Origin of the sequence: Microbispora sp. H10670 (genome assembly GCF_014161385.1) — a bacterium.
Lineage (GTDB): Bacteria > Actinomycetota > Actinomycetes > Streptosporangiales > Streptosporangiaceae > Microbispora > Microbispora triticiradicis.
Genome location: NZ_JABBWW010000010.1, coordinates 114693 through 170585 on the forward strand (window position 1 = coordinate 114693; position 55893 = coordinate 170585).

Here is a 55893-nt window from a genome sequence, read left to right on the forward strand (position 1 = left end):
CTAAGACCGGCCCCGGTCACCGGCCGGTCATCCGAGCCCGTGAGGCCGGCCCGGCGCCGCGCCGGGGCCGGTACCGTCCGTTCCGCCGGCGAACGTCCGGAGGATCCCGGCCGTCGTGGTGTCCACCGGCAGGAACGCCTCCAGTTTCAGCTCGGAGAGCGTGACGTCGACGGCGGTGGCGAAGGTCGTCACGGTCGTCATGAGACGCAGTTCGCCGAGCGAGGTGCGCAGGTGGAGCGGCACCGCGAAGCCGAGCTGCCCGGCGGACGGCTCCGGCGCGGGCACGTACCGCGTCAGCTCGTCGCGCAGCTCCGGCAGGTGACCCAGGCGGGTCAGGATGTGCCGGGCCCATTCGGCGAGGTTCCCTATGCGCGGCGCCAGGCCGCGCGGATGCAGCGCGAGGCGGTACACGTTCGCCCCGGCGCCGAGCAGCTCGGGATCCGCGCCCTCGGTGATCAGGCCGAAGGCCTCGTTCGCGGCGATCAGGCCGCCGTCGCGGTCCACGACCAGCGCGGGGTACGGCAGGTGCCCGCGCAGGATGTGGCCGATCGCCGTGCGCACCGGGGCGAGCACCGGGTCGTCGAGCGGGCTTTCCGGATAGGCGGGGGCGTACCCGGCCGCCACGAGCAGTTCGTTGCGCTCGCGCAGCGGCAGTTCGAGCCCTTCGGCGAGCCGTACGACCATGTTCCGGCCGGGCACGGACCTGCCGGACTCGATGAAGCTGAGGTGCCGCTGGGTGGTGCCCGCCCGCAGCGCCAGCTCCAGCTGGCTGAGGCGACGGCGGGTCCGGCGGTCGCGGAGCGCGCGGGGGAAGTCCACGGTGACCCTTTTAGCGGCACCCGCGGCGTCCCGGCCATTCCCTGCGGGGAATTGCCGCCGGCCCGCGCGGATCGCGAGCATCGCCGGTATGGACATCGGTGTACTGCTTCCGACCGGAACCGCCCAGTGGGGCGCGGACGGCGACCCCAGAGAGCTGGTCGCCCTCGGCCGCCAGGCGGAACGCGCGGGGTTCTCCTCGCTCTTCGTCAACGACTCCCTGATCAGCCCGCGCGTCGAGGCGCTGACCATGCTGGCGGCGCTCGCCCCGGCGACCGGCCACGTGACCCTGGGGACGGCCGCGCTGCTGCCCTTCCTGCGGCGGCCGATCCAGGCCGCCCAGTCCCTCGCGTCGATCGACCTGCTCAGCGGGGGCCGGCTGACGGTCGCGGTCGGCGCGGGGTTCCCCGGCCGGTTCGGCCGGCCGTTCTACACCCTGTCGGAGGTGCCGTGGGAGCGCCGCTTCACGCGGCTCGACGAGACCGTGGCGCTCTGGCGCGCGCTGTGGAGGGGCGAGACCTCCTTCCGCGGCGAGATCCTCCGATTCGACGACATCCCGCCCGCCACCCGGCCGTTCCGCCCCGGCGGGCCGCCGATCTGGCTCGGTGGCGCCACACCGGCCGCGCTCGCCCGCGCGGGGCGGCACTACGACGGGTGGCTGCCCTATCCGCCCGACCCGGCCGACTACGCCGCCGGGCTCGCGGCCGTACGGGAAGCGGCGGGCACGGCGGGCCGGCGGCCTGAGGACGTCACCCCGGCCCTGTTCGTCTCCGTGTGGATCGACGACGACGGACCCGAGTCCGGTCGCCGGGCCCTCGACGCGTACGCACGGGCCGCGTACGGCATGCCGCTGGAGGAACTGGAGCGGATCCAGGCGGTCGTCACCGGCACGGCCGATCAGGTGCTCGCGGGCCTGCGCCGCTACGTGGCCGCCGGGGCGCGGCACCTGGTCGTCCGCCTGGGCGCGCTGAGCCTGCACGGCCAGCGCGACCAGCTCGACCGGGTCGCCGAGCTGATCGCACCCCTCCGACGGGCCCGGCCGGAGCCGGAGGCCGGGCTCGCCTACGACGGGGTGAGGCCGGTCATCGTCCCGAGCGCGCCTTGAACAGGGCCCGCTTGGCGGCCTTGCCCACCTGCTTGTCCGGGTGGGCCTCGTCGATGAGCTCCAGCAGCTCCTCCAGGTGCGGGTGCCGGACCTTCCAGATCACGTCGAGCAGCCCGATGAGCGTCGGCGCCGGGCCGATGTCGTGCAGGCTGGACACGAACTCCGGCCGGCCGAGCCCCGCGGAGATCGTCCACATGTCCAGGATCAGCCAGTGGGTGTCCGCCTGCGTGGGCTCGGGGGCGTCCTCGACGTCCATCTGGGTGAGGTGCGTCGCGGCGTACGGCCGCAGGGACGGCTCCTTCAGCGCCTCCTGCCAGGCCGGTATGGCGGCCTCGCCCAGCGAGCCCACCAGGCTGGCCGCCTGCACCCGGACGAGGGCGTCCGCCTCCTCCTCGGCGGCGGCGCCCAGCAGCTCGGCGGCGGCCCGCGCCGGGTCGCGCAGGGCGAGCCAGGCGGCGAACTCCTCGTCTGCCTCTTCCTCGGACATGTCCGCGCTGAACGACAGCAGGTCGAGGGCGGTCATCGCGTCGATCGCGGGCCGGGCGTCGACCTCGATGTCCTCGTCGTCCAGCAGGTGGACGAGGCCCTCGGCGCCGAGCGGCGTCAGGGTCACCGTGTCGTTCTCGACGGTCACCATGCCGTACCCGGTCAGCCAGGCGAGGACGGAGGCGAGCGGATCGCCCGCGGCGGCCCAGGCGTCGGCGCCCAGATCGTCGTACTCGGCCGCCGCCTCGGCCAGTTCCTCACGCAGCTCGGGCACCCGCCGGCCGCCCCCCGCCAGCAGCAGGCGGATGACCAACGCGCGGGTCAGGCCGGACAGGGCCAGCGTGAGGTCGTCGTCGTCCAGCTCGGGGTCGCCGTAGTCGACCGAGTGCAGGCCGAGCATCCAGACGTCGAGGACGTCGTCGTCGTCCTCGTAGGGCCAGCCCTCGGTGTCGGAGTCGACGCTGACCGTGTCGTCGCCGTCCGGGGCGAGGAACTCCAGGTCGATGGCGAGGTTCCACAGGTTCCAGATGTTGCGCGCGTCGGACAGGCCGAGCGTGCGCACGGCCTCGTCCACCTCGGCCTCGCCGAGCAGGGTCTCCTCGCCCACCTTGCGCCCGGTGCCGACCCACAGCGCCAGGTCGCGGGCCTGGGCGATGAGCGTGACCCCGCGCGCCGCCTCGGCCAGCTCGACGTCGGGGCGCAGCCGGATCGTGGGCAGCGCCGCGATCTCGTCGGCGAACGGCTCGAAGTCGCCGAGGCCCTCGTCGGACCCCTCCTCGTCGAGCTCGTCCTCCTCCTCGTCCCAGTCGCGTTCGGCGATGACGTCCTCCATCGCCTCCACGAAGTCGTCCTCGACCTCGTCCAGCTCGGCCAGCAGGGTCTCCAGGGAGGCCGAGCCGGGCGTGAGCCGTCCGGTGCCGGACAGGAAGGTCAGGTACGCCCGGACGGCCGGGATCATCCCGTCCGCCGCGGCGTCGGGGTCCTCCACGACCTGGGGCATGCGTTCGAGGAGGATCGTGCGCAGATCGCCGCGCTTCCAGAGCCCGACGTCGGTACGGGCGATCAGGCGATGCCACAGTGCCACCGGACCCACGAGATCGGGGTCGCTGCCCGGCGCGTTGCCCGGCGTCCAGAGGATGAATTCTTGGAGCAGGGGGCGCAGTTCAGCGGCGGCTGCCTCGATGCGATCTGTCACCCCGCCAGCCTAGGGCTATCGGGACGCCGCTCTCCAATCAGTTCGGCCCCTCAGTTGCACCCGGTTCGCGCGTTCAGTTCGCCCGGCGCATGGCCTCGGTGATCCGCTCGGCCGCGGTGACGACCGGCGCGGCGTGCATACGGCCGGGCGTACGGGTCAGCCGCTCGATGGGCCCGGACACGGAGACCGCGGCGATCACCTTGCCGCCCGCGCCGCGGATGGGCGCCGACACGCTCGCCACGCCCTGCTCGCGCTCGCCGACGCTGTGCGCCCAGCCCCTCCTGCGTACGCTCGCGAGCGTGGCGGCGGTGAACTTGGCGCCGCGCAGGCCGCGGTGCAGCCGGTCGGGCTCCTCCCAGGCGAGCAGGATCTGCGCGGCGGACCCGGCGGTCATGGGCAGCGCGGAGCCGACGGGCACGGTGTCGCGCAGGCCGCTCGCGCGCTCGGCGGCGGCCACGCAGACCCGCTCGTCGCCCTGGCGGCGGTAGAGTTGGGCGCTCTCGCCGGTGAGGTCGCGGAGCTGGATGAGCACCGGCCCGGCGACGGCCAGCAGGCGGTCCTCGCCCGCGGCGGTGGACAGCTCCGAGAGCCGGGGGCCGAGGATGAAGCGGCCCTGCGTGTCGCGGGAGACGATGCGGTGGTGCTCCAGGGCGACCGCCAGCCGGTGGGCCGTGGGCCTGGCCAGACCGGTCGCCTGGACGAGCTGTGCCAGGGAAGCGGGGCCCGCCTCCAGGGCGTTTAGCACGAGAACCGCCTTGTCGAGTACTCCGACCCCGCTAGAGTTGTCCATACCCCGATACTGCCGTCTCGCCATACGAGATGCAAACGCAATGGTGGGGATAACTAGATAGACTGTCCATATCCCGATATATCCGTCTCATCATGAGAGACATTGCCGGGGGCCTGAGCGCGAGGAGGCGTCAACCATGGGTCGAACACTGGCTGAGAAGGTCTGGGAGCAGCACGTCGTACGCCGGGCCGAGGGCGAGCCCGACCTGCTCTACATCGACCTGCACCTCATCCACGAGGTGACCAGCCCGCAGGCGTTCGACGGTCTGCGCATGGCCGGCCGCCCCGTGCGCCGTCCCGAGCTCACGATCGCCACCGAGGACCACAACGTGCCGACCGTGCTCGGGCCGATCGCCGACCCGGTGTCGCGTGCGCAGGTCGAGACGCTGCGCAAGAACGCCGCCGAGTTCGGTGTCCGCCTGCACCCGATGGGCGACGCCGGCCAGGGCGTGGTGCACATCATCGGCCCGCAGTTCGGGCTGACCCAGCCCGGCATGACCATCGTCTGCGGCGACTCGCACACCTCGACCCACGGCGCGTTCGGGGCCATCGCGTTCGGCATCGGCACCTCCGAGGTCGAGCACGTGCTGGCCACCCAGACGCTGCCCGCCTACCGGCCCAAGACGATGGCCATCGAGGTCAAGGGCGAGCTTCCGGTCGGCGTGACCGCCAAGGACCTGATCCTCGCGATCATCGCGAAGATCGGCACCGGCGGCGGGCAGGGTCACATCGTCGAGTACCGCGGCGAGGCCGTGCGCAGGCTCTCCATGGAGGGCCGCATGACCGTCTGCAACATGTCGATCGAGGCCGGCGCGCGGGCGGGCCTGATCGCCCCCGACGAGACCACGTTCGAGTACCTGCGCGGCCGTGCGCACGCGCCTTCCGGCGAGGCCTGGGACCGGGCGGTCGAGTACTGGAAGACGCTGCGCACCGACGACGACGCCGTGTTCGACAAGGTCGTGGAGATCGACGCCGCGACCCTCACGCCGTTCGTCACCTGGGGCACCAACCCGGGGCAGGGCGCGCCGCTCGGCGCCGCCGTGCCGTCGCCCGAGCAGTTCGCCGACCCGGTCGAGCGGGCCGCCGCCGAGCGGGCGCTGGAGTACATGGGCCTCACCGCCGGCACGCCGCTGCGCGACGTCCAGGTCGACACGGTCTTCGTGGGATCGTGCACCAACGGCCGCATCGAGGACCTGCGCGCCGCCGCCGAGATCCTGCGCGGCCGCTCGGTCGTCACCCGTACGCTGATCGTCCCGGGCTCCATGGGGGTCAAGAAGGCCGCGGAGGAGGAGGGCCTGCACGAGGTCTTCACGGCGGCCGGCGCCGAGTGGCGCGAGGCCGGCTGCTCGATGTGCCTCGGCATGAACCCCGACACGCTGAAGCCGGGCGAGCGCAGCGCCTCGACCTCCAACCGCAACTTCGAAGGCCGCCAGGGCAAGGGCGGGCGCACCCACCTCGTGTCGCCGCAGGTCGCGGCCGCGACCGCGGTGACCGGCCGGCTGACCGCCCCCGCCGACCTCTAGTCCGCCCACGTCCCAGGAGAAGATCATCATGGACGCCTTCACCACGCACACCGGCCGGGCCGTGCCGCTGCGCCGCAGCAACGTGGACACCGACCAGATCATCCCGGCCGTCTGGCTCAAGCAGGTCAGCCGTACGGGCTTCGAGAAGGGCCTGTTCGCCGCCTGGCGGGAGGACCCGTCGTTCGTGCTCAACGACCCGGCGTACGAGGGCGCGTCGATCCTCGTCTCCGGGCCTGACTTCGGCACCGGCTCCTCGCGTGAGCACGCCGTCTGGGCCCTGCAGCAGTACGGCTTCCGCGCCGTGATCGCCTCGCGGTTCGGCGACATCTTCCGCAACAACTCCACCAAGATGGGCCTGCTGCCGGTCGTCCTGCCCGAGGACGTCGTCAAGAGCCTGCAGGACGCGGTGGAGGCCGACCCGAAGACGGAGATCACCGTCGACCTCGTGGAACGCCAGGTGCGCGCGGGGGACCTGGTCGCGTCGTTCGAGATCGACGACTACACCCGCTGGCGGCTGCTGGAGGGTCTCGACGACATCGGCCTGACCCTGCGTCACGCGGACGCCATCGAGGAGTACGAGAATGGGCGGCAGCCATGGCTGCCGACGACCGTCTGAACGAGCCTCAGACCGAAGACGCGCTGCTGGCGCGGCGACTGCGTGATGCGCACCGCCGCGTCAGGGCGTTAGCCTTACCACAGGAGGAGCAGGCCCGCCTGGCGCGACGGCTGCTTGCTATCTGTGACGTGGCAAAGCGGGACATAGCCCATGCGGCCGCCCGGCTGGACGTCTTCATCGCCTATCTGGACGGCGCATCCGACACGCCGAGCAGGCGAAACATGCCCCCCGGTGATTGAGTCCCGCGACCTCGTCCCCTAATTTCAAGCGCGTAAGGGGGAGGAACCGAAATGAACAAGAAGGAACTCGTCGACGCGATCACGGATCGTGTCGGTGACAAGAAGACGGCCACCGAGGCCGTCAACGCCGTCCTCGACGCCATCCAGGGTGCCGTCGCCAGTGGCGACAAGGTCTCGATCACCGGCTTCGGCGCCTTCGAGATGGTGCACAAGCCCGCCCGTACGGCTCGCAACCCCTCCACAGGCGACCCGATCAAGGTGGAGGAGAGCTGGGCGCCAAGGTTCCGCCCTGGCGCGGACTTCAAGGAGCAGGTCAACGCGGGCGGCAAGGCCGCCAAGAAGAAGTAGCCGGCCCGCGGGGTCCGGCGACGGCCGGCCCTGTGGTCGTCGCCGGCGTTGTCGTCTCTGCGAGGGCGTTCCGGCAGGAACGTTCACGCGGGATCGTTCAAGCAAGGCTCACGCAGGTTCAGCACTGTGGACGGCGCTCGGGTTCCCGGGCGCCGTTCGTCTTGTGCCCGTCATGACGGGGTAAACAGCGCGAAACTCCACCCTGAACTGCGCAAACGTGTGCAACCATCGGGAAAGCGAATCGCCGGGGCGCCTCCCGGACCCCCGGTGGTCCGCGCGCGATGCGACCGGGGGATTGAGTCAGTGCACGTCGGCCACGAACGAGAGACCAGCCGCATTCCACTGGACCTGTTCGACCAGGCGCCGGTCGGGGTCCTGGTGACCCGGGGCGAGGACCATCGGCTCGTCTACACGAACGCCGCCGTCGCCGCCATGTTCGGCGAGCGGCCGGACGGTGAGTGGTCGGTCGACGGGTGGACGTGCGGCGACCGTGCGGTCGGCGGGTGGCCGGCCGGGACACCTGTCCGGGAGGCCCTCCCCGGCCTCGTCCGGCGGCTCTCGCCCGGCACGCTCGGCCACGTCCTGAAGACGGGGGAGGCGGCGTGCCTCGACGAGGTCGTCGTCACGGTGACCGGTCCCGGCGGCGCGTCCCGCGAGGGCTCCTTCCGCCTGAGCCTGTCCAGGGTGCCCCTCACGTGCGGGGAGAACGGTCTGCTTGCGGTGGTCCAGGAGATCACGGCCCACCTCGCCGCCGCCCGGCGCGTCCGGGTCATGGAGAAGGAGTGGCGCCGCATCCAGCGCCGCTACCAGAGCATGGTGTGGGCGGACGCGCACCTGGTGTGGGTGACCGGCCCGCACGGCGAGGCCAGGGAGATGAGCCAGGGCTGGCAGCGGCTGACGGGGCAGAGCGTGGAGGAGAGCCTCGGCGACGGGTGGTTCCGGGCCGTCCACCCCGAGGACCGCGCGGCCGCCGTGGAGTCCTGGGACAGGGCCACCGAAGAGGCCGTCTCGCTCTACGAGCAGATCTACCGCGTCCGCACCCCCGACGGCCGCTACCGTCACGTCCGCTACCGGGCCGTGCCCGTGCATGAGGACGGCGAGGTGGTGGAGTGGGTGGGCGCCTCCACCGACGTCGAGCAGGAGTGGCAGGAGGCCCGGCGTCGCCGGCTGCTGGACCGCGCCGCCGCCGCGGCGAGCGACATCTCCAACCTGGAGGAGATGTGCCAGGAGTTCGCCAACGTGATCGTGCCGGAGCTGGCCGACTCGTGCTACGTCTACCTGCTGCCCGAGGCGATCGGCGCGCCGCCCGCGTCGATCGTCACCGAGCGCGTCGCCTCCGCCGTACGGGAGGGGCTGCCGAGCCTGCCGGCGCGGCGCAAGGAGTACCACCCCGCCGACAGCGGGTTCGTACGCGCGGTGCGGCAGCGCCGGCCCCTGCAGGCGACCTTCCCGCCGGGACGGCCGCCGTTCCCCTGCGCGGACAACGTGACGGCCTGGATCGAGGAGGCCGGGGAGCACAGCCTGGCCATCATGCCGGTCGTCGTCGAGGGCGAGGTGGCGACGGTGGTCGTGACCGGCGTCTGCGGGGACCGCCCTCCGATCGCGCCGGACGACGTCCGGTTGATGCGGGAGATGCTCGACCACACGCACGACGCGGTCAGCAAGGCCCTGCGGTTCCGCCGCAGCCAGAGAGTGGCGCTGGCCCTGCAGCACAGCCTGCTGGCGGAGCCGCCCCGGGTGCCCGGCCTGGAGATCGCCGCGCGCTACCAGGCGAGCCCGACCGCCGCGGAGATCGGCGGAGACTGGTACGACGCGTTCGTGCCGTCCGGCGGCGCCCTCGACCTGGTGATCGGTGACGTGGCCGGGCACGACCTCGCCGCGGCCGTGTGCATGAGCCAGGTGCGGAACATGCTGCGCGCGCTCGCCGTCGACCGCGACGAGTCTCCCGGGCACGTCCTGCGGCGGCTCAACGCCGCCCTGGAGACCCTGAACGGCGAGAGCACCGCGACCTGCGTCCTGACCCGCGCCGAGAGGGAAGAGGAGGGCGGCTGGCGGCTGGCCTACTCGGTGGCCGGGCATCCGCCGCCGTTGCTGGTGACCGGCGACGGGCGGAGCCGCTTCCTGCGCGACGCGCGCAACCCCCTCCTCGGCCTGGATCACGACAGGCCGTGGGCCAGCGCCGTGGAGCCGCTGCCGCCGCACGCCACTCTGCTGCTCTACACCGACGGCCTCGTCGAACGGCGGGGCGAGGACATCGGCGACGGGCTCGAACGGCTGCGGCGGTGCGCCGAGCCGCTCGCCCGCGCACCCCTGGGCCGGTTCTGCGACGAACTGCTCACCGGGATGCCCCTGACGGGAGAGGACGACATCGCCATGATCGCCCTGCGCCTGCCGTCGGCGGCCGCCCTCTCCTGACGCCGTACGGCGGTCAGGGTCCCAGCAGATTCAGGGTCCCAGCAGATGCCGCAGGATCGCGAGCCCGATCTCCAGCCCCACGACGAGGCCGACTCCCGCGTCGCCGGTGCCCACCAGCGCGAGGGCCAGCGGCATCAGGACGGGGAACAGGGCGCGGGCCGCCCTGACCAGGGTCGGCGGCAGCGCGAACGGGACAGAAATCGTGATGGTCATGACGGACCTCCTGTCACGCGCCGGACATCCGGGCACGGATGGGCACCCGTCACACGCCGGGCGGCGGGGCCGGACGCGCCTGCGCGGTCTCGGCCCGCGCGACGAGCCGGATCACCTCCGGCGGAGCCCGCCGGGCGCGGGAAGGGTGACGGGACGGAACGGATGTGGACTGCCGGAACTCATCCCGACCACCTCCTCACGGTCATGGGGCGACGACCGCGCCCCTCGCCGTACCGCGTCGCGCACGCACCCCTCACGTAAGAGCTTCGGCACTGCGCGGCGTGATCCCCGCGAGCGGGGAAGCCACTTGGGGTCACCCCTTAAGCCGGGGAGACCTGTCCTGACCCGGGACGTCTCTCGACGAGGAGGGTCAGTGGCCTGTGTCCGCGCAGACGCCTCACCGAACGAGGTGCCTGCCCTTTCAGTACACCCCTGGCCAGGGCGTCCGGTCAAACCCGCCCGGTGTCAACCACGAGGTCCCCTTCTCCGGGCACGGGGAAGGTCGACAGCGTGAGGTAGGAGACCCGGCCGTCCGCCATGAGGAGGGCGACCCGCTGACCGGGACGCAGGTGTCGCAGCGGCCCGGCGTCGAACGCCTCGCGGTCGAAGGGGACGCGGGTGCCGTCGTCGAGGAGGACCACGCCCGACCGGCTCTCCGGATCGAAGCTCCGCACCGTCGCCTGCACCGCCACCCGCACGTCGTCAGCCTATCGCCGCGTCCCGTACCGCGGTGAAACTCCGTTGACGTCCTGATCGCGCGGGTGCCAGCATCGTCCGGCGTGACCACGACGGCGAGCCGGAGCCTGTGGCGTGCCCGGGACTTCCGGCGCTACGCCGGCGCCGACGCGATCAGCAAGGTCGGCAGCCAGGTCTCCCTGGTCGCCCTGCCGCTCACGGCGGCGATCACCCTGCACGCGAGCCCGTTCCAGGTGGGCCTGCTCACCGCCGCGGAGATGCTGGCCTTCCTGCTCGTCGGGCTGCCCGCCGGAGCCTGGGTCGACCGGATGCCGCGCCGTCCGGTGCTGGTCGCGGCCGACGTGGTCCGCGCGGCGGCGCTGCTGTCGATTCCCGCCGCCGCGGCGGCCGGCGCGCTCGGACTTCCGCAGATGTACGCGGTGGCCCTGCTGACCGGGCTGTGCACGGTCTTCTTCGATGTGGCTCACCAGAGCTACCTGCCCGCGATCGTGGGCCCGCGGGGCCTCGCCCGCGGGCACGGCGTGCTGGCGGCGAACGTCTCGGTCGCCGAACTGTCGGGCCCCGCGATCGGCGGCTGGCTGGTCCAGGCGCTCACCGCGCCCATGGCGGTCGTCGCCGACGCCCTCAGCTACGCCGTCTCCGCACTGCTGCTCGTCCGCGTACGGACGGACGAGGGGCGAGGGCGGGCCGGGAGCCCGGGCGAGGGGCGGGCAGAGGAGCAGGGCGAGGCGGCGCGCGGCGGGTTGCGGTCCGAGATCGCCGAAGGGCTCCGGTTCGTCCTCGGGCAGCCCGTCCTGCGCCGTGTCGCCATGGTCGGGGCGCTGACGATGACGTCGTTCGGCCTGTGGTCGGCCACGGTGCCGCTGTACCTCGTCCGTGAGGTCGGCGTGTCCCCGGGCGCGTACGGCACGCTGCTGTCGGCGGGCGCGGCCGGCGGGGTGTTCGGCGCCTGGCTCGGCCCGAGAGCCGTCGCCCGGATGGGCACGGGCCGGGCCATGTACGCGTCGGCGCTGGCGGCCACGCTGTTCATCCCTCCGCTCGCGTTCACCGGGGGAGGCGCGCGCCTGCTGATCTTCCCGGCGGCTCTCGCGGCCAGTGGGATTGCGACGACCGTCTTCTCCGTGGCGCAGGGGACCTACCGTCAGTCGATCTGCCCTCCGCACCTGCTCGGCCGCCTGAGCGCCACCATGCGGTTCCTCATGTGGGGCCCGGCGCCGCTCGGCGGCCTGCTGGCGGGCACGCTCGGGCAGCTCGCCGGGGTGCGCGTGGCGTTCTGGGCGGCCTGCGGCGCGTACGCGCTCGCGCATGTGCCGATCCTGCTGGCGCCGGGCATCCGCCGGGTGGGCTGAGGCTCAGCCCGGTTCCGGCCGGTCGTCCCCGGGGTCCGGCTCGCCGATGTAGGAGGCGATGCCGCGCAGGATGATCTCGACGCCGAGCTCGAACCGGTAGTCGTTCGACTCGTCCACCATGACGTCGGCGAGCTCCACCAGGTTCGGGAACCGGTCCGGCGGCAGCGAGGCGAAGTAGCTCTGGATCTCCTCGCGCATCTTCTCCGGGGCCGCTCCGCCGTTCTCCGGATAGCGGTCCCGCCAGAGGCTCTCCTCCAGCACGAACCCGTCCATGTACGTCGACAGCAGGTCGCCCGCGATGGCGACGACCTTCCGCGGCAGCCCGGCGGCGGTGAACATCGCCAGCATCCGTTCGACGTGGGGGAGCAGCTCCGGGGTGAAGGGGACGTGGGCCATCGAGATCTTCGCCATGTCCCGGTGGCTGAGCAGGCGCTGCCTTCCCTGACGGGCGAAGTTCCTGAGCTGCTCCCGCCACTGCTCGGGATCGGGCTCGGGCAGCTCGTAGCCGTCGAAGAGCCGGTTGTACATCAGCTGCAGCAACTCGTCCTTGTCGCGCACGTGGACGTACAGCGCCGAGACGGCGACGTGCAGCTCGGCGGCCACCTGGCGCATGCTCAGCCCGTCGTAGCCCTCCCGGTCGAGGACCGCGTACGCGGCGTCGACGATGCGCTCCCGGCTCAGGGGCGCCCTGGGCGGCCTGCGTCGCTTCGGCGGGCGTTCCCACGGCGGCGTCGGCATGTCCGGCTGCGTCAACGAGAACCTCCCACTCTCACGCCCATGGTAGTGAACACCGCTCCCGCTCAGCGAACACCGCTCTCCAGACGAGATATATCTTGTGTGTCGCAAGAACGAGATATATCGTGAGAACAGCGGACTTTGAACTGAACGCCGTTCAATGATAGAACAGCGCTCAGTTATTGGTGAACACTGTTCAGAAACTCAAGGAGGGGTGATGGCGAACACCGTCAGCACCGCGGCGTCCGAGGCGCCGGTGGATGAGGCGCCCGCGTACCGGTGGCGCTGGGCCGCTCTCTTCGTGATCCTCGCGGCCGAGATCATGGATCTGCTCGACGCGATGGTCACCAACATCGCGGCCCCGAGCATGCGCGCCGACCTGGGCGGATCGGAGTCCGTCATCCAGTGGCTGGGCGCCGCCTACACGCTGGCCATGGCCGTGGGCCTGATCACCGGCGGCCGGCTGGGCGACATCTTCGGGCGCAAGCGGATGTTCCTGATCGGGGCCGCCGGATTCACCGCGGGCTCCCTGCTGTGCGCCGTCGCGCAGTCGCCCGAGATGCTCATCGGAGCCCGGGTGGTGCAGGGCCTGTTCGGCGCGGTCATGCTGCCCCAGGGGCTCGGCATGATCAAGGAGATGTTCCCGCCGGCCGAGATGGGCAAGGCGTTCGGCATGTTCGGGCCGATGATGGGCCTGTCCGCCGTGGGCGGCCCGATCCTGGCCGGCTGGCTCGTGGAGGCCGACTACTGGGGCACCGGCTGGCGCATGATCTTCCTGGTCAACCTGCCGCTCGGCCTCGCCGCGCTGGCCGCCGGTCTGCGCTTCCTGCCCGAGTCGCGGTCGCCGCACCCGCTGCGGCTCGACCTGGGCGGCGTCGTCCTCGCCTCCCTGGGCGGCTTCCTGGTGATCTACCCCCTCGTGCAGGGGCGTGAGCACGACTGGCCGGCGTGGGCCTTCGTCATGCTCGCCGCCTCGGTGGTGGTCTTCGCCGCCTTCGGATGGTTCCAGTCCCGCAGGAGCCGCACGGGCGGCGACCCGCTGATCGTGCCGAGCCTGTTCCGCAAGCGCGCGTTCACCGGCGGCCTGTTCACCGGGCTGGTGTTCTTCTCCGGCATGGCCGGGTTCATGCTGGCGTTCAACCTCTACTGCCAGATCGGGCTGCACTACTCCGCGCTGAAGGCCGGCCTGGTGATGGTCCCGTGGTCCGCGGGCATGATCGTCGGCTTCGGGGTCGCCCAGCCGCTGCAGAAGCTCGGGCGCCGGCTGCTGCACCTCGGCACGCTGGTCATGACGCTGGGGGTCCTCGGCGTCCTGCTCACGCTGACCGTCACCGGGACGCAGGTGACCGCCTGGCAGCTCGTCCCCGCCCTGCTGGTGAGCGGGGTCGGCATGGGCATGCTGATGTCGCCGTTCTTCGACATCGTCCTGGCCGGGGTGGAGGAGCACGAGACCGGCTCGGCCTCCGGCACGATGACCGCGGTCCAGCAGCTGGGCAACGCCTTCGGCGTGGCCCTGCTCGGCACGATCTTCTTCGACCTGCTCGGCGACCTGCCCACCGCCGCGAGCTTCGACCAGGCCATGAAGGTCACCCTCTGGGTCGTCGCCGGGATGCTCCTCGTGACGTTCGCGGTGGCGTTCCTCCTGCCCAGGCACGCCCGCGAGAACGCGGAGGCGACCCGCTAGCGGGCACGACGGAGTCGCGGGCGGTCATGCCGGAGCGGGGGCTCGGCGTGACCGCCTTTCCCTTCCCCCACGGTCTGGCCGCCGGCGCGTCAGCGCGGTGCGCCGCCCAGGATCCGGGCGGCGACCTCGGCGGTGGCGGGGCCGACGCCGAGGGCGAGGGCCTCGCGCAGGTCCTCGACCGTGTCGACGTCCCGGCGCACCGACGCGATCCCGGGCGGGGCCAGCTCCTTGGCCCCCCGCGAGAGGTGCCGGGCCCGCGACTCGCCGCCGAACCCCGGCCGGAAGGGCACGCCGGGCCGTACGCCGTAGAACGTGGTGCCGACCTCGGCGGCGTCGGGGACGAACGCCTGGTCGAACTCCGGCGCGGCCCCGAGCACCGTCTCCAGCTCCGCGGGCCGCAGGGCGGGCAGGTCGGCCTGCAGGGCGCCGACGGCGTCGCCCGGCGCGAGCCTTACGGCCTCCTCCGCGCCGGTCCGCAGGGCCGTGTTCAGTCCCCGGTCGGGATCGGCCACCACGTGGGCGCCCAGGGCGGCCAGCCGCCGCGCGGGCAGCGGGTCGGCCGTCACGACCACCACCCGCGCCACGAGGCGGCAGCGCAGCGCCGCCGCCACGGTGTCGAGGGCCACCGCCACCGCCAGGTCGGCCCGGTACGGTCCCGCCGCGGCGGCGAGCCGGGTCTTGGCCCGGATCAGGGTCTTCACCGGAACCACAATTGACCATCGCACCAGGGGCATGGTTGTAGCATCCCGCCTCGACATCGCGCATGGCCAACCGGGAGACTTGTCCCGGATTCTGGTGATTTTGGAGACCTTGTGAGCCACCCCAGCGACCCCGCACCCGACCCGAGCACTCCCGCACCCCGCGCCGCCGACCCCGGTTCCGGTCGTCCCCAAGGGGTGGTGAGCCGGCGGGCCGGGCGGCCGCCCCGCCGGTGGGAGGCGCTCGCGGTCGTCGTCGTCAAGCCGATCTCCCGGCTGTTCGTACGGCGGAAGTGGCGCGGCGGGGAGAACATCCCGCGCACGGGAGGGCTGATCATCGCGGCCAACCACCTGTCGTGGTCCGACCCCGTGCTGCTCGCCCACTACCTCTACAACAACGGGCGGTGGCCGACGATCCTGGCCAAGGCCGGCCTCTTCCGGCTGCCCCTCCTCGGCCGCGCCGTCAGGCAGCTCCAGGCCATCCCGGTCGAGCGCAACAGCACCGAGGCCACACGGTCGCTCAAGATCGCCGAAGAGCGGCTGCGCAACGGCGCCTGCATCATGTTCTATCCCGAGGGCACGATCAGCCGCGATCCCGAGATGTGGCCGATGGCGGGCAAGACCGGCGTCGCCCGGCTGGCCCTCACGAGCGGCGTGCCGGTCATCCCGATCGCCCACTGGGGCGCCCAGGAGCTGCTGCCGTACGGCGAGAAGAAGCCTCGCCTCCTGCCCCGCACGACCTTCCACGTGCTCGCCGGGCCGCCGGTCGACCTGTCCCGGTACGCCGGGCAGCCCCTGCGCGGCTCGGTCCTGCGTGACGCGACCGCGGACATCATGGCGGCCATCACCGCCCTGCTCGCCGAGATTCGGGATGAGAAGGCGCCAGAGGTCCCCTATGACCCGAAGAACGACTCCAACGGCTGACCGGAGCGTACGGTGAGGGGTGAGCGCGCGAGGCAAGAGGAGTGGTGCGTCCAGTGACCAGGGCGGCTGTGTTTGGTACGGGCTCGTGGGGCACCACGTTCGCGATGATCCTCGCCGAGGCGGGCACCACTCCGACCCTCTGGGGCAGGCGGGCGCAGATCGTCGACGCGATCAACGAGACCCGGGAGAACCCGGAGTACCTGCCGGGGACGCGGCTGCCCGACACTCTGCGCGCGACGACCGACCCCGCCGAGGCCATGGACGGCGCCGACTTCGTGGTCCTCGCCATCCCGTCCCAGACGCTGCGCGGCAACCTCCAGGTGTGGAAGCACCACATCCCGCCCGGGGCCGTGCTGGTCAGCCTGATGAAGGGCGTCGAACTCGGCAGCTGCAAGCGGATGAGCGAGGTCGTCTGCGAGGTGGCGGAGGTGCCGGAGAGCCGGGTGGCCGTGGTCTCGGGGCCCAACCTGGTCCCCGAACTGGCCCGGCGGCAGCCCGCCGCGGCCGTCGTCGCCTGCACCGACGAGGAGGTGGCGGCCCGGCTGCAGGAGGCGTGCCACCTGCCGTGGTTCCGGACGTACACGAACCCGGACGTGGTCGGGGTCGAACTCGGCGGCGCGGTCAAGAACGTCATCGCGCTGGCCGTCGGCGTCGCGGCCGGCATGGGCCTGGGCGACAACGTGCGCGCCACGCTCATGACCCGAGGGCTCGCCGAGATCGCCCGGCTGGGCGCGGCGCTCGGCGCCGACCAGCACACCTTCGCGGGCCTCGCCGGCATGGGCGACCTCGTCGCGACCTGCACCTCGCCGCTGTCGCGCAACCGGACCTTCGGCGAGAACCTGGGCCGCGGGATGACGATGGCCGAGGTCGTCGCGGCCACGAAGCAGACCGCCGAGGGCGTCAAGTCGTGTGAGTCGGTGCTCGAACTGGCCAGGAAGCACGACGTGGAGATGCCGATCACCGAGGTGGTCGTGGGGGTCGTCCACGACGGCATGACCCCCGGAGAGGCCGCCGTGCTGCTCATGTCCCGCACGCCGAAACCGGAGCGCTACGGCGTCTGACCAGCCGTCCGGCTCTCCGCCGCGCGCGGCTGACAAGCCGTTATGCCCCTCGAACACGGTAGATTCGGGCATCATGAATGAGGATCGCGAGTCCCCGTCACGCGTGCGCGTGGCAGTCGTCTTCGGCGGGCGCAACTCCGAGCACGCCGTCTCGCTGATGGGCGCGGGCAGCGTGCTGCAGGCCATCGACCGGACGAAGTACGAGGTCGTCCCCATCGGCATCGCCCAGGACGGGCGCTGGGTGCTGGCCTCCGGCAGCCAGACGTACGCGATCGAGTCGGGCCGCCTCCCCGTCGTGGACGACTCGGGCACGGCGCTCGCGCTGCCCGCGGATTCGGGCGCGCTCGTGGCCCTGGAGCCCGGCGAGATCCCGCTCCCGCTCGGGCAGGTGGACGTCGTCTTCCCGGTCATGCACGGCCCGTTCGGCGAGGACGGGACCATCCAGGGCCTGCTGGAGATGGCCGGGGTCCGTTACGTCGGCTCGGGCGTGCTGGCCAGCGCGGTCGGGATGGACAAGGCGTACATGAAGCTCGTCCTGCGCGCCGCCGGCCTGCCGGTCGGCCCGTTCGTGGTCGTACGGGACCGCGACTGGCGCCTCGACCGCGGCCGGGTGCTGAAGGAGATCGAGGAACTGGGCTGGCCGGTGTTCGTCAAGCCGTCCAGGGCCGGGTCGTCGCAGGGCATCTCCAAGGCGCACGATCCCGAGTCGCTGGAGCAGGCGATCGAGCGGGCCCGCGAGCACGACCCGAAGGTGCTGGTCGAGGCCGCCGTCGTCGGCCGGGAGATCGAGTGCGCGGTGCTGGAGTCGCCGGACGGCGCCGCTCCCGAGGCCAGCGTCCCCGGCGAGGTGCTGGTGCGGGGCGAGCGCGAGTTCTTCGACTTCGAGGCCAAGTATCACCCCGGCCAGATGGAGCTGCGGGCCCCGGCCGACATCCCCGCCGAGGTGGCCGAGACGATCCGGGCCATGGCGGTGCGCGCGTACGAGGCGCTCGGCTGCGAGGGACTGTCGAGGGTCGACTTCTTCTACACGCCGTCCGGGGAGCTGATCGTCAACGAGATCAACACCATGCCGGGCTTCACCTCGCTGTCGGTCGCGCCGCAGCTGTGGGCCGCCACCGGGCTGCCGTACGCCGACCTGGTGGACCGCCTGATCCAGCTCGCCCTGCGCCGCCCCGCCGGGCTGCGCTGACCGTGCCGTCCCGACGGCTCGCGCCGACTACTCGGGGACGTTGCGCTTGACCGGCCCGGCGAGATCGACCAGCACCGCGGCCGGTTGGTGGTTCTTGGCGATGGTGACCTCGACGTACGCCACCCGGTTGACCGAGGTGAACAGCGTCGGCAGCCGGGGGTCCTGGAACCAGCCCACGCCGTTGACGTCGACGACCTCGGCCGTGGGCTCCATCGCGGCCGGCCGGGGCACACCGCAGCGCAGGGCGATCTGGCCGTCGCCCCAGACGGCGACGTACGGCGAGGGCGGCTCGGAGCCGGCCCGGCCGAGCCCGTCGAGCGTCTCCGGCAGGGCCGCGCCGAGCCTGCGGCAGGCCGCCGCGGCCTCGCCGGCGGGCGTGGGCGGCTCCACGTGGACGGTGGACGAGCAGGCCGCGAGCAGGGCCAGCGTCACACCCGCCGCGGCCGTGCCCACCGCCGCGGGCCGCCTCGCCACGCGCATCGTCCCCCCGGTCGGTTCGCGGTCAGATGTGGACGATCGGACACGTCAGTGTACGAGTGATGCCCTGCACCGCCTGGATCTGGGCCACCACGAGCTTGCCGAGTTCGTCCACGTTGTTGGCCCGGGCGCGGACGATCACGTCGTAGGGGCCGGTGACATCCTCGGCCTGCGTCACCCCAGGGATGGACGAGATCTCCTCGGCCACGTTGGCCGCCCTGCCGACCTCGGTCTGGATAAGGATGTAGGCCTGCACCATGACGCCCTCCGGGTAGAGATCAGTGCCGGAGCGTAACCGTACCTCGGATGCACAAGGGGTGTGCTATCACAGTCGGAGAACTGGGCGAATTCGGAGTAATTCAGCGAATATCGGGACGGCTTACCCAGGGCGCGGCCGTGCTGCTGGGCCCCGGTGACGACGCCGCGATCCTGCGCGCGCCCGACGGCCGGGTGGTGGTGAGCACGGACCTTCTGGTCGAGGGACGGCACTTCCGCCGCGACTGGTCGGGTGGCTACGACATCGGCCGCAAGGCGGCGGCGCAGAACCTCGCCGACATCGCCGCCATGGGGGCCGATCCCACCGCGCTGGTGGTCGGGCTCGGCCTGCCCCCGGACGCCGCCGCCGACTGGCTGGACGCGCTGACCGACGGCTTCCGCGACGAGTGCGACCTCGTCGGCGCGACCGTGGCGGGGGGCGACGTCACGCGTTCGGAGATCGTCGTGCTCGGGGTGACCGCGCTCGGGGACCTCGGCGGACGGCCGCCGGTGACGCGGTCGGGCGCGCGGCCCGGGGACGTGGTCGCGGTGGCGGGACGACTCGGTCACGCGGCGGCGGGTCTCGCCCTGCTCACGGCGGGGGCGGGCGCCGGGGCGCCGGAGTTGCGGGAGCTTCCGGAGGCGCACCGGCGCCCCCGGCCGCCGTACGCCTGCGGGCCCCAGGCCGCTCTGCTCGGCGCGACGGCCATGCTCGACGTGAGCGACGGCCTGCTGCAGGACCTCGGGCACGTCGCGGAGGCCTCGGGAGTGGCCGTCGCCCTGGACGCCGCCGCCCTGCCCGTGGCGGAGGTCCTGGCCGCGGCGGCCGGCGAACTGGGGGCCGACCCGCTGGAGTGGGTGCTGACCGGCGGCGACGACCACGCGCTCGCCGCGACCTTCCCTCCCGCCGTACGGCTGCCGCCGGAGTGGACGGTCATCGGCGAGGTCGAGCAGGGTCAGGGCGTCCGCGTCGACGGGCAGGTCAGGACGGTGGGGGGATGGGATCACTTCCGTGAATGATGTGAAATTTGTGACATACGTGTATTAGATCTGTTATTAAGTATGGCGGTCGGCGACAGAGAGGACCGCCATGGGCCGTCACGCGGCAGGACGAAACACCGGAGAAGGTCACCTCCCCGGGGAGGGGACGCCGGACGTGGGTGACCCCGGCGACCCGGAACCGGGGCCGGGCACCAGGACCTTCGCCGCGCTGTCTCCCGAGAGCCTCGCCTCCCACGACGACGCCCCTCGCGGCTTCCTCGGCTCCGGCTGGAACGATCGGCCGGAGCCGCCGAAGCGCCTGCGGCGGATGGCCTTGGTGTCCGGCCTGTCGGTGCTGCTGGCCGTCGGCGTGACGACGGGCGGGGCGCGGCTGATGGCCGGGCGGACCACGCTGACCGTCGACCCGCCCCGGCAGGCCTGCGTGTCCACCGTGGACTGTGCCGCGAACAGCGCCCCCTCTCTCGGCGCGGGGGCGCCGCAGGAGACCGGCTCCGCCCCGCAGACAGGCGACGCGGCGGGAGGCGGAGACGGAGCCGCGGACGGCCGGACCGGGGAGGACCCGGCACAGGGCGACACCGGTCCCGGCGCGTCACCCCGTCCCGACTCCCAGCCCGGCTCCCAGCCCGACTCCGGCCCCGTCCCGGGCGCCGATCCGGGTCGTGGCCGGGAGAAGGCGCGGACCTCGTCCTCCGCCTCCCCGAAGCCGCGTGTCACGTCGCCCGCCGGGAACCGGAGCGGCGCGCGGACCGGCGCCGGATCCACGCCCGCCGACGTCGGCGCTCCCGCGACGGCCGACGCCCCCGGAGCGGGTGGCACGACGGGTGGCACGGACCCGGGCGGCCCCGTCGCCCTGGACACCTCGGAGCCGGACGAGGCGGGCTCGGCGAACTCGGGCGGGGAGGCCCCGCACACCGACTCGGCCGCCCCGGCCGCCGCGCGGGGCGACGGCGCCGTCCGCGTGACCTACTCGGCGGCGGGCAGGCGCGGCGCGGCCTACACCGCCAGGCTCGCCGTACGCAACGAGGGCCCGGCGCTGTCCTCCTGGACGCTCCGGCTGCCGGTCGGCGGGCGGGTGACGGCGGTGCAGGGCGCCTCCGGCTGGGAGCAGCAGGGGGACACCCTGGTCGTCACCGGCGAGTCGCTCGCCGAGGGCGGCGAGATCGGCGTCGCCTTCGACGCCGAGGGCGCCTCCCGGACCCCGGCCGAATGCTCACTCGCCGAAGGGAGCTGTGCCGTCGCGAGCGGCTCGTCCCGCCACCGTCACCGCTGACGCTCGCGCCCAGGTCCCGTGCCCCGGCGGCGGTCACCGAGGAGTGACGCGCCGTCGTCTGCGGCTCGTCCCGCCACCACCGCTGACCCCGTCGAAGGGTGCCTCGCCGGCGTGGTCGCCGAGGTGTGGTGTGCCGTCGTCTGCGGCTCTCCGCGCCGTCACAGTGTGCGGTGAGGCCAGCGCCGGAGCCCGGGTGGCCGGGCCCGGGTGTACTCGCGAAGGGGCGCGGCTCGCGTCAAGGGGGACCTGGTTGGATGGTGCCCATGACCACCCCACCACGTGTTCTGACGATCGCGGGCTCCGACTCCGGCGGCGGCGCCGGCATCCAGGCCGACCTGAAGACCATGCTGGCCCTCGGCGTGCACGGCATGAGCGTGATCGCCGCGGTGACGGCGCAGAACTCGCTGGGCGTGCAGGGCTACTGGGAGCTGCCCCCGGAGGCGGTGCGGGCGCAGCTCGACTCGGTCCTCGGCGACATCGGAGCGCAGGCGATCAAGACGGGCATGCTGGCCTCGCCGGCGCTGGTGGAGACCGTCGCCGAGGTCCTCGCGGGCGTCGCCGTTCCCGTCGTGGTGGACCCCGTCGGCGTGTCCAAGCACGGCGACAGCCTGCTCCGGCCGGAGGCCGTGGAGACCGTCAGGAGGACGCTGCTGCCCACGGCGACCGTGGTCACCCCCAACCTGTGGGAGGTCGAGCAGCTCACGAACGTCAAGGTCGAAGACGAGGCCGACCTGCCCCGCGCCGCCGAGGCGGTGCTGGCGCTCGGCCCGAAGTGGGCGCTCGTCAAGGGAGGGCACCTGCCCGGCGAGCCCGTCGACCTGCTGACCGACGGATCGGCCGAGCACCGCTTCACCGCCGAGCGGCTCGACAACCGGCACACCCATGGCACCGGCTGCACGCTCGCCTCCGCCATCGCGTCCTACCTCGCCCTCGGCGAGGACGTCCCCGGCGCCGTACGGCGGGCCAAGGAGTACGTCACGGGCGCGATCGCGCACGGGTTCCCGCTGGGCGCGGGCATCGGCCCGGTCGACCACGGCTGGCGAACGCGCGCGGACGTCTGAGCGGGATCACGCCGACCGCGCCCGTACCGTGGCGCGGCCGGCGGAGGTCCGTCGCGTCACCGGTCCGGCGTGAGGAGAGGCTTGACGTCGAGGATCGGGGTCGCGTCGAGAGCTTCGAGGTTGCCGACCTGGACGCGCGTTCCGGCGATGGCGAGGATGCGGACCTCGTGCAGGCCGATCGGGTTGGGCCGGTCGGGACTGCGGGTGGTGAAGACGCCGGCGCGCGGACGCGTGGCGTCGCCGCGCGGGTGGACGGTGAGCGTGTCGCGGTCGGCACGGTCGAGCCAGGTGAGCAGGAGCACGTCGGTGCCCGGCGACAGGCCCTCCAGGGCGGGCGCGTACCGCTCGTCGAAGACGAGCCAGGCGCCGGGGGCGCCTTCGTCGGCTTGCAGGGGTGCCGCCGCTCGATCGGTGAGGGGCGACTCCACTCGCCCGATCACGCGCAGCGTGTATTCGCTCAACAGCCCGAACCCTTCCTGGTTCGCCGATGTCCGGAACGGCGTCGGCGTCACGGATCGAACCCGCGTGATCCGGCGTGCGCGGGCCCGGCCGGCTCGAACGATCATGGGCCGGAATCCGGCTCCGCGGGAGTCGTGCGCGGTCGGCACGTGCCCGTCACCGGTCCCGGGAGTGCGAGAGCCCGCCACCGAACCGGTGGCGGGCTCTCGCGGAGTCACACGGTCAGCGGGTGACCTTGCCCGCCTTGATGCAGGAGGTGCAGACGTTCATCCGCTTCGGCGTCCCGTTGACCACCGCGCGCACGGTCTGGATGTTGGGGTTCCAGCGGCGGCGGGTGCGGCGGTGCGAGTGGGAGATGTTGTTGCCGAAAATCGGCTTCTTGGCGCAGACGTCGCAGACGGAAGCCACGGTAATCGCTCCTTTGAATCAGTCGATCGGCCCGGCGCCGGTGCAGCGGCTCATCCGAGCAATGCCGGGACAACCGGCTGGCCACACGAGGATATCCGATGTGCGCCGGTCCACGCCAAACGGGAGCCCGGCGAACGGGGATAGTCTCGTACCCGCCAACGGTAGCGCATCGCGGGGCCGGGGCGCGCGGAAGGAAGGACGGCGGATGCTCAAGGAGCTCGATCCCCCCGCCGTACGGCGCTGGTCCCGGCACTGCGCCACGTCGCTCGGCCGGGCCAGGGCGGAGATCGACGCGCTCAACGTCTTCCCCGTGCCGGACGGGGACACCGGCACGAATCTGCACCTCACGCTCCTTTCCGCGGCCGACGCGCTGGACGCGCTGCCCCCGGGCGCGGACGTCGGCGCCACCTGGGCGGCGCTGGCACGCGGGGCGCTGCTCGGCGCGCGGGGCAACTCCGGCGTGATCCTCAGCCAGGCGCTCAAGGGGCTGGCCGACACGCTCGGCCCGGCCCGGGGCGACGGCGCCGGCCTCCGCGCCGGCCTCGTGAGAGCGGCCGAGTCGGCCAGGGCGGCGGTGGCCAGGCCGGTGGAGGGCACCCTGCTCACCGTGCTGTCCGCCGCCGCGCGGGCCGTACGGGACGCGCCGGACGACCTGGCCGGGGTGGCCCGCCTGGCGGCGGACGAGGCACGGCGGGCGCTGCGCCGCACGACCGGGCAGCTCGACGTGCTGTCCCGCAACGGGGTGGTCGACGCGGGCGCGGCCGGGCTGGTGATCGTCCTGGAGAGCCTGGCCGAGGTGGTGACCGAGGCGTACAGCGAGCGGCACGAGGTGCCCGCCCTGGCCGGTCGAGTCGTGCCCGAGGCGCGCGCCGGGGTCGCGCCGGAGGCGGGCGTTGAAGTCGTGCCGGAGGCGCGCGGAGGGATCGCGCCGGAGGCGCGCGGGAGGACCGCGGAGGAGGAGGCGGGGCGGCGGCACGGGGACGGCCCCGGCTACGAGGTCATGTACCTCCTGGACGCGGGCGCGGACGAGGTGGGCCGGCTGAGGGCGGAGCTGGACGCGCTCGGGGACAGCCTCGTGATCGTCGGCGGGGAGGACCTGTGGAACGTCCACGTCCACGTGGACGACGCGGGCGCGGCCGTCGAGGCCGGGCTGCGGGCCGGGCGCCCGCACCGGATCAAGGTCACCTGGCTCGGGGGACGGCCGCACGAGCCGGGCCCGGCCAGGGGAGTGGTCGCGGTCGCCGCCGGAGACGGCCTGGCGGGCCTGTTCGCGGAGGCGGGAGCGGTGGTCGTACGGCGCGAGCCGGGGTCGGTGCCGCCGGTCGCCGCGCTGGTGCGGGCGATCCGCGGGGCCGGCGCCGAGGTCGCGGTGCTGCCCAACGACGCCGCCGTGTACGACGTGGCCGTGGCCGCCGCCGAGATCGCCAGGGAGGAGGGCGCGACCGTCAGCGTCCTGCCCACCCGGGCCTCCGTGCAGGGCCTCGCCGCGCTGGCCGTGCACGACGCCCTCCGCCGGTTCGACGACGACGTCGTGGCGATGACCGACGCGGCCGGGCACACCCGCCACGGGCACGTGTGGGTGGCCGACCGGGCGGCGGTGACCAGTGCCGGCCTGTGCCGTCCCGGCGAGGTCCTCGGCGTGGTGGACGGCGAGGTCGCGCTGATCGGCGCGGACCTGGCGGAGACCGCCGTCGAGGTCGCCCGGCGCCTGGTGTCGGGCGGCACCGAGATGGTCACGCTGGTCGTCGGCGCGGGCGCCCCGCCCGAGGTCCCGCGGGCCGTCGAGGACCACCTGGAGCGGACGCGGCCCGACCTGGAGATCGTCGTCTACGAGGGCGGGCAGGGCGGGTATCCCCTCCTGATCGGCGCCGAGTGAGCCCGATTGTCGGCGCGTACGGGTAGTAATGAGTGTCGTGACGAGCTTCGACGAGCCGCTCAAGAAGGCGGTCGGCAGGTCCGCCGCCCCGCTGGAGAGCGCGCTGGGCATCAGCACGGTCGGCGAACTGCTGCGCCACTATCCGCGGCGCTACGCCCAGCGGGGTGAGCTGACGTCGATCGCGTCGCTGGAGCACGACGAGCACGTGACCGTGGTCGCCAAGGTGTCGTCCGCGGTCCGCCGGCCGATGAAGAACCGGCAGGGCACCTGGCTCGACATGGTGGTGACGGACGGCAGGGAGCGGCTGCACCTGGCCTTCTTCGGCAAGGGCGCCTACGTCGCCGAGCAGCGGCTCCCGCCGGGCACCGAGGCGATGTTCTCGGGGAAGGTCAACGTCTTCGTCGCCGGGAAGTCCCGGCGCGTCTCGCTCACCCATCCCGAGTACGAGTCGTTCGACGAGACGGCGGAGACGGCCGAGGAGTTCGCCTCCGCGCTGGTGCCGATCTATCCCTCGGCCCAGGGGCTGCCGAGCTGGAAGATCCGCCGGGCCGTGCAGACCGTGCTCGACGTGCTCAGCCTGGACGACCCCGTCCCCGGCGAGCTGCGGGAGCGGCTGGGCCTGCTGCCGATCGAGGACGCGCTGCGCCTGGTCCACCGGCCGCGCGGCCAGGGGGACGTCGCGCGGGCCCACGACCGGCTGAAGTTCGACGAGGCGTTCGTGCTGCAGGCGGTCCTGGTGCGGCGGCGGATCGAGGCCTCCGCGTGGGCCGCCACACCACGCGCCCCGCGCGACGGCGGGCTGCTCGGGGAGTTCGACAAGCGGCTGCCGTTCGAGCTCACCGAGGGGCAGCGGCGGGTCGGCGAGGAGATCGCGGCCGACCTCGCCCGCGCGCACCCCATGCACCGGCTCCTGCAGGGCGAGGTCGGCGCGGGCAAGACCGTGGTCGCGCTGCGCGCGATGCTCCAGGTGGTCGACTCCGGCGGCCAGGCCGTGCTGCTCGCCCCCACCGAGGTCCTCGCCCAGCAGCACCACCGGTCGATCGTGGCCATGCTGGGCGATCTCGCGGGCGGCGGCATGCTCGGCGGCACGGCGGTCGCGCTGCTCACCGGGTCCATGGGCGCGGCGGCGCGCAGGAGCGCGCTGCTCGACGCGGCCTCCGGCACGGCCGGCATCGTGATCGGCACCCATGCCGTGCTCCAGGAGCACGTCCAGTTCTTCGACCTCGGGCTGGTCGTGGTCGACGAGCAGCACAGGTTCGGCGTCGAGCAGCGCGACGCGCTGCGCGAGAAGGGCGGCGGCGGGCGGCCCCACGTGCTGGTCATGACGGCGACGCCGATCCCGCGCACCGTCGCGATGACCGTGTTCGGCGACCTGGAGGTCTCCACGCTGTCCCAGCTTCCCTCCGGCCGCGCGCCGATCACCACGCACGTGGTGCCCGCCGCCGAGAAGCCGCACTACCTCGACCGGGCGTGGCAGCGGGTCCGCGAGGAGACCGGCCTCGGCCGCCAGGCGTATGTGGTGTGCCCGCGGATCGGCGACCAGGAGGGCGACGAGGGCGACCTGGCGAAGGCCGACGACGAGCGCCGGCCGCCCCTGGCGGTGCTCGACGTCGCGCGGACGCTCGCGGAGGGGCCCCTCGCGGGGCTGCGGATCGAGGCGCTGCACGGCAAGCTGGCGCCCGAGGACAAGGACGCGGTGATGCGCGCCTTCGCCCGGGGGGAGATCGACGTCCTGGTGGCGACCACGGTCATCGAGGTCGGCGTCGACGTCCCCAACTCGTCGGTCATGGTCATCATGGACGCCGACCGCTTCGGTGTCTCCCAGCTGCACCAGCTGCGCGGCCGGGTCGGGCGGGGCGGCCTGCCCGGGCTGTGCCTGCTGGTGAGCGAGGCGCCGGAGGGCACCGCGGCGCGGCGCAGGCTCGACGCGGTGGCGACGACCCTCGACGGTTTCGAGCTGTCCCGGGTCGACCTGGAGCAGCGCCGGGAGGGCGACGTGCTCGGCGCCGCCCAGTCGGGGCGCAGGTCGTCGCTCAAGCTGCTGCAGTTGCTGCGGGACGAGGACGTCATCGAGTCCGCCCGCGCCGAGGCGACCTCGCTGCTGTCCGCCGACCCCGGGCTGTCGGGCCACCCGGCGCTGCGCGCCGAGATCGACGCCCTGGTCTCCGACGAACGCGCCGAGTTCCTGGAGAAGGCCTGACCGGCCCCGATCGGGAGTCCGGCGGCGTAGGGCTCGATGGAGCAGGGGAAAGCCCGGGAGAGCGGGAAAGCCGGGGGAATTGGAACGGGCGCCGTGCGAACACGACGCCCGTGTGACGACCCAGAGCCCGGCTCAGGGGACGGCCTCCCCCCGAATGCCGTCCCCGGCCGGGCCCGCCTCCGGGTCAGGTGCCGGAGGCGCCGACGTGCGGAAGGGCTCACGATCACGCCGGCCGGCCTCCCGCTGGGTCACCGTGGAGGCCGCAGAACTCATGATGCGCATGGGACAGGGCCAGGGATACGGCTCTTACCCTTTCCTCGCCGCCGCTTGCCCACTCTTGACCGGGCTGATCTACGCCCGGCCCGTCGCCGGCGTCCCGCGGCGGCCGTCGCGGGCGGGACAATGAGGACGTGACGCGGGTGATCGCAGGGACGGCGGGGGGCCGCAGGCTGGCCGTCCCGCCGGGGAGATCGACCAGGCCGACGAGCGACCGCACCCGGGAGGGGGTGTTCGCGACGGTCGGCTCCACGCTCGGGCCGCTGGACGGGACCCGGGCGCTCGACCTGTACGCCGGATCGGGCGCCGTGGGCCTGGAGGCGCTGAGCCGGGGGGCCGCCCACGCGCTGCTGGTCGAGTCGGACGCCAGGGCCGCGCGGACGATCAGGGAGAACATCGCGTCGCTCGGGCTGCCGGGGGCGTTCCTGCGGGCCGAGAAGGTCGAGCGGGTGGTCGGCCGCCCGTGCGAGGAGCCGTACGACTTCGTCTTCGCCGATCCGCCCTACGCGGTCTCGGACGAGGCCGTCTCGCGGGTGCTCGCGGCGCTGCGTGACAACGGCTGGCTGGCGGAGGGCGCGCTGGTGGCCGTCGAGCGGGAGTCCAGGGGTAAGGACCTGGTGTGGCCGGAGGGATTCACCGAGGACAGGGTCCGCCGGTACGGCGAAGCGGCCGTTTGGTACGGTCGCGCCGCCGGGAACCCGTGAATCTATGGGGGTGCGCGTTGCGTCGCGTCGTCTGCCCGGGGTCGTTCGATCCCGTCACCAACGGACATCTGGACATCATCGGCCGGACGTCACGGCTGTACGACGAGGTCGTCGTGGCCGTGTTGATCAACATCGAGAAGCGCAGCCTGTTCACCGTCGACGAGCGCATCGAGATGCTCCAGGCGGTGACGAAGGAGTACGGCAACATCCGGGTCGAGAAGTTCCACGGTCTGCTGGTGGACTTCTGCAGGCAGCAGGGCATCCCGGCCATCGTGAAGGGCCTGCGGGCGGTCAGCGACTTCGACTACGAGCTGCAGATGGCCCAGCTCAACTATCGGATGTCGGGGGTGGAGACGCTGTTCATGTCCACCAACCCGGAGTACTCGTTCCTGTCGTCGAGCAGGCTCAAGGAGATCGCCCGGTACGGCGGCGACGTGTCGGGCCTGGTCCCGGACCTCGTCCACCAGCTGCTCATCGAGCGGCTCAGAGGCTGAACGGGGCTGGTATTCTTGCCTTTCAGCCTTGCACGACGGCGGTGATTCGCCATGCCTAACGAGAGCAGGATGAGTCTGCGCAGCCTCGATCCCCGTGCCCCCTGGGTGATTTCCACCCATGATCTGGGACGCCGACCGGGATCGATGCGCACCCTCGCCCCGACCCTCCCGGCGCCGGTGGACCTCGCGGTCGGAATGATCGGCGTTCCCAAGGACGCCGACGTCGAGCTGGACATCCGGCTCGAGGCGGTGATGGAGGGCGTGCTCGTGACGGGCACGGCGCAGGCTCCCCTCACGGGGGAGTGCTCGCGTTGCCTGGACCCGTTGACCTCGGAGATCGAGGTCGACTTCCAGGAGCTCTACTTCTACTCGGCGGAGGACGCCGGAGAGGACGATCTGCTCCTCGACGGCGAACTGCTCGATCTCGAGCCGGTATTCCGTGACGCGGTGGTGCTCGCACTGCCGCTGAGCCCGGTGTGCGGTGAAGACTGCCCCGGTCTCTGCGCGGAGTGCGGAGTCAGGCTGGCGGAGGCCGGCCCGGACCACCGGCACGAGACGGCCGACCCCCGCTGGGCGGCGCTGCAGGGTTTGGTTGTGGAACAGGAAGACGATCAGGAGGGTTGACGTGGCCGTCCCCAAGCGGAGAATGTCGCGGAGCAACACCCGCGCCCGCAGGTCCCAGTGGAAGGCGGCGGCAGTCGCACTCGTGAGCTGCCCGCAGTGCCGCTCGCCCAAGCGCCCGCACGTGGCGTGCCCGACCTGCGGCACCTACAACCGCCGTCAGGTCGTCGAGCCGTCGGCCTGATCGCGCGCAAGCTGCCGCGAGCACGGCCCGGAGACCCGTCTCCGGGCCGCGCACAGTAATCGGGGCGCCGGCCGGATCGTCAACAGGACCCGGCCGGCGTTACCGTTCTTCGAGGAACGTGCGGCGGTAGGACGGTAGACACGCACCGGCATGCACGCCCGCGGCCGTGGTGGACGCCGGGGCCATCGGCTCCCGGCGGACCGGCGTCCACCACGCCTTCGGGCCATCGGCGGATCCACCTGCCTCCCGCGCACGGACCTGTCCCGCGCAGGAGTTGGGAGGAATCCATGGCCGCACCATCGGCGAAACCCGTGCCCGTCGAGATCGCCAGAGACGAGCTTCACCAGTTGCTGGACGTCCGGCTCAGCACCGGAATCCTGGAGCGGGCGCTGACGCACCGCTCGTACGCGTACGAGAACGGCGGGCTGCCGACCAACGAGCGCCTGGAGTTCCTGGGTGACTCGGTGCTCGGCCTGGTGGTGACGGACACGCTGTACCGCAACCACCCGGACCTGCCGGAGGGCCAGCTCGCGAAGCTGCGCGCCGCCGTGGTCAACATGCGGGCGCTCGCGGACGTCGCCAGGACGCTCGACCTCGGCAAGTACCTGCGGCTCGGCCGCGGCGAGGAGGGCACCGGCGGACGGGACAAGTCCTCCATCCTGGCCGACACGCTGGAGGCCCTGATCGGCACCGTGTACGTCGACAAGGGCCTGGACGAGGCGTTCCGCGTCGTCCACCTGCTGTTCGACCCGCTCATCACGCGGTCGGCGTCGCTCGGCGCCGGGCTCGACTGGAAGACGTCCCTGCAGGAGCTCACCGCCGCCGAGATGCTCGGCGTGCCGGAGTACCACGTGGACGAGAGCGGGCCCGACCACGCCAAGTCCTTCTCGGCCGTCGTGCGCGTGGGCGGCAAGGAGTACGGCAAGGGCGCCGGGCGCAGCAAGAAGGAGGCCGAGCAGCAGGCGGCCGAGGCGGCCTGGACCGCGATCCGCGCGATGCGCGACGCCCGCGAGGGCGCCGGCCCCGTCCGCGCCTGACCCCGCCCGGGGAGGGAACATGCCCGAACTGCCCGAGGTCGAGGTCGTACGCAGGGGCCTGGAACGCTGGGTCGCCGGCCGGACGGTCGCCGCGGCCGAGGTGCTCAACCCCCGGGCGGTCCGCCGCAACACCGGCGATCTGGCCGCCCAGCTCAAGGACCGCACCCTCGCCTCGGCCGAGCGCAGGGGCAAGTACCTGTGGCTGCCCCTGCTGGACGGTCCCGCGGGTGCGGAGGAGGCGGGGGAGTCGCTGCTCGCCCACCTGGGCATGAGCGGCCAGCTTCTCGTCGTGGACCCGACCGCGCCGATCGAGAAGCACCTGCGGGTCCGCGTGGGCTTCGCCGACGGCGGGCCGGAGTTACGCTTCGTCGACCAGCGCACCTTCGGGCACCTGCTGGTCGCCCCGATGACCGCCGGGCGGGGCCGGGCGGTGCCCGAGCCGGTGGCGCACATCGCCGCCGACCCGCTGGAGGACGCCTTCGATGACGCCGAGTTCGCCGTCCGGCTGCGGCTGCGCCGTACCGGGATCAAACGGGCGCTGCTCGACCAGTCGCTGATCAGCGGGGTCGGCAACATCTACGCGGACGAGGCGTTGTGGCGGGCGCGGCTGCACTGGGCGCGCCCGACCGAGGCGCTGACCCGGCCGAAGATCTTCGAGCTGCTCGCGGCGGTCCGCGCCGTCATGACCGAGGCCCTCGGCCAGGGCGGCACGTCCTTCGACAGCCTGTACGTCAACGTGAACGGCGAGAGCGGCTACTTCGACCGGTCGCTCGCGGTGTACGGCAGGCGCGACGAGCCCTGCCGCCGGTGCGGCACGCCGGTCAGGCGGGAGGCGTTCATGAACCGGTCCTCCTACAGCTGCCCGAAGTGCCAGCCCCGCCCGAGGAACGCGCGCCCCTAGCCCGGCCGTAGCCCGCCCGTAGCCCCACCCCCGGCGATCGCCGCCGGAGGCGATCTGGATACTTGTATTCGTGATTCGGTTGACGGCTTGGGTCCGGGGACGGGTGCAGGGTGTGGGGTTCCGCTGGTGGACCCGCGCCCGCGCGCTGGAACTCGGGCTGGTCGGGTGGGCCGCGAACCTGGCCGACGGAAGGGTCGAGGTCGTCGCCGAGGGTCCCAGGGAGTCGTGTGACAAGCTCCTGGACCTGTTACGCGGCGGTGACACGCCCGGCCACGTCGAGGGGGTGGTCGAGCGCTGGAGCGAAGCGAAGCGGAGTATCGCCGGGTTTGTCGAGAGGTAGGGCTTCCCTCAAACCCCGTAAATCCGGTATATTTACCTAGCGAGAGTGCCCACCGGCTTCATCGTGCGGAGCGTTCAACTTGACCGTCTCCAATGCCGGTGCGACTCTTGAGAGGAACCACGCGCACCCCTCCCGCGGCATGAAGTGCGCGAACCAGTCTGGTCACTCAGCGTGGAGGACCCTTTACTATGGCGAAGGCTCTACTCGGCCACGTCGGCGGTCCTGATCCTCGAATGATCTCGGAAATGCGTCGCCTCCAGCAGCGCATCCGCGACCTCGAGGCAGAACTCAACCGGCTCCAGGCCCAGAACGACGCGCTCGCGGCGCAAACTCGTGATGAGGCCCTGGTCCGGCTGCAGGATCGCGAGCCGGCTCTCACCTGAGGGACCGGCCGGAACAGGAAAAGGATTGTAGGGACGCCCCGCAAAGGCGTCCCTTGCCATTTCCGGAACTGTTCCACGGGAATTGCCACCCCGGCCGGCCGGATGTCAAGCGGCGTCTATTCCGCGTACTCCGGCCCCGGGACCTGTAGTCTTTCCCCCCAGCCGACGGGCGAGACCGAGGGGGGCGGACGTGTACCTGAAGACGCTCACCTTACGCGGTTTCAAGTCGTTCGCCTCGGCCACCGCCCTCCGTTTCGAGCCCGGCATCACGGCGGTGGTCGGCCCCAACGGATCCGGCAAGTCCAACGTCGTCGACGCCCTCGCCTGGGTGATGGGCGAGCACAGCGCCAAGTCGCTGCGCGGCGGCAAGATGGAGGACGTCATCTTCGCGGGCACCTCCAGCCGCCCGCCCCTCGGCCGCGCCGAGGTCACCCTGACGATCGACAACGGTGACGGTGCGCTGCCGATCGACTACACCGAGGTCACGATCAGCCGGCTGATGTTCCGGTCGGGCCAGAGCGAGTACGCCATCAACGGCGACACCTGCCGCCTGCTCGACATCCAGGAACTGCTGTCCGACTCCGGCATCGGCCGGGAGATGCACGTCATCGTCGGCCAGGGCCAGCTCGACCAGGTGCTGCACGCCGGCCCAGAGGAGCGCAGGGCGTTCATCGAAGAGGCCGCGGGCGTGCTCAAGCACCGCAAGCGCAAGGAGAAGGCGCTCCGCAAGCTCGACGCGATGCAGGCCAACCTCACCCGCGTCCAGGACCTCGTGGCCGAGCTGCGCCGCCAGCTCAAGCCGCTCGGCCGGCAGGCCGAGATCGCCAGGAAGGCGGCCGTCATCCAGGCCGACCTGCGCGACGCGCGGCTGCGCCTGCTCGCCGACGACGTCGTGACCCTCCGCGACACCCTGCAGCGCGAAGAGGCCGACGAGGCGGCCGTACAGGCGAGGCGGGCCCGGGTGGAGGCCGAGCTGGCCGAGGGCCAGCGGCGGGAGGCCGAGCTGGAGACCGCCGAGAACGAGGCCCAGCCGCGGCTGAAGGCGGCCCAGGAGACCTTCTACCACCTCTCTGGCCTGCGGGAACGGCTGCGCGGCGTGGAGAGCCTGGCGGCCGAACGCAGGCGGCACGCCGCCGACGCCGCGTCCGTCGAACGGCGCGGGCGCGATCCGGAGGACCTGGAGCGCGAGGCCGCCGAGGTGCGAGAGCAGGAGCGGGTGCTGGCCGACGAGCTGGACGAGGCGCGCGAGCGGCTCGCCGCCGCCGTCGAGGTGCGTGCCGAGGCCGAGGAGGCGCTGGCCGCCGAGGAGCGGCGCCTCTCGGTCGCCGCCCGCGCCGCGGCCGACCGCAGGGAGGCGCTCGCCCGCCTGCGCGGCCAGGTCGAGTCGGCCAGGAGCCGGGCCAGGGCCGCCGGGGACGAGATCGGCCGGCTCACCAGGGCCGTCGAGGACGCCACCCGCCGCGCCGAGCAGGCCCAGGACGAGCTGGACACGGGTGCGCTCGACGAGCCCGCGGCCGACCCCGAGCTCGTGGCGGAGCTGGAGACCGCGCAGGAGGGCGTCGACCTCGCCCGCGCCGCGGTGGAGGAGGCCAGGGCCGTCGCCGAGCGGGCCGGGGCCGTGGTGGAACGGGAGCGGGCCGCCCTGGCCGCGCCCGGCGCCGCGCTGGCCGCCGCGAAGGCCGCCGTCGGCGCCGCCCGCGCCGCCGACTCCGAGTCGCAGCGCGCCGTCGCCGCCCTGCAGGCCCGGTGCGAGGCCCTGGAGATGAGCCTCGCCGGAGGCGCCGACGGGGCCGCCGCGCTGCTCGGGGCGGGCCTGCCCGGGGTGCTCGGCCCCGTCGCCACGCTGCTGGCCGTACGGCCGGGGGCGGAGGCCGCCGTCGCGGCCGTGCTGGCCGTGGACGGCGTGGCCGTCGCCTCGCTCACCGCCGCCGTGGCGGCCGTCGAGCATCTGCGTGAGGCCGGCGCCGGCCGCGCCGCCCTGCTCGTCGCGGCGGACCGGCACGAGGCCTGCGACCGGCCGGAGCCGCCCGTCGCGGGCGCGGAGTGGGCGGCCGACCTGGTGGCCGTGCCGGACGAGCTGCGCCCGGCGGTGGAGGCGCTGCTGTCCGACGTGGTCGTGGTGCCCGACCTGCCGGCCGCGCGCAAGGTCGTGGACTCCCATCCGGAGCTGCGGGCCGTCACCACGTCGGGCGACCTGCTCGGGGTCCACGCGGCGCACGGCGGCTCCGGCGGGGGGTCCTCGCTGCTGCAGATGCGGACCGCCCTCGACGAGGCCGCCGCCGACCTGGCCACCGCGAGGGCAGGGGCCGAGCGGCACGCCGAGGCGCTCGCGGAGGCCGTGGCCGCCGAGCGGGAGTGCCAGCTCGCGCTGGAGGAGGCCCAGACGCGGGTGGCCGAGGCGCAGAGCGGTGTGAGCGCCGCCCAGAGCGGCGTCAACGACGCCCAGAACGGGCTGAACGCGGCGCAGGCGGTGCTCGACCGGCTGCGCGGCAGGCAGCGGGAGGCCGACCAGAGGGCCGCCGCCGCGGCCAAGCAGCTCGCCCGGCTGGAGGCCGCAGTCAAGGCCGCCCAGGACGAGGCGGCCCGGCTGGGCGGGTCGGTGCGCGACGCGCAGGAGGCCCGCGAACAGGCCCAGGCCGTGGTGGTGGAGCTGGAGGAACAGCTCGCCGAGGCGGAGTACGCCGCCGAGCTGGAGGCCGAGCCGACCACCGACACCCGTGACGAGCTGGCCGCTGTCTGCGGCGTCACCCGCCAGGCCGAGATGGAGGCCCGGCTGACCGTCCGTACGGCGGAGGAGCGGGCGCGGGGCATCGCGGGCCGCGCCGACGGCCTCCTCCGCGCGGCCCAGCGGGAGCGGCAGGACCGCGCGCGGGCCGCGGCGGACCGGGAACGCCGGCGCAGGCAGGCCGAGATCGCCGCCGCGGTCGCCGAGGGCGCCCGCACCGCGCTGACCGCGCTGGAGGGCTCGCTCGCGCGGGCCGCCGAGGAGCGCGACGAGGCCGAGCGGGCGCGCGGGCAGATCGACGCCGAGCTCAAGCAGGTGCGCCTGCGCGTCCGCGAGCTCGGCTCGGAGCTGGACGCCCTCGTCAACCGGGTCCACGGCAGCGAGATGGCGAGGACGGAGCGGCGGCTGCGCCTGGAGCAGATGGAGCAGCGGGCCCTGGAGGAGTACGGCATCGAGCTGGAACCCCTCATCGCCGAGTACGGCCCCACGGCGCCGGTGCCGGGCGAGCCGCCCGTGCCGTACGTGCGGGAGGAGCAGGAGAAACGGGCCAGGACGGCCGAGCGGCAGATGACCCAGCTCGGCAAGGTCAACCCGCTGGCGCTGGAGGAGTTTGCCGCGCTGGAGGAACGGCACGCCTTCCTGACCTCCCAGCTGGAGGACCTCAAGAAGACCCGGCGCGACCTGCTGCTCGTGGTCAAGGAGGTCGACGACCGGGTCGAGCAGGTCTTCGCGGCGGCGTACGAGGACGTGGCGCGCGAGTTCGAGCAGATCTTCGGCCGGGTCTTCCCCGGCGGGGAGGGCCGCCTGCTGCTGACCGACCCCTCCGACATGCTGACCACCGGAGTCGAGGTCGAGGCCCGGCCGCCGGGCAAGAAGGTCAAGCGGCTGTCGCTGCTGTCCGGCGGCGAGCGGTCGCTGACGGCGGTGGCGTTCCTCATCTCGATCTTCAAGGCCCGTCCGTCGCCGTTCTACGTCATGGACGAGGTCGAGGCGGCCCTGGACGACACCAACACCCAGCGGCTGCTGACTCTCTTCGAGGAACTGAGACAGACCTCACAGCTCATCGTGATCACGCATCAGAAGCGCACCATGGAGATCGCCGACGCGCTGTACGGCGTGTCGATGCGCGGCGACGGCGTCACCCAGGTCGTGAGCCAGCGCCTGCGGGAGAAGGTCTAGCCCGCCCGGTCTCCGGGCGCCCCGATCCGGTGACGGCCGGGGCGTGCGGCGCGCGGCGGGCAGGTCCGCGCGACCGAGCACTGCCGGTTGTCTGGGAAACTGCATGGTGTGGACGGTTACCTCGGCATCATCGTGATCGTGGCCATCGTCGCCATACTGGCGGTGGGTGGCCTGTGGCTGCTGTTCCGGCCGAAGGCGAAGGACCTGCCGCCCGCGCCGCCGGCCCCGCCCGAGCCGAAGGCTCCCGTCGTGGAGGAGCCGCTCAAGGCGGGACTGGGCGAGGAGGACGGCGGCACGACGACCACGCTGCCTCCCCCCATCGAAGAGCTGATCAAGGCTCCGGAGATCGAGGTCCCGCCGCCGTCGGCGGGACGGATGGTCCGGCTGCGCAGCCGCCTGGCCCGCTCGCAGAACGTCCTCGGCAGGGGACTGCTCGAACTGCTGTCGCGGGACCGGCTCGACGACGACGTCTGGGACGAGATCGAGGAGACCCTGATCACCGCCGACGTCGGCGTCGCGCCCACCCGCGCGATGGTGGAGGAACTGCGGACGAAGGTGAAGGTGCTCGGCAGCCGCACCCCCGACGAGGTGCGCAGGCTGCTGCGCGAGGAACTGCTCACGCAGATCGCGCCGGACCTCGACCGCACCCTCCACACCCGGCCGCACGGGGAGCGGCCCGCCGTCGTGCTCGTCGTCGGCGTCAACGGCACCGGCAAGACCACCACCTCGGGCAAGCTCGCCCGGGTGCTGGTCGGCGACGGCGGGAAGGTCGTGCTCGGCGCCGCCGACACCTTCCGGGCCGCCGCCACCGACCAGCTCCAGACGTGGGGCGACCGGGTCGGCGCGGGCGTCGTACGCGGCCCCGAGGGCGGAGACCCGGCGTCCGTGGCGTTCGACGCCGTGGCCAAGGGCATCGAGGACAAGGCCGACACCGTGATCATCGACACCGCGGGACGGCTGCACACCAAGACCGGGCTCATGGACGAGCTGGGCAAGGTCAAGCGGGTGATCGAGAAGAAGGCGACGGTGGACGAGGTGCTGCTCGTCCTCGACGCGACCACCGGCCAGAACGGCATGCGCCAGGCGCAGGTCTTCGCCGAGGTGGTCAACGTGACCGGCATCGCCCTGACCAAGCTGGACGGCACCGCCAAGGGCGGCATCGTGATCTCGGTCCAGCGCGAGCTGGGCGTGCCGGTGAAGCTCGTCGGCCTCGGCGAGGGCCCGGACGACCTCGCGCCGTTCGACCCCGAGGTCTTCGTGGACGCCCTCATCGGCGAGTAGCGGCGGGCGGGGCGGGCCCGGCGGCCCGCCCCGGACCCGCCGGTTGTCGTCACGGCCGGTTGTTTGTCAGGGCCGCTCGCTATCTTGCCTCGACGAGGATCCATCCTGTGGAGGTAGGTCATGGCGAAGATGCTGTACTCGGCCACGATGTCGGTGGACGGCTACATCACGGGGCCCGGCGGCGACATGTCCTGGCTGACCGAGCACATCGGGCCGAACCCGCTGGTGGATCGACTGATCCGCGACATCGGCGCGCTGCTCGTCGGCAACCGCACGTTCGGCGGCGACGACCCGCATCGGGGCACCGAGAAGGAGGGCAAGCCCTTCGGCGGCGGGTGGGAGGGGCCGCAGTTCGTGCTCACCCACCTCGCCCCGGCGACGCCGGTGCCGGGTGTCACCTTCGTCGGCGACCTGATGGAGGGTGTCGCCGCCGCCAAGGCCGCGGCGGGTGACAAGTACGTCAACATCCTCGGCGCCGAGGTCGCCCGGCAGTGCGTCGAGGCCGGGGTTCTCGACGAGATCCTCGTGTTCGTGGCGCCCGTCCTGCTCGGGGACGGGGTCCGGCTGTTCGAGCACGCGGGCGGCGCCCGGGTCCGGCTGGAACGCCTCAGCCTGACCGAGACGCCGGCCGCGACGACCATCTGGCTGCGCGTCGTCCGATAGGAGCCAGGGCCGGGAGCCGGGTCGCCCCGGCCAGGCCGGCTCAGCTCGGGTCAGCGCCGCTCAGGTCAGCGCAGCTCAGCTCGATCGGCTCGGGTCAGCTCGCGAGGAACGCGCGCAGGTCGCCGAGGTGGGGCCCGATGTCGATGCCCTGGTCGGCGAGCCAGCGCGGGCTGCCGTAGGTGTCGCGGTAGCGCTCCGCGCCGTCGCAGATCAGGGTGACCACGCTGCCCCGCTCGCCCTGCTCGCGCATCTCCCGGATGATCTGTACGGCCGCCGCGATGTTGGTGCCGGTCGAGCCGCCGACCTCCCGGCGGGTGACCTCCCTGACCCAGTGCATGGCCGCGATCGACAGCGCGTCCGGGACCTGGCACATCCTGTCGATGACCGTCGGCAGGAACGACGGCTCGACCCTCGGCCGGCCGATCCCCTCGATCCGCGATCCGGCGCCGCCGCGCTCCTCACCGGAGACCCAGGACGGGTAGAACGCCGAGCCCTCCGGGTCCGCCACGCACAGCCGGGTCTGGTGGCGGCGGTAACGGATGTAGCGGCCGATCGTCGCCGAGGTCCCGCCGGTCCCCGCGCCGACCACGATCCAGGCGGGCTCGGGGTGCCGCTCCAGGGCCATCTGCTGGAAGACGCTCTCGGCGATGTTGTTGTTGCCCCGCCAGTCCGTCGCCCGTTCCGCGTAGGTGAACTGGTCCATGTAGTGGCCGCCGGTCTCGGCGGCGAGGCGGTGCGACTCGTCGTAGATGGCCCTCGGGTCGTCCACGAGGTGACATTTGCCGCCGTAGAACTCGATGATCTCCCGCTTCTCCGGGGACGTGCCCGCCGGGATCACCGCGATGAAGGGCAGGCCGAGCAGGCGGGCGAAGTACGCCTCGCTCACGGCGGTGGACCCGCTGGACGCCTCGATGATCGTCGTGGTGGGGCCGATCCAGCCGTTGGCGAGGCCGTACAGGAAGAGGGACCGGGCGAGACGGTGCTTGAGTGAACCGGTCGGGTGTACCGACTCGTCTTTCAGGTAGAGGTCGACACCCCAGTGCGAAGGGAGCGGGAAGGCGTGGAGATGAGTGTCGCAGCTTCGGTTGGCGTCGGCCTCGACGGCCTGGATGGCCTCGGCCACCCACGCCCGCGTCGCGGCGTCATGCCGGTCCAGGTGGTTCATGGCGCCACTTTAGCCAGTGAACTCCGCCACATTTTACGCCGGATTGAGGCTTCAGTGTTACGCTAATGAGACTTGTTCGGCCTGCGCGTGACCTGGCCGCGTGGGACCGGCCCCGGAAGCGATGGCGCTGAGTGATGGGGCTGAGGGATGAGGATGACCACTCCGGACGAGCTAACGGCGTGCTTAGGCCCCGACCGGCACGATGTCCTTGGCAGAACAATGAACGGTCGTCCTCGCATGTGTTCGGGCCGGACGGGTAACGGGGGATAAGTTCCGTAGGGGGAAGAGATGATCTCGACCGACGAGCAGCGGCAGACATGGTTCGAGCGTGAGGTCGTGCCGGTGACGAGCCAGCTCTACGCCTCCGCCATGCGCCTGACGCGCAACCCCGCCGACGCGGAGGACCTGGTCCAGGAGACGGTCGCCAAGGCGTACACCTCCTACCACCAGTTCCGCGAGGGCACGAACCTCAAGGCGTGGCTGCACAGGATCCTGACCAACAACTTCATCAACGACTACCGCAAGAGGCAGCGGTCGCCCAAGCTGTCGGCCGCCGAGGAGATCGAGGACTGGCAGCTCGCCGCGGCGGAGTCGCACATGTCGACCGGCCTGCGCTCCGCCGAGACCGAGGCGCTCGACCTGATCCCCGACAGCGTCGTGATGAACGCCCTGCGCGCCCTGCCGGAGGAGTTCCGGGTGGCGGTCTACCTGGCCGACGTGGAGGGGTTCGCGTACAAGGAGATCGCCGACCGGATGGGCACCCCGATCGGCACCGTCATGTCCCGCCTGCACCGGGGCCGCCGGCAGCTGCGGGGAATGCTCGAGGGCTACGCCCGCGAGGAGGGCGTCGTCCGGGTGCCCGAACCCGCCTGCGCTGCCTGAGCCCGGCCTCTCCGAGCCGGACCGCGCTGCCTGAGCCCGGCCTCTCCGAGCCGGGCTGTGCCGCCTGAGCCCGGCCGCTCCGAGCCGGACCGTGCAGCCTGAGCCCGGCCTCTCAGCGGGGGTGGTCAGGCGGCGGCGATGAGGGCGATCGCGCCGAGCGCGAAGCCGACGCCGGTGATCTGCACGGGGCTCAGCCGTTCGCCCAGCACGTACCTCGCCAGCAGCAGCGTGCTCGCCGGATAGAGCGACACCAGGACCGCCACCAGGGTGAGCATCCCCCGCTGCGCCGCGAAGAGATACAGCACGTTGGCGGCCATATCGAGCACGCCGGCCACGACCGTCACCCGCAGGGAGCCCGGCGCCGGGCGCAGGCCCCTGCGCGTGGCGAGGGCGAGCAGGGCGACGAGCGTGATCGACGCGAGCCTCGCCCCCAGCAGCGGCCAGGCCCCCGAGTCGGCCGGAGCCAGCTTGAGCAGCACGAAGAACCCGCCGAAGCCCGCTCCCGACACCAGCGCGGCGACGACCGGGCCGAGCCTCGGACGGCTCGCCCCGCCGCCCGGCTCCCGGCTGACCAGCAGGACGGCGAACAGGCCGAGCGCGACCCCGCCCAGGGCCAGGGGCGACGGACGGTCGCCGGTGAGCAGGCCGAAGACGACCGGGACCGCCATCGCGGTCGTGGCGGTGGTGGGGGCGACCACGGACATCATGCCGGTGGCCAGGCCGCGGTAGAACAGCACGATGCCGAAGGCCCCGGCGACGCCCGACGCCGTCCCCCAGAGCAGCGCCGCCGTACTGGCGTGCCCGGGCAGGATCGGGAGGAGGGCGACGACCAGCAGCATGCCGCCCAGTTGCGAGAGCACGACGACGGCCAGCACCTTCGACCGTCTGGTGGCGAGGCCCCCGAAGAAGTCGGCCGTACCGAAGATCACCGCGCATGCGGTCGCGAGCGTGATCGCCGTCACGACCAACCCCCAAGAAAACTTCATGAATAGTGCAATGGACTGCAATAATAGACCAATATAATGGACGCATGCCGGAACCCGGGACGATCACCGCGGCCATCGCCGCGAACGTGCGCGGCCAGCGCGCCCACCGGGGGATGACCCTCGACGAACTCGCGGCCAGGTCGAACGTGAGCCGCGGCATGCTCGTGCAGATCGAGCAGGGCCGCACCAACCCCAGCGTCAACACGCTCACGCGCATCGCCGACGCGCTCGGCGTCACCCTCGCCCGGCTGGTGGAGGTCGCCGACACGCCGGTCGTCCGGATCGTGCCCGAGTCGGAGGTCGTGACGTTCGAGCAGCCCGGGGGAGGATCGGCCCGCCTGCTCGTCGGGACCGACGCGCCCGCGATCCTCGAACTCTGGGACTGGCGCCTCGCGCCGGGCGAGCACCACGACGGCGACGCGCACCCCGCGGGCACCCGCGAGATGCTCACCGTGCTGGAGGGGCGGCTCACCCTCGGCGTGTACGGCCGGAGCCACGTCGTCGGGACCGGCGACGCGGTCGTGTTCAGCGCCGACCGCCCGCACCGGTACGCCAACGAGGGCGACGCGCCGCTGCGGTTCGTGATGGTCGTCACCGAACCCAGGGAGCCCTCGCCCTAGATCGCGGCCACCCGGCCGCGCCTGGGGCCACATGACTCACGAGTAAGGGCTGCGCGGTGACGCTGAGTGGTCGATGATTACAGAATGAATCGGAAGGCGCCGCCTCAAGCTTGGGTACATCCCTTTTTGTACGTGTCTGGTGGGCAGAGGGGCGGTGCCCGGTGAGCGAGTCGCGGGTCGCGGTGGAAAAACTTCGCGCGGAACTCGCCGCGCTCGGGGTGGCCGACGCGTACGAGATCGGCGACGAGGCTACCCTCTCGGTGTGGATAGGCCTCGTCGTGACCTTCCGTGACGGGTTTTACCGTTGGCGCGAGGGTGCCGTGAAGTGCCGGCACCTGGGTACGGATCCCGCAGGGTGCGCCGTCCGGGTGGCTCGCAGACACGCCGAACTGAAAGCGGACGTGCCGCCCTGGTGGGAGGAGCTGGACAGGGTTCTGCGGGGGGGAGCCGCCGGCGGCTATCCGTGACGTTCGTGGCCCCCCGCCTGCTCCGGGGGGTCGTATGCGGATCGGATTCGTGCTGCTGTCGCTGGCGCTGGTCGCCGGATGCGCCCAGAGCAGGTCCGCGCCTTCGCTGCGGGGAGCCGAGCGCAAGGCGGTGCGGGCCGTGGCGCCGCACTTCCGTTTCGGGCCGGTGCGGCGGTTCGACGCCGACCTGCTGCGCTGGCGGCTCGCCGGGGCGCAGCGGGGAGCGCCCGGGGCACGCCTGCCCGCGGTGCCGCCGCCCCGGCAGATCGACTGCCGGCAGCACCGGTGCGTGGCGCTGACCTTCGACGACGGGCCCGCCGAGTACACCGGGCACGTGCTCGACCTGCTCGCCGCCCATCACGCCCGGGCCACGTTCTTCATGCTCGGCCAGATGATCACGGGGGAGACCCGGGACTTCGTCCGCCGCATGGCCTCCGAGGGGCACGAGCTCGGCAACCACTCCTGGGACCACGCCTCGCTGTCCGGCCTCGCGCCCGAGGCCCTGCGGCGCGAGCTGGAGCGGACCCAGGAGGCCGTACGGACGGTCACCGGTGTCCGGATGCGGCTCATGCGCCCGCCGTACGGCGCGACGAACAAGTCGGTGGAGGAGGAGTCGAAGCAGGAGGGCCTCGCACAGATCCTGTGGGCGGTCGACACCCTCGACTGGCTCAACCGCAACCCCACCGTGATCGCCCAGCGCAGCGCCGCGGCCAAGCCGGGCGACATCGTGCTCATGCACGACATCCACCCCACCACCGTGCAGGCGCTGCCCCACCTGCTCGACGAGCTCGACCGCAAGGGCTTCACGTACGTCACCGTCTCCGAGCTGCTCGGCAGCCCCGCACCGGGGAAGACGTACACGAACCGCTGACGGCCGCGAACCGCTGACGGCTTGGCGCGGGGAGCGTCCCCGCCGTCCGTCCACCCCGGGCATGCCGGTCAGGCGCGCGGCCTGACGACACCGCAGCCGACGCGCGCGCCGGCGTCGCCGGTCCTGCGGGTGGTCAGGTCCGGGCCGGTGGCCCCCATCGAGTCGGGGCGGTGGAAGTACCTCTTCGGGATGTGGGCGAAGTTGTCCGGCCCGGCGTGCACCACGACCGCGCTTCCGTTTGCGTCCGCGAGATCCTCCAGCGTGAACCGGTCGGTCACGAAGGAGGCGGAGGCGGTTCCGTCGTCCGCGGCCAGCAGCGGAGGCATGTCCCCGGCCCCGGCGCCGTGCGTGCCCGGGCCGAGGTGGCTTCCGGCGCTGGAGAACGGCGTGCCCGTGGCCCGGTCGACGGCACGCGGGTCGCACACGCCCGCCGCGTGGATGTGGAAGCCGTGGAACCCGGGGGCGAGCCCGCGCACGCTGACGCTGACCCTGGTCTTCTCCAGGTCGTACCGCTCGAACCGGACGCTGCCCAGGACGCGCCCGGAGGCGTCCCTGACGACGGCGGCCGCCGTCCCACCGGTGCGTGACGGTGCCGCGGGAGCGGCGGACGCCCCGGGGACGGCCGTGGCGGCGAGTCCCAGGGCGAGGCCGCCGGGCAGCGCGAGAACCGGCGCGAGTCCCAGCGAGAGACCCAGGGCGAAACGGGGTGGGCGAGGCATGACGCTGTCCTCCTCAGACGCTTGACGCATCCGACAGCAGAGCACGGTGAGCCGGGCCGAGGAGGACGAACGACGCCGTCTGTGCCCGCCGTTTACCCGTTCTTGGTATGGCGGGCCGGGCGAGCGGGTGACGAGGTCAGTTGGCGCGCTTGGCGCGGGCGGCGGCGCGGCCCCGGAGGGCGGAGTCCAGGACGACCTTCCGGATGCGCACGGTCTGCGGAGTGATCTCCACACACTCGTCGTCGCGGATGAACTCCAGGGCCTGCTCCAGCGACAGCACGCGCGGCGGGATCAGCTTCTCGGTCTCCTCGCTGGTGGAGGAGCGCATGTTCGTGAGCTTCTTCTCCTTGGTGATGTTCACGTCCATGTCGTCCGAGCGCGAGTTCTCGCCGACGATCATGCCCTCGTACACCTCGGTGCTGGGGGAGACGAACAGGGTGCCGCGCTCCTGCAGGTTCATCATGGCGAACGCGGTGACCTGGCCCGACCGGTCGGCGACCAGTGAACCGGTGTTGCGGGTGCGCAGCTCGCCGAACCACGGCTCGTAGCCGTCGAAGACGTGGTGGACCAGGCCGGTGCCGCGGGTCTCGGTGAGGAACTCGGTGCGGAAGCCGATCAGGCCGCGCGAGGGCACCACGAACTCCATCCGGATCCAGCCGGTGCCGTGGTTCGTCATGTGCTCCATGCGGCCCTTGCGCACGGCCAGGAGCTGGGTGACCGCCCCCAGGTACTCCTCCGGGCAGTCGACGGTGAGGCGCTCGACCGGCTCGTGCAGCTTCCCGTCGATCGTCCTGGTCACGACCTGCGGCTTGCCGACGGTCAGCTCGTAGCCCTCGCGGCGCATCTGCTCCACCAGGATGGCCAGGGCGAGCTCGCCGCGGCCCTGGACCTCCCACGCGTCCGGGGTCTCGGTGGGCAGCACGCGCAGCGAGACGTTGCCGACCAGTTCCTTGTCGAGGCGGTCCTTCACCAGGCGGGCGGTGACCTTGGCGCCCTTGACCTTGCCCACCAGCGGGCTGGTGTTGGTGCCGATCGTCATGGAGATCGCCGGCTCGTCGACCGTGATCAGCGGCAGGGGGCGCGGGTCGTCCGGGTCGGCCAGCGTCTCGCCGATCATGATCTCCGGGATGCCGGCGATGGCGATGATGTCGCCCGGCCCGGCCTCCTCGGCGGGCTTGCGCTCCAGCGCCTCGGTCATCAGCAGCTCGGAGATCTTGACGCGCTGGACGGTGCCGTCGGTGCGGCACCAGGCGACCTGCTGGCCCTTGCGGATGGTGCCGTGGTGGACCCGGCACAGCGCGATCCGGCCCAGGTAGCTGGAGGCGTCGAGGTTGGTGACGTGCGCCTGGAGCGGTGCGGAGGGGTCGTACACCGGCGCCGGGATCGTCTTCTTGATCGTCTCGAACAGCGGCTCGAGGTCGGGCGAGTCGGGCATTCCGCCGTCGGCGGGACGCGCCAGCGACGCCCGGCCCGCCTTGGCCGAGGCGTACACGATCGGGAAGTCGATCTGCTCCTCGGTGGCGTCCAGGTCGATGAACAGCTCGTACACCTCGTCGACGACCTCGGCGATCCGGGCGTCCGGGCGGTCGACCTTGTTGATGCACAGGATGACCGGCATCTTCGCCGACAGCGCCTTGCGCAGCACGAAGCGGGTCTGCGGCAGCGGGCCCTCGGAGGCGTCCACCAGCAGCACGACGCCGTCGACCATCGACAGCCCGCGCTCGACCTCGCCGCCGAAGTCGGCGTGGCCCGGGGTGTCGATGATGTTCAGCGTCATTCCGCCGTGCCGGACGGCGGTGTTCTTGGCGAGAATGGTGATGCCCTTCTCGCGCTCCAGGTCGTTGGAGTCCATGACGCGCTCGTCCACGTCCTGGTTGGCCCGGAACGCGCCGGACTGCCAGAGCATGGCGTCGACCAGCGTGGTCTTGCCGTGGTCGACGTGCGCGATGATCGCGATGTTCCGCAGGTCGTCGCGGGTGTTCATAGGCATAGGGAAGTCTCGCTCTGGTTCGTCGGGGTGTCGTCCGCGTCCCGGGACCGAAGCGAGACGCACAGCAGCCGCAAGACGCGGCCATACCAGTTTAGTTGATCCCGATCGCCGGCACGCGCCGACGGCTCCGGGGCCCTCGATGGCAACGCCGGCGCCGCCGCCCGCATTCCACTCCGTTCAAAGGCCTGCCGTCCGGGCAGGTGGATCGGCTGTGACGGATGAAGGACTCGTGCTGCTGATCGCCTGGGCGGAGTTGCTCGTGCCGCTCCTCGTCCTCGCCTACCTCCTGCTGCGGCGGCGCACATGATCCCGCCCGCTCGGCTGGCTCCGCTCGCCCTCCTGACGGCACTCCTGCTGTCCGCCTGCGTCAGCCCCGCGTGGGACGACCACGACTACGCGCTCAAGGCCGGCAAGACGGCCGAGTCGGCCGTGTCGGCCGTGCGGTTCGCCCGTTCCGTCGTGGCGCACCGGGACCGGATGACCGGGCCGTACGCCGAGGTGGTGCTCACCGAGGCGGTGCGGGACCTGAGCAGCGTGAACGACCAGTTCGGCGGCGTGCAACCGCCCTCGGACTCCTCGGACCGGGTCAGGGACGAGGTGCTGCGCCTGACCGAGAGGGCCGAGAGCGAGGTGGCGGACCTGCTCATCCAGTGGCGTCGCGACGGGGTCAAGGACCCGGAGGCGGCCGTACGGGAGCTGGACGGGCTCGCGAGCGAGCTGAGCGACTTCGCGGAGAAGCACAAGTGAAGAGACTCCTCGCGGTCACGCTCGGCATCCTGACGGCCTTCGGCGGCTTCGTGGACATCGGCGACCTGGTCGCCAACGCCGTCGTGGGGTCGAGGTTCGGGATGTCCCTCGCGTGGGTGGTGATCGTCGGCATCATCGGGATCTGTGTCTTCGCCGAGATGTCCGGCAGGATCGCGGCGGTGTCGCAGCGGCCGGTCTTCGACCTCGTCCGCGAGCGCATGGGTCCGCGTGCCGGGCTGGTCAACCTGGGCGCGTCGTTCTTCATCAACGTGCTCACGCTCGCGGCCGAGATCGGCGGCTCCGCGCTCGCGCTGGAGCTGGTGACCGGGATCAACTACCTGCTGTGGGTGCCGCCGGTGGCCCTGGTCGCCTGGCTGGTCATGTGGCGGGTGAAGTTCGAGACCATGGAACGCGTCTTCGGGCTGGCCGGGCTCGCGCTCGTCGTGTTCATCGTCGCGCTGTGGCAGCTCGGGCCCGACTGGGGCGAGCTGACCACGCAGCTCGTCCGGCCGCCGCAGGACGAGGGGGTGCCGACCTACCTCTACTACGCCATCGCGCTGCTCGGCGGGGCGATGACGCCGTACGAGGTGTTCTTCTTCTCCTCGGGCGGTGTCGAGGAGAAGTGGACGCGCAAGGACCTGGTGACCGCGCGGGCGAACGTGTTCGTCGGCTTCCCCCTCGGCGGCGCGCTGTCGCTGGCGATCGCGGCGTGCGCGGCGACCGTCTTCCTGCCGGTCGAGGCCGAGCCCGGCTCGCTCGGGCAGATGGTGCTGCCGGTCGCCGAGGGACTGGGCAAGGTCGGGCTCGGTGTGGTGATCCTCGGGGTGTTCGCGGCCACGTTCGGCGCGACGCTCGAGACCGCCCTGTCGTCGGGCTACTCGCTGAGCCAGTATTTCGGCTGGCAGTGGGGCAAGTATGTGGTGCCCGGCCGCGCCGCCCGGTTCCACGTGACCGTGCTCGCCTCGGTGATCGTCGCGACCGCGCTGATCCTCACCACCATCGACCCGATCAAGGTGACCGAGTATTCGCTGGTCTTCTCCGCCGCGGCCCTGCCGCTCACCTACCTGCCGGTTCTCATGATCGCCAACGATCCCGACTACATGGGGGCGAAGGTCAACGGCAGATTCAGCAACGTGCTGGGCAGCTTCTACATGGTGCTGCTGCTCGTCGTGGCGCTCGCGGCCATCCCCCTGATGATCGCGACGAAGGCGGGCCAGTGACGGCCCGGGAGGTGAGGGAACCGTGAACGAGCACGCGCGGGTGCTGCACGCCCGCCTGCACCTGCTCGACCGGCAGGTCGTCAGGGAGAGCGACGACCGCCTGCTGTGCAAGGTGGACGACCTGGAGGTGCGGCCCGGCGACCGGCCGTACGTCACGGCGATCCTGTCGGGGCCGCTGGCGCTCGGTCCACGTCTCGGCGGCCTGCCGGGATGGCTGATGACGGAGACCGACCGCCTCTTCCGGGGGGAGGCGCGGCCCGGGCCGTACCGCATCGACATGAGCCTGGTGACCGACGTCGGCAGCGCCGTGCGGGTGGCCGGCCACCCGCAGGACCTGGCGCTGGAGCGCTGGCTGACCAGGAACGTCGTCGGCCGGATCCCGGGAGCGGCGGGCACACCCGAGCAGGATGCTCCCGAAAACACGGCGGGGGACGCGTCGGAGAAGACCCTCAGGGTGCGGGAGAGGGAGGAGGACAGGCCGGACACGATGCGGCTCGGCGGACTGTTCGGCCGTACGGTCCGCGGCCCGTCGGGGGAGGTCGCCGGTGACACGGCGGACGTCCGCCTCGTTCAGGACGGGCCGCTGCTCGCGGAGGTCCGGCAGGCCTTCCGGCTCGCCGGTCTGCTGATCGCCCGGCGGCGTGCCGGGCGGCTCTTCGGGTACGAGCGCGGTCCTGGTCTCTGGCGGCCGTCGCTGCTCGGCGCCCTCGTGCGGCGCATGCACGGCGAGATCCGGTACGCCGAGTGGGACCAGATCGAGTCGCTCGACGACGACGAGGTCAGGCTGGGGGTCGCCTGGGACCGGCTGCGCTCGACCGCCGACCTGTGACGGTTTCCCGTCGCGTGGGGGCGGCATGCGGGAGAGAAGTGACATGGGGGGAAATAAGGTCGGAGGCATGGCTCTCGCTGCTGCTTACGGAGCGATGCTGCGCACGGCGGACGGCGTCCGCATCGACGCGGCGCACACGCCCAACGGCTCTCTCGACCTCGGCGTCGTGGTCGCGCACGGGTTCACCGGCACGTGGAGAGGGCCGGACACCCGCCGCATCGTGCACGTCCTGTCGAGGTTCGGCGGTGTGGTGTCGTTCGACTTCCGGGGCCACGGCCGCTCCGGCGGCCGGTCGACGGTCGGTGACCTGGAAGTCCTCGACGTGGACGCGGCGGTCAAGCTCGCCCGCTCGATCGGTTACCGCCGGATCGTCACGCTCGGCTTCTCGATGGGCGCGGCCGTCGTCGTACGGCACGCCGCGCTGCACGGGGGCGTGGACGCGGTGGTCGCGGTGAGCGGTCCGGCCCGCTGGTACTACCGGGGCACCAAGCCCATGCGCCAGGTCCACTGGGCGATCGAGCGCTGGCACGGGCGGCTGGCGGTCCGGCTGGCCAAGCGGACCAGGATCGCGGTCGAAGGATGGGACCCCGTGCCGCTCCCGCCGCACGAGGCGGCGGCGATGGTCGCCCCCACGCCCTTGCTGATCGTGCACGGGGACCGGGACCCGTTCTTCCCCGCCGAACACGCCCACCAGCTCTACGAAAGCGCCGGGGAGCCGAAGGAGCTCTGGATCGAGCCCGGCTACGGCCACGCCGAGGCGGCGGCCACCCCCGATCTCATTCGCAGAATTGGTCGGTGGATTTCGCGAACCAAACCCGCATAAGGGTCGTCTATATGGCCAGAGCGAGCCTGAGGGGCGCGCCGGCGTCTGGACTGAGGAGTGCGCGGGAGCGAAGCGACCAGAGCACAACGAGGGCAAGTGTTCATGGCGTGCCTCCGGCACGACCTGCCGGATGTGAGCGCCTCGAAGGTGAGCGGGAAGCGCAGCGTCGCGGGGGCGCGCTGGGCGGTCCACCGGCCTGGTGCGGCAGGGATGCCGCACCAGGCCGGAGGGACGCACGCATCAGCCCAGGCGGGCGATGGACTTGTGCTCCAGGTAGGCCGAAAGGCCCTCGGGGCCGAGTTCACGGCCGAGGCCGCTGGCCTTGAACCCGCCGAACGGGGTGTTCGGGTCGAGCGTGTGCATCGTGTTGACGCCGTACGTGCCGGTGCGCACCTGGCGGGCGATCCCCATGCCGTGTTCGGCGTCGCCGGTCCAGACCGAGCCGGACAGGCCGTAGTCGCTGTCGTTGGCGATCCGCACGGCGTCCGCCTCGTCCTCGTACGGGATCACCGTGAGGACCGGGCCGAAGATCTCCTCGCGGGCGATGCGCATGTCGTTGGTGGCGCCGGCGAAGACGGTGGGGGCGACGTACCAGCCCCGGTCGTACGGCCGGTCGAGGCCGCCGACGACGGGCTTGGCCCCCTCCTCGACGCCCGACCTGATGTAACCCTCGACCCGCTCCTGCTGGCGCCGGGCCACCAGCGGGCCGATGCCGGTGGCCGGGTCGGCGGGGTCGCCCACCCGCTGGCTCGTCACCATGTGGGCGACGGCCTGCACCACCTCGTCGTACCGGGCGCGGGAGGCGAGGACGCGGGTCTGCGCCACGCACGCCTGGCCGTTGTTCATCAGCGTGGCCATCGACAGCATGCCCATGGCCGAGGGCAGGTCGCAGTCGTCCAGGATGATCGCCGCCGACTTGCCGCCCAGCTCCAGCGTGCACCGCTTGAGCCGCTCGCCGCAGATCGCGGCGATCCGGCGGCCGGCCGCGGTCGAGCCGGTGAAGGCGACCTTGTCGACGCCCGGGTGGGAGACGAGGTGCTCGCCCGCCTCACGGCCGGCCGGGACGATGTTCACGACTCCGGCGGGGACCCCGGCGTCGTGGATCATCTCGGCGAGCAGGTAGGCGTCGAGAGGCGTCTCGGGGGCGGGCTTGAGCACGACGGTGCAGCCCGCGACGAGCGCCGGGGCCAGCTTGCTCATCGTGACGAACTGGGGGACGTTCCAGGGGACCACGGCCGCGACGACGCCGACCGGTTCGCGGCGGACGGTCACGGGGCCGAACAGGCCGGGCCGCTCCTCCTCGACGGGGAAGGCGGCGCCGAGACCGGCGAAGTACTTCAGCATCCCCAGCGGCTGCGGGGTCTGGGCGAGCCGGGAGAACGTGATCGGGGCGCCCATCTCCAGCGTGATCAGCTCGGCCATCTCGGCCTGGCGCGCCTCGTAGATCTCCGCGAGGCGCCCCACCACGGCCGCGCGCTCGGCCATCGTCATTCGTGGCCACGGCCCGTCGTCGAAGGCGTCCCTGGCGGCCGCGACCGCGCGGTCCATGTCGGCCGCGGTGCCGTCCGGGACCCGGCCGACGACCTCCTCGGTGTGCGGGGAGACCACCTCGATCGTGCCCGTGCCCGCGGGGGCCACCCAGTCGCCGCCGACGAACAGTGTGTCGTGCTGCCGCATGCCTGCCTCCCCGATCGGGCTTGACCACACACGGAGACCGAATCATGTTCTGCTCGGTGTTGGCAAGAGCCGGCGCGGTTGGCAAGAGCCGGCGCGGCAGGAGCGCGGCCGTGGCCCGGCCCCAGCCGTACGGCGAGGACCGGGCCACGGGTTCTCCGGCGCAGCCCTACGGAAGGGCCGGTCCGAGCAGGTGCCGCATCGACCGGCGGACCAGGTCGGTCCGCATGGCCTGGGTCGTCGCACCCTCGGCGCCGAAGCCGAAGTAGACCGTGTCCTGCGTCGTGACGCCCGCGCCGTCCTCCAGCGTCTGGTCGCTGCGCGTCCAGTCGTTCAGCGCGTCCGCCGAGCCCGGGGGCGGGCCCGCGACGGTCCAGCCGCCGAGGCCGTCCTCGAACGAGGTCTGCGAGACGACCGCGCCCTCGGCCTTGACCGTCGCGTCGTCCAGCCAGACGCCGAGGCCCTGGGTGCCCCAGTCGCTGATGTAGGAGATCGACACCTCGACCTGCTTGCCCGCGTACGCCGTCAGGTCGATCGTCCACTGCTGCCAGCCGTTCGACGCGCCGGAGGCCGCGTGCCAGGCGCCGGTGGTGCCGGTCGCCGTGCACGAGGAGGCGCCGTCGTACGTCTGGTAGTGGGCGGTGAACGGGTGGAGGTCCACCCAGCCGCCGGCGCAGCTCTCACCGGGCTCCTGCGAGGTGTGCCCGTTCGCGTCGGGGAGCGTCGTCCAGTCGTCCTGGCCGACCGTGTGTGCCTCGACGGTCAGGAAGTCCCAGTCCGGCTCGGTGTTGTACGACGTCCAGAACGACAGCTCGCCACTGGTCTTGCCGGTGAGGTCGATCGTCCTCGTGAGCCGCTTGTACGACTGGTCCGCCTCGCCGCTCTGCACGTCCCACGCACCGGTGTGCGGCGCGAAGGGCGAGCCCCCGGCGTACTGCCACTTCAGCGGGGCCGAACTGGCGAACTGCGGGAACCGGCCGACCGGCAGCACCGACGAGGTCGTGACGAACGCGGAGGTGTGGTTCTGGTTGCCGGGCGAGTCGCCGCCGTTGAGCGTGCCGAGGAACCCGGCGAAGGCGCCGCTCGTGCCCTGCAGCGGCACCGTGGCGCCGTCCGCGTCCTGGCCGCCGCCTTCCACGAAGGTGTAGGCGCCGAGGTAGTACTGCACGAAGTCGTTGCTGAGCGCCAGGCACGGCGGCTTGCTCAGCGTCGTGCACTCGGGCTGCGCCGGATAGTCCGGCTCGTACCAGTAGGCGCCGTCGACGTTCTGGCCGTACAACGCGTACTTTCCGGTGACGAGCAGTTTGCCGCCCTCGTTGAGGTAGTCGCGGAACGCGAGTTCCAGCTCCTCGGCCAGGTTCGCGGCGGTGCCGCCGGGCTGCCCGGCCGCGCGGGGGATGATGTCGTCGCCGGTCTCCCAGACCACGGCCTTGTAGTGGCTGAGAACCCCGAGCGGGTGGGGCGCCTTCCGGCCGTTCTTGTCCACGTCGTACACGTCGGAGGAGTAGCCGGACCCCGTCAGCGCCGTGGTGTAGGCCCCGGCGTACTTCGCCTCGGTCGCGCCCTGCGCGGGACTGATCCCCGTGACGTCCTCCGCCGCGACGACCAGCACCTTCCCGCCGATGTCCGTGGACACCGTGTAGGTGAAGTCGTCGCTCTTCCTGAGGAGCGAGGTGAACCAGACCTTCACCCGGTCACCGGGCTTGGCGCCCTTCACCGTGCCCCTCAGCCGGTGGAAGTAGGTGTCGTAGCCCTCGCCGTACCGCTCGCCGCCCTTCCACTCGCTCGTCGGCGCGATCTTCGTCCGCCCGCCGTTGATCTGGTAGTTGAGGACGACGGGACCGAGCTTGCGCTTGGCGTCGACCTGCACGACCTGGTCCGTGCCGTAGCTGACGTCGAACGGGTCGACGACGAAGTCGGGGACCGTGTTGCCGAGGTGGCTGACGGGCTCGCTCGGGTTCAGCGCCGACTTCGCGATGTCCAGCGCGAACGGCAGTTGCTTCTCGAACTCGGCCTGCACCAGCCCCTCGTCGTCGGGGAACACGAAGCCGCAGCCGTCACAGCCCTCCTCCAGCTCCGGCGTCCAGGCGAGCGTGCCGTACGCCTTGTGCGCGTGGTCGGTGGTCTCGCCGTTGGTGGTGTAGAGCTCGGCGCCGACGCCGGGGTCGAAGCCGGGCACGGCGGGCTTCTCGTCGGTCCCGGTCAGGGCCAGGTAGATGGGATCGTCCGCGGTCGTCGTCTGGACCTGCCAGCCCTCGGGATAGAGCAGCAGCGGGCCGTACGAGTGGTAGTTGACCTGGGCCTTGAAGCGCAGCCGCTTGAGCAGGCCGTCCAGGGCCCGGGTCTCGGGCTCCGACGCCGGGGCGGTGCCGCGGTAGGTCTCGCTGCTGAAGACGCTGGAGGAGCCCTCCTCGTCGTATCCCCACTTGGTGGGGTAGTTGCGGTTGGGGTCGACCCCGTCGACACCGGTTATCGCGCCGTCGCCGTCGTTGTCGCGGAGGTTCTTGCGCCAGAGCCGGTTGCCCTCGGTGAAGGTGAAGTCGTAGCCGTCGGGGTTGGCCACCGGCACGAACCACACCTCGGTGGTGGCCAGCAGCTTCGCGACGTCGGACTTGCCCTTGTTGGCCACCAGGTACTTCAGCAGCCGCATGTCGACCTCGGTCGCGATCCACTCCCGGGCGTGCTGGGTGGCGGAGTAGAGCACGGCGGGCTTCAGGCCGTCGGGCAGCACCCGGGCCAGCGCGGTCAGCTTGAGGGCGAGGATGTCCTTACCCTGGACGGTCTTGCCGATCGACTCCAGCTTCGCGACGTCCTTGTTGGCGTCCGCGATGGCCTTGAGCTGGTCGGCGATGCCGCCCTTCTCCGAGTAGGACCTCCAGACGGTGTATCCGCCGGCCGCCTGGGCCCTGGCCGCCTGCAACTGCGTCTGGCCCTGGGGGTTGCGAACCGGTTGCGGCCGGTAGCCGAGGATCTGGAGCTTCTTGACGTCGGCGGGCGTCGCCGTCAGCTCGACGTGCTCCCGGTCGCCCGAGGGGTGCTGCTGGACGACGTCGAAGCCCTTCTGGTTCAGCGTGGCCGCGGTTCCGGGCGCGCTGTCGAGCTGGTAGAGGTCGATCTGGTCCGTGGGCGGGAGCGGGTCGCCCTGGCCGGCCTGCGCCGGCACGGCAGGCGCCAGGAGCGCCGCGCCGAGGGCCACGGCGGCCAGGGTCGAGACGATCACTCGTCGGGACATCGAGGAGCCCTTCGTGAGGGGTAGCGATCTCCCGAATCTCCGTCGCGGTCAATCCGCGTTCAAGTGCAGTAAGGCGACGCGTAAGTCTCGAATCGATCACAGAACGCGGAACCCGACGATTGCTCGCTTTCAACCCAACAGTTTCTCCTGTTCCGCTAGCAGACATAAAGATCGTCTCCTATAGTTTCGGACCGAATCCGAGTGGAGGTCGACGTGCGGTCGGGACGCTGGGCCAGACTGGCGGTGGTCACCACCGTGCTCCTCGCCGCACCCGCTGTCTCAGGCGCGTTCACCGCCTCGGCCGAGCCCGGCCAGCAGGCCAAACTGCGCAGGCTGACGAAGGAGGCCGCCGCGCTGCAGAAGGAGTACCGCGGTGAGATCCTCAGCCTGGAGGACGCGGAACTGGCCGCCAAGAAGGCGTCCGCAAAGGTCGGGAAGCTGAAGGTGGACCTGCGCGCGGCCCAGCGGGCGGTCACCCAGTTCGCCCAGACCTCCTACATGAGCGGCGGCATGGACGCCTCACAGCTCTTCTCGGTGTCGGGCGACCTGAGCTCGCTGTCGACGCTGGCCTATCTGGGCGACGCGAAGTCGGAGCGGCTGAACGGCATCAGGGCGTTGATCGCCAAGCAGCGGAAGGCGAGCCGCGACGCCGACGCCGAGATCGACAAGCTGCAGCGCCACATCAAGGAGCTGAAGGCGAAGCGGCGCGAGATCGAGACCCTGATGGCCAAGTACGGCTTTCAGGCCCCCGACGCCGGCAGCGGCCTGACCCAGCGCATGATCACGGTACGCAACGCGATCATGTCGCAGTTCCCGATGCCCTTCAGCGTCGGCTGCCTGCGGCCGGGGGACCCGGGCGAACACGGCAAGGGCCGCGCCTGCGACTTCATGATGAGCAGCGGCGGCCGCATGCCCGACGCGGTGGCCAAGGAGCGGGGCGACGCCCTCGCCCAGTGGTGCATCCAGCACGCGAGCCAGTACGGGATCATGTACATCATCTGGCAGCAGCGCTTCTACGACATGCGGACCGGGGCCGGGTGGCGGATGATGTCCGACCGCGGGGGGATCACCGCCAACCACTACGACCACGTTCACGTGTCGGTGCTCTGAGCCTTCAGGAAGTCCGCGAACCAGTGGTAGGACGCCTTCGGGGTGCGCCTGAGGGTCTCGAAGTCGACGTGGACCAGGCCGAACCGCTGGTGGTAGCCCTCGGCCCACTCGAAGTTGTCCAGCAGCGACCAGACGAAGTAGCCGCGCACGTCCGCGTCCGCCTCCCGCATCGCCCGGATGTGGCCGTCGAGGTAGGCGATCCGCTCCTGGTCGTCCAGGCCGTCGTACGAACAGCCGTTCTCGGTGACGTAGACGGGCGGGAGCGCGTCGCCGTACCGGGCGGTGAGGGAGCCGAGCAGCTCGCGGAGGCCGCCGGGGACGACGGGCCAGCCGAAGGCGGTCACGGGATGACCGGAGATCGGCTCGAACTCGAACGGCAGGTCGCCCCCGCCGGGGCCGGAAATCCGCGTCGGCATGTAGTAGTTGACGCCCAGGCCGTCGAGCGGCTGGGCGATCGTCTCCAGGTCGCCCGCTTTCACGGGCAGTTCCACGCCGTACGCCGACAGGTCGGGGTAGGCGCCGGTGAGGACCGGGTCGTTGAACAGCCGGTTGTGCAGGACGTCGTACGTCTCGGCGGCGGCGAGGTCCTGCTCGGAGCCGGAGGCCGGCCAGACGGGCGTGCAGTTGTTCGTGATCAGCACGTGGCGCGCTCCGGCCGCCCGCAGCGCCTGCGTGGCCAGG

Annotated in this window: 54 protein-coding genes and 1 riboswitch (1 of these 55 cut by a window edge); of the genes, 36 read left to right on the forward strand and 18 right to left on the reverse strand. The window is 72.3% G+C overall.

Annotated elements, in window-relative coordinates:
• Nucleotides 1-27: 27 nt before the first annotated feature.
• Nucleotides 28-819 carry a helix-turn-helix domain-containing protein gene (locus tag HHX33_RS16545; RefSeq protein ID WP_182875384.1) on the reverse strand — a complete coding sequence of 264 codons (792 nt, stop codon included), beginning with the start codon at nt 817-819 and terminating at the stop codon, nt 28-30.
• A gap of 88 nt (nt 820-907) precedes the next feature.
• Here HHX33_RS16545 and HHX33_RS16550 point away from each other — a divergent pair, with 88 nt between their 5' ends.
• On the forward strand, nt 908-1921 hold the full coding sequence (locus HHX33_RS16550) for an LLM class flavin-dependent oxidoreductase (protein WP_182875385.1): 1014 nt from the start codon (nt 908-910) through the stop codon (nt 1919-1921).
• Here the strand turns inward: HHX33_RS16550 and HHX33_RS16555 are convergent.
• Together HHX33_RS16555 and HHX33_RS16560 are read right to left on the reverse strand one after the other, a co-directional pair.
• Nucleotides 1899-3602 (reverse strand): hypothetical protein, encoded by a 1704-nt coding sequence (locus tag HHX33_RS16555; RefSeq protein WP_182875386.1) that lies wholly within the window; start codon nt 3600-3602, stop codon nt 1899-1901. The genes HHX33_RS16550 and HHX33_RS16555 overlap by 23 nt on opposite strands.
• 73 nt (nt 3603-3675) lie before the next feature.
• On the reverse strand, nt 3676-4392 hold the full coding sequence (locus tag HHX33_RS16560) for an IclR family transcriptional regulator (protein ID WP_111698126.1): 717 nt from the start codon (nt 4390-4392) through the stop codon (nt 3676-3678).
• Nucleotides 4393-4528: 136 nt separating this feature from the next.
• Here HHX33_RS16560 and leuC point away from each other — a divergent pair, with 136 nt between their 5' ends.
• From leuC to HHX33_RS16585, 5 genes are all read left to right on the forward strand, one after another.
• The gene (gene leuC, locus HHX33_RS16565) at nt 4529-5914 is read left to right on the forward strand and encodes a 3-isopropylmalate dehydratase large subunit (protein WP_111698127.1); all 1386 of its coding nucleotides are present in this window, start codon (nt 4529-4531) and stop codon (nt 5912-5914) included.
• Between the two features lie 28 nt (nt 5915-5942).
• Complete coding sequence (gene leuD / locus HHX33_RS16570; RefSeq protein WP_111698128.1) at nt 5943-6530, forward strand: 3-isopropylmalate dehydratase small subunit; 588 nt, start codon at nt 5943-5945, stop codon at nt 6528-6530.
• On the forward strand, nt 6509-6769 hold the full coding sequence (locus HHX33_RS16575; RefSeq protein WP_111698129.1) for a hypothetical protein: 261 nt from the start codon (nt 6509-6511) through the stop codon (nt 6767-6769). The genes leuD and HHX33_RS16575 overlap by 22 nt, the downstream gene beginning before the upstream one ends.
• 51 nt (nt 6770-6820) lie before the next feature.
• A complete protein-coding gene (locus HHX33_RS16580) occupies nt 6821-7117 on the forward strand; it encodes an HU family DNA-binding protein (RefSeq protein WP_111698130.1) in 297 nt (98 codons plus the stop codon).
• A gap of 303 nt (nt 7118-7420) precedes the next feature.
• Nucleotides 7421-9532, forward strand: coding sequence for a SpoIIE family protein phosphatase (locus HHX33_RS16585; RefSeq protein WP_310741408.1), 2112 nt, complete (start codon nt 7421-7423; stop codon nt 9530-9532).
• Nucleotides 9533-9562: 30 nt separating this feature from the next.
• On the opposite strand, the gene HHX33_RS16590 is transcribed toward HHX33_RS16585, so the two are convergent.
• Complete coding sequence (locus HHX33_RS16590) at nt 9563-9745, reverse strand: hypothetical protein (protein WP_182875387.1); 183 nt, start codon at nt 9743-9745, stop codon at nt 9563-9565.
• Nucleotides 9746-9988: 243 nt separating this feature from the next.
• Nucleotides 9989-10161, reverse strand: a riboswitch (M-box (ykoK) riboswitch).
• Between the two features lie 33 nt (nt 10162-10194).
• On the reverse strand, nt 10195-10443 hold the full coding sequence (locus HHX33_RS16595) for a cold-shock protein (RefSeq protein WP_259402544.1): 249 nt from the start codon (nt 10441-10443) through the stop codon (nt 10195-10197).
• Between the two features lie 81 nt (nt 10444-10524).
• Between HHX33_RS16595 and HHX33_RS16600 the strand changes: the two genes are divergently transcribed.
• On the forward strand, nt 10525-11790 hold the full coding sequence (locus HHX33_RS16600; protein WP_182875388.1) for an MFS transporter: 1266 nt from the start codon (nt 10525-10527) through the stop codon (nt 11788-11790).
• 3 nt (nt 11791-11793) lie between these two features.
• On the opposite strand, the gene HHX33_RS16605 is transcribed toward HHX33_RS16600, so the two are convergent.
• The gene (locus HHX33_RS16605) at nt 11794-12543 is read right to left on the reverse strand and encodes a TetR/AcrR family transcriptional regulator (RefSeq protein ID WP_220501871.1); all 750 of its coding nucleotides are present in this window, start codon (nt 12541-12543) and stop codon (nt 11794-11796) included.
• 199 nt (nt 12544-12742) lie between these two features.
• On the opposite strand from HHX33_RS16605, the gene HHX33_RS16610 reads away from it, so the two are divergent.
• The gene (locus HHX33_RS16610; RefSeq protein ID WP_182875389.1) at nt 12743-14209 is read left to right on the forward strand and encodes an MFS transporter; all 1467 of its coding nucleotides are present in this window, start codon (nt 12743-12745) and stop codon (nt 14207-14209) included.
• A gap of 89 nt (nt 14210-14298) precedes the next feature.
• On the opposite strand, the gene cofC is transcribed toward HHX33_RS16610, so the two are convergent.
• Nucleotides 14299-14943 carry a 2-phospho-L-lactate guanylyltransferase gene (gene cofC, locus HHX33_RS16615; protein WP_182875390.1) on the reverse strand — a complete coding sequence of 215 codons (645 nt, stop codon included), beginning with the start codon at nt 14941-14943 and terminating at the stop codon, nt 14299-14301.
• Nucleotides 14944-15021: 78 nt separating this feature from the next.
• On the opposite strand from cofC, the gene HHX33_RS16620 reads away from it, so the two are divergent.
• From HHX33_RS16620 to HHX33_RS16630, 3 genes are all read left to right on the forward strand, one after another.
• Nucleotides 15022-15831 carry a lysophospholipid acyltransferase family protein gene (locus tag HHX33_RS16620; RefSeq protein ID WP_310741409.1) on the forward strand — a complete coding sequence of 270 codons (810 nt, stop codon included), beginning with the start codon at nt 15022-15024 and terminating at the stop codon, nt 15829-15831.
• 53 nt (nt 15832-15884) lie between these two features.
• A complete protein-coding gene (locus HHX33_RS16625; RefSeq protein WP_182875391.1) occupies nt 15885-16892 on the forward strand; it encodes an NAD(P)H-dependent glycerol-3-phosphate dehydrogenase in 1008 nt (335 codons plus the stop codon).
• Between the two features lie 73 nt (nt 16893-16965).
• Nucleotides 16966-18081, forward strand: a complete 1116-nt coding sequence (locus tag HHX33_RS16630; RefSeq protein WP_138462888.1) for a D-alanine--D-alanine ligase family protein — start codon at nt 16966-16968, stop codon at nt 18079-18081.
• 27 nt (nt 18082-18108) lie between these two features.
• Here the strand turns inward: HHX33_RS16630 and HHX33_RS16635 are convergent, their stop codons facing one another.
• Nucleotides 18109-18555, reverse strand: coding sequence for a DUF3515 domain-containing protein (locus HHX33_RS16635; RefSeq protein ID WP_310741410.1), 447 nt, complete (start codon nt 18553-18555; stop codon nt 18109-18111).
• Nucleotides 18556-18583: 28 nt separating this feature from the next.
• Nucleotides 18584-18817 carry an Lrp/AsnC family transcriptional regulator gene (locus HHX33_RS16640; protein ID WP_111698157.1) on the reverse strand — a complete coding sequence of 78 codons (234 nt, stop codon included), beginning with the start codon at nt 18815-18817 and terminating at the stop codon, nt 18584-18586.
• 47 nt (nt 18818-18864) lie between these two features.
• Here HHX33_RS16640 and HHX33_RS16645 point away from each other — a divergent pair, with 47 nt between their 5' ends.
• From HHX33_RS16645 to thiD, 3 genes are all read left to right on the forward strand, one after another.
• The gene (locus HHX33_RS16645; RefSeq protein WP_182875393.1) at nt 18865-19833 is read left to right on the forward strand and encodes a thiamine-phosphate kinase; all 969 of its coding nucleotides are present in this window, start codon (nt 18865-18867) and stop codon (nt 19831-19833) included.
• A 136-nt stretch (nt 19834-19969) separates the two neighbouring features.
• A complete protein-coding gene (locus tag HHX33_RS16650; protein ID WP_182875394.1) occupies nt 19970-21085 on the forward strand; it encodes a hypothetical protein in 1116 nt (371 codons plus the stop codon).
• Nucleotides 21086-21339: 254 nt separating this feature from the next.
• Entirely contained in the window at nt 21340-22146 is an 807-nt protein-coding gene (gene thiD / locus HHX33_RS16655) for a bifunctional hydroxymethylpyrimidine kinase/phosphomethylpyrimidine kinase (protein WP_182875395.1), read from the forward strand.
• Between the two features lie 56 nt (nt 22147-22202).
• On the opposite strand, the gene tsaA is transcribed toward thiD, so the two are convergent.
• Together tsaA and rpmB are read right to left on the reverse strand one after the other, a co-directional pair.
• Nucleotides 22203-22607 carry a tRNA (N6-threonylcarbamoyladenosine(37)-N6)-methyltransferase TrmO gene (gene tsaA / locus HHX33_RS16660; protein WP_259402545.1) on the reverse strand — a complete coding sequence of 135 codons (405 nt, stop codon included), beginning with the start codon at nt 22605-22607 and terminating at the stop codon, nt 22203-22205.
• A gap of 220 nt (nt 22608-22827) precedes the next feature.
• The gene (gene rpmB, locus HHX33_RS16665) at nt 22828-23013 is read right to left on the reverse strand and encodes a 50S ribosomal protein L28 (RefSeq protein ID WP_030506042.1); all 186 of its coding nucleotides are present in this window, start codon (nt 23011-23013) and stop codon (nt 22828-22830) included.
• Nucleotides 23014-23218: 205 nt separating this feature from the next.
• On the opposite strand from rpmB, the gene HHX33_RS16670 reads away from it, so the two are divergent.
• From HHX33_RS16670 to HHX33_RS16730, 13 genes are all read left to right on the forward strand, one after another.
• Nucleotides 23219-24889, forward strand: a complete 1671-nt coding sequence (locus HHX33_RS16670; protein WP_182875397.1) for a DAK2 domain-containing protein — start codon at nt 23219-23221, stop codon at nt 24887-24889.
• Nucleotides 24890-24926: 37 nt separating this feature from the next.
• Complete coding sequence (gene recG, locus HHX33_RS16675) at nt 24927-27089, forward strand: ATP-dependent DNA helicase RecG (protein ID WP_310741411.1); 2163 nt, start codon at nt 24927-24929, stop codon at nt 27087-27089.
• A gap of 410 nt (nt 27090-27499) precedes the next feature.
• Nucleotides 27500-28069, forward strand: coding sequence for a 16S rRNA (guanine(966)-N(2))-methyltransferase RsmD (gene rsmD / locus HHX33_RS16680; protein WP_138462893.1), 570 nt, complete (start codon nt 27500-27502; stop codon nt 28067-28069).
• A 17-nt stretch (nt 28070-28086) separates the two neighbouring features.
• Nucleotides 28087-28563 (forward strand): pantetheine-phosphate adenylyltransferase, encoded by a 477-nt coding sequence (gene coaD, locus HHX33_RS16685; protein WP_111698171.1) that lies wholly within the window; start codon nt 28087-28089, stop codon nt 28561-28563.
• Nucleotides 28564-28632: 69 nt separating this feature from the next.
• Complete coding sequence (locus tag HHX33_RS16690) at nt 28633-29187, forward strand: YceD family protein (protein WP_111698197.1); 555 nt, start codon at nt 28633-28635, stop codon at nt 29185-29187.
• Between the two features lies 1 nt (nt 29188).
• On the forward strand, nt 29189-29368 hold the full coding sequence (rpmF, locus tag HHX33_RS16695) for a 50S ribosomal protein L32 (RefSeq protein WP_111698173.1): 180 nt from the start codon (nt 29189-29191) through the stop codon (nt 29366-29368).
• A 287-nt stretch (nt 29369-29655) separates the two neighbouring features.
• Nucleotides 29656-30405, forward strand: coding sequence for a ribonuclease III (gene rnc / locus HHX33_RS16700; RefSeq protein ID WP_111698175.1), 750 nt, complete (start codon nt 29656-29658; stop codon nt 30403-30405).
• Between the two features lie 19 nt (nt 30406-30424).
• Nucleotides 30425-31306, forward strand: coding sequence for a bifunctional DNA-formamidopyrimidine glycosylase/DNA-(apurinic or apyrimidinic site) lyase (gene mutM / locus HHX33_RS16705; protein ID WP_182875399.1), 882 nt, complete (start codon nt 30425-30427; stop codon nt 31304-31306).
• 70 nt (nt 31307-31376) lie between these two features.
• Nucleotides 31377-31646: an acylphosphatase gene (locus HHX33_RS16710; RefSeq protein WP_182875400.1), complete on the forward strand. Its 270-nt coding sequence runs from the start codon at nt 31377-31379 to the stop codon at nt 31644-31646.
• A gap of 188 nt (nt 31647-31834) precedes the next feature.
• Nucleotides 31835-32029, forward strand: a complete 195-nt coding sequence (locus tag HHX33_RS16715; protein ID WP_079312688.1) for a hypothetical protein — start codon at nt 31835-31837, stop codon at nt 32027-32029.
• Nucleotides 32030-32219: 190 nt separating this feature from the next.
• Nucleotides 32220-35933: a chromosome segregation SMC family protein gene (locus HHX33_RS16720; RefSeq protein ID WP_182875401.1), complete on the forward strand. Its 3714-nt coding sequence runs from the start codon at nt 32220-32222 to the stop codon at nt 35931-35933.
• Between the two features lie 108 nt (nt 35934-36041).
• Complete coding sequence (gene ftsY, locus HHX33_RS16725; protein WP_117408422.1) at nt 36042-37214, forward strand: signal recognition particle-docking protein FtsY; 1173 nt, start codon at nt 36042-36044, stop codon at nt 37212-37214.
• A gap of 120 nt (nt 37215-37334) precedes the next feature.
• Nucleotides 37335-37877: a dihydrofolate reductase family protein gene (locus HHX33_RS16730; RefSeq protein WP_182875402.1), complete on the forward strand. Its 543-nt coding sequence runs from the start codon at nt 37335-37337 to the stop codon at nt 37875-37877.
• A 94-nt stretch (nt 37878-37971) separates the two neighbouring features.
• Here HHX33_RS16730 and HHX33_RS16735 read toward each other — a convergent pair whose 3' ends face one another.
• Nucleotides 37972-39042, reverse strand: a complete 1071-nt coding sequence (locus HHX33_RS16735; RefSeq protein ID WP_182875403.1) for a PLP-dependent cysteine synthase family protein — start codon at nt 39040-39042, stop codon at nt 37972-37974.
• 288 nt (nt 39043-39330) lie between these two features.
• On the opposite strand from HHX33_RS16735, the gene HHX33_RS16740 reads away from it, so the two are divergent.
• On the forward strand, nt 39331-39924 hold the full coding sequence (locus HHX33_RS16740) for a sigma-70 family RNA polymerase sigma factor (RefSeq protein WP_117408425.1): 594 nt from the start codon (nt 39331-39333) through the stop codon (nt 39922-39924).
• 125 nt (nt 39925-40049) lie between these two features.
• Here the strand turns inward: HHX33_RS16740 and HHX33_RS16745 are convergent, their stop codons facing one another.
• Nucleotides 40050-40910 carry a DMT family transporter gene (locus HHX33_RS16745; protein WP_220499233.1) on the reverse strand — a complete coding sequence of 287 codons (861 nt, stop codon included), beginning with the start codon at nt 40908-40910 and terminating at the stop codon, nt 40050-40052.
• Nucleotides 40911-40954: 44 nt separating this feature from the next.
• Between HHX33_RS16745 and HHX33_RS16750 the strand changes: the two genes are divergently transcribed.
• From HHX33_RS16750 to HHX33_RS16760, 3 genes are all read left to right on the forward strand, one after another.
• Entirely contained in the window at nt 40955-41530 is a 576-nt protein-coding gene (locus HHX33_RS16750; protein ID WP_117408426.1) for a helix-turn-helix domain-containing protein, read from the forward strand.
• A 161-nt stretch (nt 41531-41691) separates the two neighbouring features.
• Entirely contained in the window at nt 41692-41997 is a 306-nt protein-coding gene (locus HHX33_RS16755; RefSeq protein ID WP_117408427.1) for a hypothetical protein, read from the forward strand.
• A gap of 34 nt (nt 41998-42031) precedes the next feature.
• Nucleotides 42032-42868 (forward strand): polysaccharide deacetylase family protein, encoded by an 837-nt coding sequence (locus tag HHX33_RS16760; RefSeq protein ID WP_182875404.1) that lies wholly within the window; start codon nt 42032-42034, stop codon nt 42866-42868.
• 68 nt (nt 42869-42936) lie between these two features.
• On the opposite strand, the gene HHX33_RS16765 is transcribed toward HHX33_RS16760, so the two are convergent.
• The gene (locus tag HHX33_RS16765; RefSeq protein WP_182875405.1) at nt 42937-43587 is read right to left on the reverse strand and encodes a superoxide dismutase family protein; all 651 of its coding nucleotides are present in this window, start codon (nt 43585-43587) and stop codon (nt 42937-42939) included.
• 136 nt (nt 43588-43723) lie between these two features.
• Complete coding sequence (typA, locus tag HHX33_RS16770) at nt 43724-45577, reverse strand: translational GTPase TypA (RefSeq protein WP_117408430.1); 1854 nt, start codon at nt 45575-45577, stop codon at nt 43724-43726.
• 303 nt (nt 45578-45880) lie between these two features.
• On the opposite strand from typA, the gene HHX33_RS16775 reads away from it, so the two are divergent.
• The 4 genes from HHX33_RS16775 to HHX33_RS16790 all read left to right on the forward strand — a co-directional run bounded on the left by HHX33_RS16775 (nt 45881) and on the right by HHX33_RS16790 (nt 49196).
• Nucleotides 45881-46324 carry a hypothetical protein gene (locus HHX33_RS16775; protein WP_182875406.1) on the forward strand — a complete coding sequence of 148 codons (444 nt, stop codon included), beginning with the start codon at nt 45881-45883 and terminating at the stop codon, nt 46322-46324.
• The gene (locus tag HHX33_RS16780) at nt 46321-47544 is read left to right on the forward strand and encodes an NRAMP family divalent metal transporter (RefSeq protein ID WP_182875407.1); all 1224 of its coding nucleotides are present in this window, start codon (nt 46321-46323) and stop codon (nt 47542-47544) included. The genes HHX33_RS16775 and HHX33_RS16780 overlap by 4 nt, the downstream gene beginning before the upstream one ends.
• Before the next feature lie 22 nt (nt 47545-47566).
• A complete protein-coding gene (locus HHX33_RS16785; protein WP_182875408.1) occupies nt 47567-48373 on the forward strand; it encodes a hypothetical protein in 807 nt (268 codons plus the stop codon).
• Nucleotides 48374-48440: 67 nt separating this feature from the next.
• Nucleotides 48441-49196, forward strand: coding sequence for an alpha/beta hydrolase (locus tag HHX33_RS16790; RefSeq protein WP_259402547.1), 756 nt, complete (start codon nt 48441-48443; stop codon nt 49194-49196).
• Nucleotides 49197-49436: 240 nt separating this feature from the next.
• On the opposite strand, the gene HHX33_RS16795 is transcribed toward HHX33_RS16790, so the two are convergent.
• Together HHX33_RS16795 and HHX33_RS16800 are read right to left on the reverse strand one after the other, a co-directional pair.
• A complete protein-coding gene (locus HHX33_RS16795; protein ID WP_182875409.1) occupies nt 49437-50873 on the reverse strand; it encodes an aldehyde dehydrogenase in 1437 nt (478 codons plus the stop codon).
• Between the two features lie 166 nt (nt 50874-51039).
• Nucleotides 51040-54102 carry a M14 family metallopeptidase gene (locus tag HHX33_RS16800; RefSeq protein WP_182875410.1) on the reverse strand — a complete coding sequence of 1021 codons (3063 nt, stop codon included), beginning with the start codon at nt 54100-54102 and terminating at the stop codon, nt 51040-51042.
• A 213-nt stretch (nt 54103-54315) separates the two neighbouring features.
• Here HHX33_RS16800 and HHX33_RS16805 point away from each other — a divergent pair, with 213 nt between their 5' ends.
• Complete coding sequence (locus HHX33_RS16805; protein ID WP_182875411.1) at nt 54316-55212, forward strand: coiled-coil domain-containing protein; 897 nt, start codon at nt 54316-54318, stop codon at nt 55210-55212.
• Here HHX33_RS16805 and HHX33_RS16810 read toward each other — a convergent pair.
• Nucleotides 55194-55893: the 3' portion of a GH1 family beta-glucosidase gene (locus tag HHX33_RS16810; RefSeq protein ID WP_182875412.1), read on the reverse strand. Its footprint extends 581 nt past the window's final position; only the last 700 of its 1281 coding nucleotides appear in the window; the start codon falls outside the window, past its right edge — the gene reads right to left on this strand; the stop codon is at nt 55194-55196. The two genes, HHX33_RS16805 and HHX33_RS16810, sit on opposite strands and share 19 nt — an antisense overlap.

What these genes read in the sequence shown, in the direction of transcription:
- HHX33_RS16550 (WP_182875385.1), top strand. Translation starts at nt 908, where the DNA reads ATGGACATCGGTGTACTGCTTCCGACCGGAACCGCCCAGTGGGGCGCG.
- HHX33_RS16560 (WP_111698126.1), bottom strand. Translation starts at nt 4,392, where the DNA reads ATGGACAACTCTAGCGGGGTCGGAGTACTCGACAAGGCGGTTCTCGTG.
- leuC (WP_111698127.1), top strand. Translation starts at nt 4,529, where the DNA reads ATGGGTCGAACACTGGCTGAGAAGGTCTGGGAGCAGCACGTCGTACGC.
- leuD (WP_111698128.1), top strand. Translation starts at nt 5,943, where the DNA reads ATGGACGCCTTCACCACGCACACCGGCCGGGCCGTGCCGCTGCGCCGC.
- HHX33_RS16575 (WP_111698129.1), top strand. Translation starts at nt 6,509, where the DNA reads ATGGCTGCCGACGACCGTCTGAACGAGCCTCAGACCGAAGACGCGCTG.
- HHX33_RS16580 (WP_111698130.1), top strand. Translation starts at nt 6,821, where the DNA reads ATGAACAAGAAGGAACTCGTCGACGCGATCACGGATCGTGTCGGTGAC.
- HHX33_RS16590 (WP_182875387.1), bottom strand. Translation starts at nt 9,745, where the DNA reads ATGACCATCACGATTTCTGTCCCGTTCGCGCTGCCGCCGACCCTGGTC.
- HHX33_RS16610 (WP_182875389.1), top strand. Translation starts at nt 12,743, where the DNA reads ATGGCGAACACCGTCAGCACCGCGGCGTCCGAGGCGCCGGTGGATGAG.
- cofC (WP_182875390.1), bottom strand. Translation starts at nt 14,943, where the DNA reads ATGCCCCTGGTGCGATGGTCAATTGTGGTTCCGGTGAAGACCCTGATC.
- HHX33_RS16630 (WP_138462888.1), top strand. Translation starts at nt 16,966, where the DNA reads ATGAATGAGGATCGCGAGTCCCCGTCACGCGTGCGCGTGGCAGTCGTC.
- HHX33_RS16640 (WP_111698157.1), bottom strand. Translation starts at nt 18,817, where the DNA reads ATGGTGCAGGCCTACATCCTTATCCAGACCGAGGTCGGCAGGGCGGCC.
- HHX33_RS16645 (WP_182875393.1), top strand. Translation starts at nt 18,865, where the DNA reads ATGCACAAGGGGTGTGCTATCACAGTCGGAGAACTGGGCGAATTCGGA.
- thiD (WP_182875395.1), top strand. Translation starts at nt 21,340, where the DNA reads ATGGTGCCCATGACCACCCCACCACGTGTTCTGACGATCGCGGGCTCC.
- HHX33_RS16670 (WP_182875397.1), top strand. Translation starts at nt 23,219, where the DNA reads ATGCTCAAGGAGCTCGATCCCCCCGCCGTACGGCGCTGGTCCCGGCAC.
- HHX33_RS16690 (WP_111698197.1), top strand. Translation starts at nt 28,633, where the DNA reads ATGAGTCTGCGCAGCCTCGATCCCCGTGCCCCCTGGGTGATTTCCACC.
- rnc (WP_111698175.1), top strand. Translation starts at nt 29,656, where the DNA reads ATGGCCGCACCATCGGCGAAACCCGTGCCCGTCGAGATCGCCAGAGAC.
- mutM (WP_182875399.1), top strand. Translation starts at nt 30,425, where the DNA reads ATGCCCGAACTGCCCGAGGTCGAGGTCGTACGCAGGGGCCTGGAACGC.
- HHX33_RS16715 (WP_079312688.1), top strand. Translation starts at nt 31,835, where the DNA reads ATGGCGAAGGCTCTACTCGGCCACGTCGGCGGTCCTGATCCTCGAATG.
- HHX33_RS16730 (WP_182875402.1), top strand. Translation starts at nt 37,335, where the DNA reads ATGGCGAAGATGCTGTACTCGGCCACGATGTCGGTGGACGGCTACATC.
- HHX33_RS16735 (WP_182875403.1), bottom strand. Translation starts at nt 39,042, where the DNA reads ATGAACCACCTGGACCGGCATGACGCCGCGACGCGGGCGTGGGTGGCC.
- HHX33_RS16740 (WP_117408425.1), top strand. Translation starts at nt 39,331, where the DNA reads ATGATCTCGACCGACGAGCAGCGGCAGACATGGTTCGAGCGTGAGGTC.
- HHX33_RS16745 (WP_220499233.1), bottom strand. Translation starts at nt 40,910, where the DNA reads ATGAAGTTTTCTTGGGGGTTGGTCGTGACGGCGATCACGCTCGCGACC.
- HHX33_RS16750 (WP_117408426.1), top strand. Translation starts at nt 40,955, where the DNA reads ATGCCGGAACCCGGGACGATCACCGCGGCCATCGCCGCGAACGTGCGC.
- HHX33_RS16760 (WP_182875404.1), top strand. Translation starts at nt 42,032, where the DNA reads ATGCGGATCGGATTCGTGCTGCTGTCGCTGGCGCTGGTCGCCGGATGC.
- HHX33_RS16765 (WP_182875405.1), bottom strand. Translation starts at nt 43,587, where the DNA reads ATGCCTCGCCCACCCCGTTTCGCCCTGGGTCTCTCGCTGGGACTCGCG.
- typA (WP_117408430.1), bottom strand. Translation starts at nt 45,577, where the DNA reads ATGCCTATGAACACCCGCGACGACCTGCGGAACATCGCGATCATCGCG.
- HHX33_RS16775 (WP_182875406.1), top strand. Translation starts at nt 45,881, where the DNA reads ATGATCCCGCCCGCTCGGCTGGCTCCGCTCGCCCTCCTGACGGCACTC.
- HHX33_RS16790 (WP_259402547.1), top strand. Translation starts at nt 48,441, where the DNA reads ATGGCTCTCGCTGCTGCTTACGGAGCGATGCTGCGCACGGCGGACGGC.
- HHX33_RS16795 (WP_182875409.1), bottom strand. Translation starts at nt 50,873, where the DNA reads ATGCGGCAGCACGACACACTGTTCGTCGGCGGCGACTGGGTGGCCCCC.
- HHX33_RS16800 (WP_182875410.1), bottom strand. Translation starts at nt 54,102, where the DNA reads ATGTCCCGACGAGTGATCGTCTCGACCCTGGCCGCCGTGGCCCTCGGC.